General features: G+C 66.8%; 60 protein-coding genes and 2 riboswitches (2 of these 62 only partly in view). Of the genes, 28 read left to right on the top strand and 32 right to left on the bottom strand.

All coding sequences use genetic code 11. The annotated features are described in order from the left end of the window. Positions 1-918, bottom strand: partial view of a dipeptidase gene (locus ACFW6D_RS13885; protein ID WP_379328024.1) — the 5' portion only. Its footprint begins 57 nt before the window's first position; the window shows 918 of its 975 coding nt (coding positions 1-918); the start codon lies at positions 916-918; its stop codon lies off the left edge, out of view. A gap of 139 nt (positions 919-1057) precedes the next feature. On the opposite strand from ACFW6D_RS13885, the gene ACFW6D_RS13890 reads away from it, so the two are divergent. Both ACFW6D_RS13890 and ACFW6D_RS13895 read left to right on the top strand, forming a co-directional pair. Beyond that, positions 1058-1597 (top strand): hypothetical protein, encoded by a 540-nt coding sequence (locus ACFW6D_RS13890; RefSeq protein ID WP_379328026.1) that lies wholly within the window; start codon positions 1058-1060, stop codon positions 1595-1597. A 98-nt stretch (positions 1598-1695) separates the two neighbouring features. Next, entirely contained in the window at positions 1696-3756 is a 2061-nt protein-coding gene (locus tag ACFW6D_RS13895) for a prolyl oligopeptidase family protein (protein WP_379328028.1), read from the top strand. A gap of 57 nt (positions 3757-3813) precedes the next feature. Here ACFW6D_RS13895 and ACFW6D_RS13900 read toward each other — a convergent pair whose 3' ends face one another. From ACFW6D_RS13900 to ACFW6D_RS13940, 9 genes are all read right to left on the bottom strand, one after another. Further along, positions 3814-4683 (bottom strand): alpha/beta fold hydrolase, encoded by an 870-nt coding sequence (locus ACFW6D_RS13900; protein ID WP_379328030.1) that lies wholly within the window; start codon positions 4681-4683, stop codon positions 3814-3816. Next, entirely contained in the window at positions 4683-5315 is a 633-nt protein-coding gene (locus ACFW6D_RS13905; RefSeq protein ID WP_379328032.1) for a TetR/AcrR family transcriptional regulator, read from the bottom strand. The genes ACFW6D_RS13900 and ACFW6D_RS13905 overlap by 1 nt, the downstream gene beginning before the upstream one ends. A gap of 333 nt (positions 5316-5648) precedes the next feature. After that, a complete protein-coding gene (locus tag ACFW6D_RS13910; RefSeq protein WP_379328034.1) occupies positions 5649-6254 on the bottom strand; it encodes an alkylhydroperoxidase domain protein in 606 nt (201 codons plus the stop codon). Beyond that, positions 6251-6721 (bottom strand): hypothetical protein, encoded by a 471-nt coding sequence (locus ACFW6D_RS13915; RefSeq protein WP_379328036.1) that lies wholly within the window; start codon positions 6719-6721, stop codon positions 6251-6253. The genes ACFW6D_RS13910 and ACFW6D_RS13915 overlap by 4 nt, the downstream gene beginning before the upstream one ends. After that, positions 6718-7740, bottom strand: a complete 1023-nt coding sequence (locus ACFW6D_RS13920; protein WP_379328038.1) for an LLM class flavin-dependent oxidoreductase — start codon at positions 7738-7740, stop codon at positions 6718-6720. The genes ACFW6D_RS13915 and ACFW6D_RS13920 overlap by 4 nt, the downstream gene beginning before the upstream one ends. After that, entirely contained in the window at positions 7737-8483 is a 747-nt protein-coding gene (locus ACFW6D_RS13925; protein WP_379328040.1) for an ABC transporter ATP-binding protein, read from the bottom strand. Before ACFW6D_RS13925 ends, ACFW6D_RS13920 begins: the two co-directional genes overlap by 4 nt. After that, a complete protein-coding gene (locus ACFW6D_RS13930; protein ID WP_379328042.1) occupies positions 8473-9357 on the bottom strand; it encodes an ABC transporter ATP-binding protein in 885 nt (294 codons plus the stop codon). The genes ACFW6D_RS13925 and ACFW6D_RS13930 overlap by 11 nt, the downstream gene beginning before the upstream one ends. Further along, positions 9338-11173 carry an ABC transporter permease gene (locus ACFW6D_RS13935; protein WP_379328044.1) on the bottom strand — a complete coding sequence of 612 codons (1836 nt, stop codon included), beginning with the start codon at positions 11171-11173 and terminating at the stop codon, positions 9338-9340. Before ACFW6D_RS13935 ends, ACFW6D_RS13930 begins: the two co-directional genes overlap by 20 nt. After that, entirely contained in the window at positions 11173-12330 is a 1158-nt protein-coding gene (locus ACFW6D_RS13940; RefSeq protein WP_379328046.1) for an ABC transporter substrate-binding protein, read from the bottom strand. The genes ACFW6D_RS13935 and ACFW6D_RS13940 overlap by 1 nt, the downstream gene beginning before the upstream one ends. Before the next feature lie 19 nt (positions 12331-12349). Then, positions 12350-12464, bottom strand: a riboswitch (SAM riboswitch). Between the two features lie 218 nt (positions 12465-12682). Between ACFW6D_RS13940 and ACFW6D_RS13945 the strand changes: the two genes are divergently transcribed. After that, complete coding sequence (locus tag ACFW6D_RS13945; protein ID WP_379328048.1) at positions 12683-13309, top strand: FMN-dependent NADH-azoreductase; 627 nt, start codon at positions 12683-12685, stop codon at positions 13307-13309. Continuing rightward, positions 13287-14474 carry an MFS transporter gene (locus tag ACFW6D_RS13950; protein ID WP_379328050.1) on the top strand — a complete coding sequence of 396 codons (1188 nt, stop codon included), beginning with the start codon at positions 13287-13289 and terminating at the stop codon, positions 14472-14474. Before ACFW6D_RS13945 ends, ACFW6D_RS13950 begins: the two co-directional genes overlap by 23 nt. A gap of 70 nt (positions 14475-14544) precedes the next feature. Here ACFW6D_RS13950 and ACFW6D_RS13955 read toward each other — a convergent pair whose 3' ends face one another. From ACFW6D_RS13955 to ACFW6D_RS13975, 5 genes are all read right to left on the bottom strand, one after another. Beyond that, positions 14545-14964, bottom strand: a complete 420-nt coding sequence (locus ACFW6D_RS13955; RefSeq protein ID WP_379328052.1) for a PIN domain nuclease — start codon at positions 14962-14964, stop codon at positions 14545-14547. Continuing rightward, positions 14961-15191, bottom strand: coding sequence for a type II toxin-antitoxin system VapB family antitoxin (locus ACFW6D_RS13960; protein WP_379328054.1), 231 nt, complete (start codon positions 15189-15191; stop codon positions 14961-14963). The genes ACFW6D_RS13955 and ACFW6D_RS13960 overlap by 4 nt, the downstream gene beginning before the upstream one ends. A 132-nt stretch (positions 15192-15323) precedes the next feature. Beyond that, positions 15324-16166, bottom strand: a complete 843-nt coding sequence (locus tag ACFW6D_RS13965; protein WP_379328056.1) for a hypothetical protein — start codon at positions 16164-16166, stop codon at positions 15324-15326. Next, a complete protein-coding gene (locus ACFW6D_RS13970; protein ID WP_379328058.1) occupies positions 16160-16873 on the bottom strand; it encodes an HAD family hydrolase in 714 nt (237 codons plus the stop codon). The genes ACFW6D_RS13965 and ACFW6D_RS13970 overlap by 7 nt, the downstream gene beginning before the upstream one ends. A 62-nt stretch (positions 16874-16935) precedes the next feature. Further along, positions 16936-17715 (bottom strand): AfsA-related hotdog domain-containing protein, encoded by a 780-nt coding sequence (locus ACFW6D_RS13975; RefSeq protein WP_379328060.1) that lies wholly within the window; start codon positions 17713-17715, stop codon positions 16936-16938. Between the two features lie 13 nt (positions 17716-17728). After that, a riboswitch (SAM riboswitch) is annotated at positions 17729-17841 on the bottom strand. A gap of 144 nt (positions 17842-17985) precedes the next feature. On the opposite strand from ACFW6D_RS13975, the gene ACFW6D_RS13980 reads away from it, so the two are divergent. Continuing rightward, positions 17986-18438, top strand: coding sequence for an SRPBCC family protein (locus tag ACFW6D_RS13980; protein ID WP_379328062.1), 453 nt, complete (start codon positions 17986-17988; stop codon positions 18436-18438). A 50-nt stretch (positions 18439-18488) separates the two neighbouring features. Here ACFW6D_RS13980 and ACFW6D_RS13985 read toward each other — a convergent pair whose 3' ends face one another. Then, positions 18489-18938, bottom strand: a complete 450-nt coding sequence (locus ACFW6D_RS13985; RefSeq protein WP_379328065.1) for a MarR family winged helix-turn-helix transcriptional regulator — start codon at positions 18936-18938, stop codon at positions 18489-18491. 114 nt (positions 18939-19052) lie between these two features. On the opposite strand from ACFW6D_RS13985, the gene ACFW6D_RS13990 reads away from it, so the two are divergent. Continuing rightward, complete coding sequence (locus ACFW6D_RS13990; RefSeq protein WP_379328067.1) at positions 19053-19985, top strand: SMP-30/gluconolactonase/LRE family protein; 933 nt, start codon at positions 19053-19055, stop codon at positions 19983-19985. Here ACFW6D_RS13990 and ACFW6D_RS13995 read toward each other — a convergent pair. Further along, positions 19972-20754, bottom strand: coding sequence for an alpha/beta fold hydrolase (locus ACFW6D_RS13995; protein ID WP_379328069.1), 783 nt, complete (start codon positions 20752-20754; stop codon positions 19972-19974). The two genes, ACFW6D_RS13990 and ACFW6D_RS13995, sit on opposite strands and share 14 nt — an antisense overlap. 276 nt (positions 20755-21030) lie before the next feature. Here ACFW6D_RS13995 and ACFW6D_RS14000 point away from each other — a divergent pair, with 276 nt between their 5' ends. Continuing rightward, positions 21031-21783 (top strand): DUF6585 family protein, encoded by a 753-nt coding sequence (locus ACFW6D_RS14000; protein ID WP_379328200.1) that lies wholly within the window; start codon positions 21031-21033, stop codon positions 21781-21783. A 9-nt stretch (positions 21784-21792) separates the two neighbouring features. Here the strand turns inward: ACFW6D_RS14000 and ACFW6D_RS14005 are convergent, their stop codons facing one another. From ACFW6D_RS14005 to ACFW6D_RS14015, 3 genes are all read right to left on the bottom strand, one after another. Next, positions 21793-22137 (bottom strand): hypothetical protein, encoded by a 345-nt coding sequence (locus tag ACFW6D_RS14005; RefSeq protein ID WP_379328071.1) that lies wholly within the window; start codon positions 22135-22137, stop codon positions 21793-21795. Between the two features lie 88 nt (positions 22138-22225). Then, on the bottom strand, positions 22226-23851 hold the full coding sequence (gene groL / locus ACFW6D_RS14010) for a chaperonin GroEL (RefSeq protein ID WP_379328073.1): 1626 nt from the start codon (positions 23849-23851) through the stop codon (positions 22226-22228). A 207-nt stretch (positions 23852-24058) separates the two neighbouring features. Next, positions 24059-24790 (bottom strand): Clp protease N-terminal domain-containing protein, encoded by a 732-nt coding sequence (locus tag ACFW6D_RS14015; protein WP_379328075.1) that lies wholly within the window; start codon positions 24788-24790, stop codon positions 24059-24061. A 72-nt stretch (positions 24791-24862) separates the two neighbouring features. Between ACFW6D_RS14015 and ACFW6D_RS14020 the strand changes: the two genes are divergently transcribed. Next, on the top strand, positions 24863-26125 hold the full coding sequence (locus ACFW6D_RS14020; protein ID WP_379328077.1) for a hypothetical protein: 1263 nt from the start codon (positions 24863-24865) through the stop codon (positions 26123-26125). A 77-nt stretch (positions 26126-26202) separates the two neighbouring features. On the opposite strand, the gene ACFW6D_RS14025 is transcribed toward ACFW6D_RS14020, so the two are convergent. From ACFW6D_RS14025 to ACFW6D_RS14045, 5 genes are all read right to left on the bottom strand, one after another. Further along, a complete protein-coding gene (locus tag ACFW6D_RS14025; protein ID WP_379328079.1) occupies positions 26203-27285 on the bottom strand; it encodes an NAD(P)/FAD-dependent oxidoreductase in 1083 nt (360 codons plus the stop codon). A gap of 153 nt (positions 27286-27438) precedes the next feature. Then, positions 27439-28248, bottom strand: a complete 810-nt coding sequence (locus tag ACFW6D_RS14030; protein WP_379328081.1) for a sigma factor-like helix-turn-helix DNA-binding protein — start codon at positions 28246-28248, stop codon at positions 27439-27441. 201 nt (positions 28249-28449) lie between these two features. Further along, positions 28450-29331 (bottom strand): CDP-alcohol phosphatidyltransferase family protein, encoded by an 882-nt coding sequence (locus ACFW6D_RS14035; RefSeq protein WP_379232850.1) that lies wholly within the window; start codon positions 29329-29331, stop codon positions 28450-28452. Further along, positions 29328-30041: a phosphatidylserine decarboxylase gene (locus tag ACFW6D_RS14040; protein WP_379232848.1), complete on the bottom strand. Its 714-nt coding sequence runs from the start codon at positions 30039-30041 to the stop codon at positions 29328-29330. The genes ACFW6D_RS14035 and ACFW6D_RS14040 overlap by 4 nt, the downstream gene beginning before the upstream one ends. Positions 30042-30111: 70 nt before the next feature. Next, complete coding sequence (locus ACFW6D_RS14045) at positions 30112-30384, bottom strand: GlsB/YeaQ/YmgE family stress response membrane protein (RefSeq protein ID WP_379328083.1); 273 nt, start codon at positions 30382-30384, stop codon at positions 30112-30114. 263 nt (positions 30385-30647) lie between these two features. Here ACFW6D_RS14045 and ACFW6D_RS14050 point away from each other — a divergent pair, with 263 nt between their 5' ends. The 5 genes from ACFW6D_RS14050 to ACFW6D_RS14070 all read left to right on the top strand — a co-directional run bounded on the left by ACFW6D_RS14050 (position 30648) and on the right by ACFW6D_RS14070 (position 35643). Next, positions 30648-31676, top strand: coding sequence for a beta-ketoacyl-ACP synthase III (locus ACFW6D_RS14050; RefSeq protein ID WP_379328085.1), 1029 nt, complete (start codon positions 30648-30650; stop codon positions 31674-31676). A gap of 191 nt (positions 31677-31867) precedes the next feature. Next, positions 31868-32059, top strand: coding sequence for a hypothetical protein (locus ACFW6D_RS14055; protein ID WP_358108533.1), 192 nt, complete (start codon positions 31868-31870; stop codon positions 32057-32059). 33 nt (positions 32060-32092) lie between these two features. Beyond that, entirely contained in the window at positions 32093-33760 is a 1668-nt protein-coding gene (locus ACFW6D_RS14060) for an FAD-dependent oxidoreductase (protein WP_379328088.1), read from the top strand. An 85-nt stretch (positions 33761-33845) separates the two neighbouring features. After that, entirely contained in the window at positions 33846-35303 is a 1458-nt protein-coding gene (locus tag ACFW6D_RS14065) for an ATP-binding protein (protein ID WP_379328202.1), read from the top strand. Next, positions 35296-35643, top strand: a complete 348-nt coding sequence (locus ACFW6D_RS14070; RefSeq protein ID WP_379328090.1) for a UBP-type zinc finger domain-containing protein — start codon at positions 35296-35298, stop codon at positions 35641-35643. The genes ACFW6D_RS14065 and ACFW6D_RS14070 overlap by 8 nt, the downstream gene beginning before the upstream one ends. Here the strand turns inward: ACFW6D_RS14070 and ACFW6D_RS14075 are convergent, their stop codons facing one another. Next, positions 35644-36114, bottom strand: a complete 471-nt coding sequence (locus ACFW6D_RS14075) for a hypothetical protein (RefSeq protein WP_379328092.1) — start codon at positions 36112-36114, stop codon at positions 35644-35646. A gap of 77 nt (positions 36115-36191) precedes the next feature. Here ACFW6D_RS14075 and ACFW6D_RS14080 point away from each other — a divergent pair, with 77 nt between their 5' ends. From ACFW6D_RS14080 to mnhG, 8 genes are all read left to right on the top strand, one after another. Further along, positions 36192-38402: an AAA family ATPase gene (locus ACFW6D_RS14080; RefSeq protein WP_379328094.1), complete on the top strand. Its 2211-nt coding sequence runs from the start codon at positions 36192-36194 to the stop codon at positions 38400-38402. Positions 38403-38481: 79 nt separating this feature from the next. Further along, positions 38482-39756, top strand: a complete 1275-nt coding sequence (locus ACFW6D_RS14085) for a hypothetical protein (protein WP_379328096.1) — start codon at positions 38482-38484, stop codon at positions 39754-39756. A gap of 114 nt (positions 39757-39870) precedes the next feature. Beyond that, positions 39871-42657 (top strand): Na+/H+ antiporter subunit A, encoded by a 2787-nt coding sequence (locus ACFW6D_RS14090; RefSeq protein WP_379328098.1) that lies wholly within the window; start codon positions 39871-39873, stop codon positions 42655-42657. Next, positions 42654-43037 carry a Na(+)/H(+) antiporter subunit C gene (locus ACFW6D_RS14095; protein WP_379232829.1) on the top strand — a complete coding sequence of 128 codons (384 nt, stop codon included), beginning with the start codon at positions 42654-42656 and terminating at the stop codon, positions 43035-43037. Before ACFW6D_RS14090 ends, ACFW6D_RS14095 begins: the two co-directional genes overlap by 4 nt. Further along, positions 43034-44629, top strand: coding sequence for a Na+/H+ antiporter subunit D (locus ACFW6D_RS14100; RefSeq protein WP_379328100.1), 1596 nt, complete (start codon positions 43034-43036; stop codon positions 44627-44629). Before ACFW6D_RS14095 ends, ACFW6D_RS14100 begins: the two co-directional genes overlap by 4 nt. Continuing rightward, complete coding sequence (locus ACFW6D_RS14105) at positions 44626-45171, top strand: Na+/H+ antiporter subunit E (RefSeq protein WP_379328102.1); 546 nt, start codon at positions 44626-44628, stop codon at positions 45169-45171. Before ACFW6D_RS14100 ends, ACFW6D_RS14105 begins: the two co-directional genes overlap by 4 nt. Beyond that, the gene (locus ACFW6D_RS14110; RefSeq protein ID WP_379232826.1) at positions 45168-45428 is read left to right on the top strand and encodes a monovalent cation/H+ antiporter complex subunit F; all 261 of its coding nucleotides are present in this window, start codon (positions 45168-45170) and stop codon (positions 45426-45428) included. The genes ACFW6D_RS14105 and ACFW6D_RS14110 overlap by 4 nt, the downstream gene beginning before the upstream one ends. Next, positions 45425-45727 carry a monovalent cation/H(+) antiporter subunit G gene (mnhG, locus tag ACFW6D_RS14115; RefSeq protein WP_379328104.1) on the top strand — a complete coding sequence of 101 codons (303 nt, stop codon included), beginning with the start codon at positions 45425-45427 and terminating at the stop codon, positions 45725-45727. Before ACFW6D_RS14110 ends, mnhG begins: the two co-directional genes overlap by 4 nt. A 44-nt stretch (positions 45728-45771) precedes the next feature. Here the strand turns inward: mnhG and ACFW6D_RS14120 are convergent, their stop codons facing one another. Next, entirely contained in the window at positions 45772-46299 is a 528-nt protein-coding gene (locus ACFW6D_RS14120) for a TetR/AcrR family transcriptional regulator (protein ID WP_379328204.1), read from the bottom strand. 204 nt (positions 46300-46503) lie between these two features. Here ACFW6D_RS14120 and ACFW6D_RS14125 point away from each other — a divergent pair, with 204 nt between their 5' ends. The 3 genes from ACFW6D_RS14125 to ACFW6D_RS14135 all read left to right on the top strand — a co-directional run bounded on the left by ACFW6D_RS14125 (position 46504) and on the right by ACFW6D_RS14135 (position 48102). Then, positions 46504-46953, top strand: coding sequence for an SRPBCC domain-containing protein (locus ACFW6D_RS14125; RefSeq protein WP_379328106.1), 450 nt, complete (start codon positions 46504-46506; stop codon positions 46951-46953). 94 nt (positions 46954-47047) lie between these two features. Continuing rightward, a complete protein-coding gene (locus ACFW6D_RS14130; protein WP_379328108.1) occupies positions 47048-47635 on the top strand; it encodes a hypothetical protein in 588 nt (195 codons plus the stop codon). Then, a complete protein-coding gene (locus tag ACFW6D_RS14135) occupies positions 47632-48102 on the top strand; it encodes a hypothetical protein (RefSeq protein ID WP_379328110.1) in 471 nt (156 codons plus the stop codon). Before ACFW6D_RS14130 ends, ACFW6D_RS14135 begins: the two co-directional genes overlap by 4 nt. Positions 48103-48134: 32 nt before the next feature. Here the strand turns inward: ACFW6D_RS14135 and ACFW6D_RS14140 are convergent, their stop codons facing one another. The 5 genes from ACFW6D_RS14140 to ACFW6D_RS14160 form a co-directional block, all read right to left on the bottom strand. Further along, complete coding sequence (locus tag ACFW6D_RS14140) at positions 48135-49481, bottom strand: DUF5933 domain-containing protein (RefSeq protein WP_379328112.1); 1347 nt, start codon at positions 49479-49481, stop codon at positions 48135-48137. Between the two features lie 50 nt (positions 49482-49531). Continuing rightward, positions 49532-50674: a glutamate--cysteine ligase gene (locus ACFW6D_RS14145; protein WP_379328114.1), complete on the bottom strand. Its 1143-nt coding sequence runs from the start codon at positions 50672-50674 to the stop codon at positions 49532-49534. Between the two features lie 13 nt (positions 50675-50687). Beyond that, positions 50688-51386 (bottom strand): superoxide dismutase family protein, encoded by a 699-nt coding sequence (locus ACFW6D_RS14150; protein ID WP_379328116.1) that lies wholly within the window; start codon positions 51384-51386, stop codon positions 50688-50690. Positions 51387-51475: 89 nt separating this feature from the next. Beyond that, positions 51476-52036, bottom strand: coding sequence for a LytR C-terminal domain-containing protein (locus tag ACFW6D_RS14155; protein ID WP_379328118.1), 561 nt, complete (start codon positions 52034-52036; stop codon positions 51476-51478). A gap of 42 nt (positions 52037-52078) precedes the next feature. Further along, the gene (locus tag ACFW6D_RS14160) at positions 52079-52393 is read right to left on the bottom strand and encodes a DUF3263 domain-containing protein (protein ID WP_379328120.1); all 315 of its coding nucleotides are present in this window, start codon (positions 52391-52393) and stop codon (positions 52079-52081) included. 171 nt (positions 52394-52564) lie between these two features. Here ACFW6D_RS14160 and ACFW6D_RS14165 point away from each other — a divergent pair, with 171 nt between their 5' ends. From ACFW6D_RS14165 to ACFW6D_RS14180, 4 genes are all read left to right on the top strand, one after another. Continuing rightward, positions 52565-53155, top strand: a complete 591-nt coding sequence (locus ACFW6D_RS14165) for a peptide deformylase (RefSeq protein WP_379328122.1) — start codon at positions 52565-52567, stop codon at positions 53153-53155. Between the two features lie 111 nt (positions 53156-53266). Next, a complete protein-coding gene (locus ACFW6D_RS14170; protein ID WP_379328124.1) occupies positions 53267-54217 on the top strand; it encodes a GNAT family N-acetyltransferase in 951 nt (316 codons plus the stop codon). Between the two features lie 17 nt (positions 54218-54234). Then, positions 54235-55044, top strand: coding sequence for an exodeoxyribonuclease III (locus tag ACFW6D_RS14175; RefSeq protein ID WP_379328126.1), 810 nt, complete (start codon positions 54235-54237; stop codon positions 55042-55044). A 73-nt stretch (positions 55045-55117) separates the two neighbouring features. Next, on the top strand, positions 55118-55241 hold the start of the coding sequence (locus ACFW6D_RS14180) for a homogentisate 1,2-dioxygenase (protein WP_379328128.1). Its footprint extends 1076 nt past the window's final position; the window shows 124 of its 1200 coding nt (coding positions 1-124); its start codon is at positions 55118-55120; the stop codon falls past the right edge of the window.

The raw sequence follows: 55241 nt of genomic DNA on the forward strand, positions 1-55241 counted from the left end.
GCGTTCGGCAACGGTGAAGCCGCGGTCGGTGAGGAGGTCGTCCAGGCCGGGGACGTCGGATTCGCCGAGCAGGTCCTCCGGTGGGGTCCATTGGAGTGGGCCCCATTTGGTGTAGGCGTCGGAGAACGCGGCGGGGTTCTCGTTGATCTCCTCGTTGAACTGGGGGCCGTCGAACGAGTAGTCCGAGCCGATGCCGATGTGGTCGATTCCCACCAGGTCCACGCCGTAGCGAATCTGATCGGCCATCGCCGTCACCCGCTCGGCGCGCGCATCGGGATCGTTGCAGCCGAGGAAGATCCCGACGCCGTTGATGCCGATCACCCCGCCGGTCGCGGCGCACGCGCGGGCCTGTTCATCGTCGATATTGCGTGGATGTTCGTGCAGCGCGGCGAAATTCGAGTGGCTGTAGATCATCGGCACCGAGGTGTGGGTGGACAGGTCGAGGCCGGTGCGACGGGAGCAGTGCGACCCGTCGGCGAACATGCCCACCTCATTGAGCTTGCGTACCAGGTCTTTTCCGTAGGCGGTGAGTCCGGTGTCCACGGTGTCGAGGCAGCCGCAGCCCGCGGCGTTGGCGTAGTTGTAGGTCGGCAGCAACGAGCGCACGCCGAGCCCGTAGAACAGTTCGACATTGTCGAGGTCGCCCTCGAGCGGGGCGGAGTCCTCCAGGTCGAAGGCCAGCGCGATCACCTCGGGTGCGCCGATATCGGCGAATCGCTCGACCAGCCGGAACCGGGAGTCGGCCAGCGCCTCGCCGCGGAAAAGGTCGAGCAGTGCGAGGGAATCCGCCTTGCTCTCCCCCGAGTACCCGACGTTCACCGACAGGTACGACCCCAGCGGATACCGGGCCAGGTCCGCGATCCGCGCGGTCGGCCGCAACGGCAGACAACAGTGCTGCTCCCACAGGAACACATCCACCTCCGGTTGATTCGTGACCTGCGATCCTACGTTCGCCTGCGCATTCGACACCGGACCGGCGTTAACGCGATGTCCGATTCGTCCGATAACGAAGTACTCCGTCCCCCGACCCGAGGGCCCAGTTCTAAGGCGGTGCGACATGCGTCGCTTCCTCGTCCTCCTCGCCTCCGTCGCGGCCTGCCTCGGCCTGTCGACACTGCCCGTCGCCGCCACCCCGTCCTACTGCGGACTCACTTGGGGTTCACAGGAGAAGTCCTCGGCCGCTAACGGCTCGGGCACGGTCGGCAATGTCCGCGCGGGCCGCCACGACTGCTTCGACCGTCTGGTCGTCGACATCGCCGGACCTGCCACCGGGTATTGGGTCGCCTACACCGACCAGGTGACCCAGGACGGTTCCGGCTACCCCGTCCCGCTGCGCGGCGGGGCGTTCCTGCGCGTGACGGTCAACGCCCCGGCCTACGACCACGCGGGCAACAGCACCTACGCCCCTGGTCAACGCACCGAACTCGTCGATGTGGCCGGATACCAGACCTTCCGCCAAGCCTCCTGGGCCGGTTCGTTCGAAGGGCAATCCGGTCTCGGCCTCGGTGTTCGGGCCCGGCTGCCGTTCCGTGCGTTCACCGTCGACGGACCGGGTGCAGGCTCGCGAGTGGTCATCGACGTCGCCCACTACTGGTGACGCGCTGACCTCTCGACCTCTGCTCGTCAGCGGCTGAAAGCTGGGCCGATCCGGCGACGGGTGCGGATGCCGTCGACCACATCGGCAACAATATGAGGATGAGCGGCGTTGAGCAGAACGTGACCGATCCCTATCTCTGGCTCGAGGACGTAACCGACGAGGGCGCGCTGGACTGGGCCCGCGCCCGCAACGAGGTGGTCGGGCGGCGGTTCGCGGCAACCGACCGATTCGCCGATCTCGAGCGTCGCGTGCTCGCGATGCTCGACGACGACACCAAGATCGCCTTCCCAGGCAGGCGCGGGCAGTGGCTGTACAACTTCTGGCGCGACGCGCAGCATCAGCGTGGGTTGTGGCGACGGACCACGTTCGAGTCCTACGCCACCGGTGATCCCGAGTGGGATGTGCTGATCGACGTGGACGCGCTGGCCGAGGCCGACGGCGAGAACTGGGTGTGGGCGGGCGCCGCGGTGCTGCGGCCCTCGCAGGAACGCGCCATCATCCACCTGTCGCGCGGCGGGGCCGATGCCACTGTCGAGCGCGAATTCGACATGACCACCAGACAATTCATCGCCCCCGAAGACGGCGGGTTCTTTCTGCTGGAAGCGAAGTCGCGGATCGGCTGGATCGACGCCGACACCGTTTACGTCGGCACCGATTTCGGACCCGGCTCGCTCACCGATTCCGGATACCCACGCATCGCCAAGCGCTGGCGGCGCGGCACCGAATTGTCGGCTGCCGAAACGATGTACGAGGGCAAGTCGAGCGATGTCTCGATCGGCGTCGGGTACGACCGCCACCCCGGCTACGAGCGACACGTCCTGACCCGTTCGACCGATTTCTTCAACAGCGAGGTGTCGCTGCTGCAGGACGGGGAGTGGCGCCTGCTCGAAACCCCGACCGATGCCGACGTCGACTGGTACCGCGACTGGCTGCTGGTGCGCTTGAAAACCGAGTGGACACCGAGCGACACCACCTTCCCGCCCGGCAGCCTGCTCGTCACCGATCTGAACGACTTCCTCTCCGGTGCAAGAGAATTCGAGCCACTGTTCACCCCCGACGCGCATACCTCGCTGGACGGTTGGGGATGGACCGAGAACCATCTGATCCTGTCCACCCTGCAGGATGTGCAGACCGGTTTCCGGGTGCTCACCCCCGGCGCGGACGGCTGGACGACCAGCGAACTCACCGACGTCCCGGCGATGTCGTCCACCTCGGTGACCAACCTCGACCCGCTCGAGGGCGGCGACGAATTCATGCTCACCACAACCGGTTTCACCACCCCGACCACCCTGCTCAGCAGCGCGATCGGCGAACCGGCGGTGCCGCTGCGGCAGGCGCCGAGCTACTTCGACGCCACCGGCATCGAGACCGAGCAGTTCTTCGCCACCTCCGATGACGGAACCGCGGTGCCCTACTTCGTGATCCGGCATCGCGACCGTCGCGGCACACCGGGCCCGACGATCATGAACGGCTACGGCGGCTTCGAAATCTCCAAGACCCCTGGCTATCTGGGCGGCACGGGGATGGCGTGGCTAGAGCGCGGCGGCACCTATGTGGTGGCCAATATTCGTGGCGGCGGCGAGTACGGTCCCGAATGGCACACTGCCGCACTGAAAGAGCACCGCCACCGCGCCTTCGAGGACTTCGCCGCCATCGCGCGCGACCTCGTGACCCGCGGCATCACCACCCCCGACCGCCTCGGCGCGATCGGCGGCAGCAATGGCGGTCTGCTGATGGGCGTGATGCTCACCCGCTACCCGGAACTGTTCGGCGCCATCGTCTGCCAGGTGCCGTTGCTGGATATGAAGCGCTATCACCTGCTGCTCGCGGGTGCGTCGTGGGTGGCCGAATACGGTGACCCGGACAAGCCAGAGGAGTGGGCCTACCTCAGCGAGTACTCGCCGTATCAGAACACCGATACCGGCAAGCAGTACCCGCCGATCCTGCTCGCCACCTCCACCCGCGACGACCGGGTGCATCCCGGACACGCGCGAAAGATGGCCGCGCTCCTGGAATCCCAGGACCGCACCGTTTGGTACTACGAGAACATCGAGGGCGGCCACGGCGGTGCCGCCGACAACAAGCAGTCGGCGTACCTGTCGGCGCTGGTCTACGAGTTCTTCATCCAGATGCTGATCGAAGGGCGCCGCTCGGCATAGTGGGACGCGCCGGCGTTCCTCAGCCGAGCACGGCCGCAGCGTTGGCGGAGGTACCGCTCAACGGTCGCGCAACCACTTCTCCACCGCGTCGACCGTGGAGTCCGGATTGGTGATCCAGCCGTTGTGCCCGAGGGCCTCCGGCTGGAACCACCGGGTCACCTGGGCCTGCGGCAGTTTGCTGAGCAGGTGATCGGCAGAGGTCTGTGGTGCCAGGTCATCGCCTGCGACAGTGATCGACAGCACCGGGAACTTCAACCGCGACATCCGCTCGTCGTAGTCGATATCGGCGCCGACGGGCACGAAGCGCCCGGTGCGCGCCAGCCTGGCCCAGTCCGACATGAGCACTTTGGACTGTCTGCCGTACGCCCGCTTGCCGAGCAGGTCCCCCGGCCAGAACCCGGCCAGGTTCGAGGCGACCGCCACCGCCGCGGTGCCGACCAGCATTCCCGGACCGAACACCCCGCGATACCCACGGAAATACGGTGTGCCGGAAGCGATCAGGATCAAACCGCCGAGCCTGCCGCGCACCCGGGCCGCGTACATCGCCGAGAGCTGACCGCCCATGCTGTGGCCGAGTAGGTAGGGGGTGCTGGCGGGAAAGCGGTTGCGGACCGCAGCCAGCATCGCGGGGAAGTCGACTGAGACCAATTCGTGGTAGCCGTAGGTACTTTCGGTGCCGGTGCGGTGGGTGCTGTCGCCCTGGCCGCGCAGCTCCCCGATGGCGACGTCGAATCCGCCTGCGGCCAACCGGTGTCCGAAGTACTCGTAGAACTCTCCTGGCACGGCGAGGCCGGGCACGATGACCACCACGGGGCGCGGTGCGTCCGGCGTCACCGGATGACGGTGGGCGCCGGTGGCCGGAATGAGCCGAACCGGCAGGGTGCTGCCGTCGGGTACCTGGATCTCGACGATCTCGACCCGCGCCATCAAGCCCCTACCGCACCGAGGATTACCCGGGTGAGCACCTTGATCACCTCGTCCAGCGGCGGGCGCGGATCGCTGCCACTCCAGCCGTCGACGACATAGTTCACCGCGCCGATGATCGCCAGTACGCGCAATTCGTAGTCGCCGGTGGGGATCTCACCGTGCATGGCGGCGTCCTCGGCGGCGCTGGCCAGCAGCGAACCCCACACCCGACGCAGCTCGAGCCGGAATTTCTCCACCTTCGGCCCGGCCCCGACCACCTCGACCAGCGCGACGCGCGCCTTGCGTGGATCGGTGCCGATCGACTCGACGTAAGCCCGCACAGCCGCGTCGATCTGCTCGGGCACCGTCGCCTCGGACTTGTCCTCGAGCGCGGTGGCCACCGCCTCGCGCGAATGTCGGTCGATCTGCTCGTACAGCTCGAGCAACAGAGATTCGCGGCCGGTGAACTCCTCGTAGAACTGCCGAGACGATAGTCCCGCGTCCTTACAGATGGCACCGACCGAACTGTTGGCGTACCCGTCGCGCGCGAAGACCGTCAGGCCTGACTCCAGAAAACGCGCACGCCGCTGGCGTTGCCGGTCCTCTACGGGTTGCCCGGCATACATTCGTCCCGTATTCGCATCCTGTGACATTGTCGCTGACAATACCGAAGGGCCTGATCCCCTCGTCATGGATCAGGCCCTTCGGCTGCCCATTCGGCCAACCGCGCGTTAGCCGAAAGATGGCTATAGACGGCTCAGTTGCCCGAGCCCTGCACCGAACCGGTGCTCAGCGAGCTGGTGAGCAGCCCGAGGAGCAGGGTCAAGATGTTGCCGTCGCTGCTGTCGTCAGTGATGTTGTAAAGCATGTGTCACTCCAAGTTGATGCTTTGTGACTTCGTTGTCACTGGCCATTTGCCATCTCGGACGATACCGAGGAACAATGTGAACTGAGGCCATTTCAAAGGAATTTTCTAGAATTTTTTGTCACTGAGCACAAGACCTAGGAACTCGGGGCTCCCCCAGGCTGAGCATCAGCCGATTCGCCCACGAGAACGAGGCAGTCGACAGCACCAGATCGTGAATATCGGCATCGTCGAAACCGAGTGCGCGCAATCGATCCAGTTCCGCGTGCGCGGGCCGTGGCGGTTGCGCGGCCAGCGCGGCGGTGAAATCGATGATGGCGTCCCAGCGTTCGTCGATCCGTACCGTCGTGCCCTCGTCCAGCAACCGCTGCACGTCGTCGACGCGCTGGGACAACTGCGAGGTGAAACGTGAGTGTACCGATGCGCAGTACTCGCATCCGTTGAATCGGGAAGTGACCGTCGCGGCGAGTTCACGTTCGGCTCTGGTCAGCCCTTCCCGGCTGTAGAAGATGTCCTTGTCGTTGGCGCTGCGCTGGGCGAGGACCTCGGCATTGCGGGCGAGCAGCCGGAAGTAGGGGCTCTCGCCACGCTGGCCCGCCAGCAGCGGGCGCTGGTGCTCGTCGGCGTCGGCCAGCACGATGGGCTCGACCCAGGGCACCCAGTCGAGCTGGTCCTGGGTGAAACCCGTCGGCCTGGCGCCGGCTTCGACGTCACGAACTTCGGTCATCGCTGCGCTCCGATCAGGGTGAGGCCGGCCAGCAGACGGACCTGGTAGTTCACGAAGCCGACCAGCTGGGAGACGGTGACGATGTCGGTCTCCGACAATCCCGCCGCGAGCAGGGCGTCGATGTGGGCGCGGGTGCTCGTCGCCGGTGCGTTGGTGAGCCGGACGGCATGACGCAGGGCGGCTGCAAGCTTCGCATCACCGGACGAATCAGGTTCTTTCCCAGCATCTTCCGACAGTCCTGTGTAATAGGCCGCGAGGTCGGTCGCGTTGCCGAGTGCGGCGATGTGGGCGGCGATGGCAGCCAGCCGTGCCCGGCCGAAAGCCCGTCCGGCGACTCCGTCGAACAGGGCGTCGTGCACGCCCTGGGTGTGCTCGACCACGGTGGGCCTGCTCCGCCGCACGGTGGCGACCCTGGCCGCCGCCTCGGCGCCGAGCACCGCGTCGATGACATCGGTTCCGGCAGTCATGCCGAACCCCTTTCGTTGAGAAGCCGATCCAGTTGTGGCACAACCTTGTTGGCGAGCAGTTCGATCGAGCGCAGTGCCGTCGGCTGGTCGGGATCGATCGGATGGATCTGGACGATGAGGTCGGTAGCGGCGGTGACCGCGCTGTCGGCGGCCAGCTGCGCGGCGACTTCGTCGGGAGTGCCGATGTAGGAGTCGCGCAGGACTTCGTCGACGGTGGCGGCCAGGTCCGGAATGCCCTCGGTGCGTAGGTGTTCCAGAAATCGCAGTGCCCCGCGGTGGGCCCATCGCTGGGCTTCGTCGTGATCGTCGGCGACGAAAACACTGCGGGAGGCGCCTATTCGGGGTGTCGAGCCTGCGGGCAGTGCTTCGAGGTAGGCGCTGATCAGGTCAGCTTGGACCTGGTCGAGGGGCACGTGCGGATCACGCGGTTGGGTGCGTGACAACAGCAGACCCACGCCCGCCGCACCGGCACGCGCGGCACCCGATACCGAGAAGCTGGCCTGCCAGGTGCGTTCGCGCAGGGTCGGCACCGGCGGATGCAGTGGTCTGCCGCGGATGAGTTCAGCGCCGTCCAGTGCAGCCGTGATCGCGGCCAGCTTCGCCGCGTAGACGCGCTGTTTGTCCTCGGGTGCGATGCCGAACAGTTCGAACGAACTCTTGGAACCACCACTGCCGAAACCCAATTCGAGCCGTCCGCCGGACAGGGTGTCCAGCACTGCGGCATCCTCGGCGACCCGGATCGGATCCTCCAGCCCGAGCGTGACGATCGCGGTGCCGAGCCTGATGCGGTCGAAACGCGCCGCGGCGTGCGCGAGGAACACCAGCGGCGAGGGCAGTCCGCCTTCGGCCGGGTCCAGATGATGCTGGGCAACCCACGCGGTAGCGAAACCCAGCCGTTCGGCGAGCCCGATCTGTTCGAGCGCGTCGGCGTAAACCTGGCCCGCGCTCTGGTCGTCGTCGTACCGGACAAGCCGGGTGAACAGCCCGAGCCGCTTCCGGTGCGCTCTTTCGTGGCTCATGCGGGCACTCTTCCCAGGTAGGCATCGCGGATCGCCGGATTGTCGAGCAGCTCGGTAGCGGTGCCGCGCAAGACGATTCGCCCGCCCTGCAAGACATTTCCGCTGTGCGCGATCGACAGCGCCAGCTCGGCTTGCTGCTCGACGATGAGGATCGCCAGCCCCAACTCCGTGTTGAGCCGCGCGATTTCGTCGAGAACGCGGTCGACGAACAAGGGCGACAAGCCCATGGTCGGTTCATCCATGCAGATCAGTCGCGGTTTGCTCATCAGCGCCCGAGCGAAGGCGAGCATCTGTTGTTCGCCGCCGGACAGGGTGCCCGCCTGCTGGGAGCGGCGCTCGCGCAGGCGCGGAAAGTGCTCGTACAGTTCGTTCGCGCGGGCGACGAGGACCGAGCGGCGCTCCTTGCGGATGTAGCCGCCGACGTAGAGGTTCTCCTCCACCGTCATCGCCGGAAAGACCCGTCGCGCTTCGGGAACCGAGGCCAGGCCCGCTTCGATCCGTTTCGCGGGCGAGCTGGTGCTGACGTCGACGCCATCGATGCGCACCGCCCCCGAGGTGGGGCGCAGCAGGCCGAGTGCGGTCTTCATCGTCGTCGATTTTCCGGAGGCGTTACCGCCGAGCAGTGAGACGATTTCGCCCGGGCGGACCGTCAACGACACCTTGTCGAGCGCTGTCGACGGGCCGTAGTGCACGGTGACCTCGTCGAATTCCAGGATGGGCGTCGACTTTTCGCTATTCGACACCGGCGGTCACCTTCTCACTTGTCGGTGGGCGCAGTCGGCGGCGTCCGAGATAGGCCTCGATGACGCGCTCGTCGCGCTGGATCTGTTCGGGTGTTCCCTCGGCGATGATGCGGCCCTCGTCGAGCACGATCACCCGGTCCGAGAGCGAATTCACCAGTTCCAGTTTGTGTTCCACGAGCACGATGGTCTGGCCCGCGGCTTTCAGGTCGGCCAGTTGCTGTCCGACTTCGGCGGTCTCGGTCTGGTTCATGCCCGCGGCGGGTTCGTCGAGCAGCAGCACCGTGGGTTGCAGTGCCAGCGCCCTGGCGATCTCGGTGCGGCGGCGGTTGGCGTAGGACAGGGTGTAGGCGTTGTTGTCCGCGCGCGGGACGAGGCGTTCGGAGAAGCGGGCCAGCTGAGTGTCGACGAGGGCGTCGACGCGGTGGCGTTCCGCCGGTGCCGGCACCAGCGCCAGCACCGTTTCCGCCAGCAGAGGTAGCCAGCGCAACAACGGAATTCGTGCGAGCGACTGCCATGGTCGACCGGCGGTGATGGTGGTGTGCAGGCCGATCTCGACGTTCTCGCGCACCGTGAGATTGCCGAAGACGCGCCCGTTCTGGAACGTGCGCGCGATGCCCGCACGTGCGGCCGCCTCCTGCGAACCGGGTCGCAGCCGCTTGCCCGCGACCTCCACCCGGCCCGCATCGGGACGCAGCACGCCCGAGATGAGATTCACAGTGGTCGTCTTCCCGGAACCGTTCGGCCCGATGATGGAGACGAATTCACCTGGAGCAACTGCCAATTCGAGATTCTCTACCGCCTGCACGCCGCCAAAAGACTTGCGCAGTCCATGCACCGCCAGCACCGGCTCGACCTCATCGAAGGACGGGGACACGTTCACTCCTCACCAGCACACCCTGCGGACGGAAACGGATGATCAGCAGCAACACCACGCCGTAGAGCAGGATGCGCGCCTCCGGCGCCAGCCGCAGCGCCTCGGGAACGCCGATCAGCACCGCCGCGCCGAGCACCGCGCCATAGGGCGAACCGGTGCCGCCGAGCACGAGAACGGTGACGATCAGCAGGGACATGGACAGGTTGAACACGGTCGGGTCGATGTAGCTGTACTGGTGCGCCAGCAGGGCGCCCGCGATCCCGGAGAACAGGGCGCTGATCGCGAAGGCCAGTGCCTTGTAGTCGCGCACCGGGATACCGGAGGACCGCGCGGCGACCTCGTCGGCACCGACCGCACGCAGCGCGGTGCCGAGCCGCGACCGTTGCACGCCGACCACCACCGCGAGGGTGATCGCCAGGAACACCAGGTCAAGCAGGAACACCTCGGTGTTCTCGGTGAACTCGTGACCGAGGATGCTGGGCACGGGGATACCGAAGATGCCGTAGCTGCCGCGCGTCACCGACTCCCAGTTGCGGATCACCGCCACGATCACGATGCCGATGCCCAGCGTGGCGATCGCGACATAGTGCCCGTTCAGATTCCACAGCGGCGCGGCAAGGACCGACGAGATCACCGCGGCCAGCACCCCACCCGCGAGGGCAGCGGCCAGGAACGGCCAGTCGTGATTCACCGTGAGGATCGCGGAGGTGTATGCGCCGATCGCGATGGGCCCGGCCTGGCCGATCACCAACTGCCCGGCCGAACCGGCGACCAGCGTCATCGAGACCGCGATGATCGCGTAGGCCAGGATCTGGGTGCCGACGACGATGGCGTAGTTGTTGGCGACCAGCGGCACGATCAGTGCCGCCACGGCGAACACCGCGACCGCGTGCCACCATCTGATCCGGAGTTGTCGCCCGGCGCCGAGGAAGGTGCCGGTGAGCGGTTCGGAACTGATCGCGGGCACCTTGGCCAGCAGGCCACCGGGCCGCAACACCAGAAACGCCACCAGCACCCCGAAGGTGATCAGGTCGCGGTAGCCGTCGCCGAAGGTGTAGATGCCGAAGGCTTCCACGATGCCGAGGGCGAACCCGCCGATCACCGCGCCCGGAATCGACCCGAGCCCACCGATGGTGGCCGCCACGAACCCGGTGAGCCCGGCGAGCGTGCCGCTGGTCGGCGAGATGTTCGAGTTGTACAGGCCGACAAAGATTCCCGCCAGACCGCCGAGCCCCGACGCGATGGCGAAGGCGAGCACCTGGATGCGGCTCACGCCGATCCCCATCTGGGCGGCGGCATCCGGATCCTGAGCGGTGGCGCGAATCGCCAGGCCGTAGCGGCTGAACCGCAGGAACCCGGCCAGGCCGAGCATCACCACCAGGGTGATCGCGAACATCACCAGATCGGAGGTGCCGAAGCGGACGCCGCCGAGCTGGAAGTTGTTGGTGGGCAATACCTGTGGGAACGGCCGCGTTTCCGGTCCGAACACGATCTGGGTCAGGTTCTCGATGATCAACCCGGCCGCCACCGTCGCCAGCAGCGCCGCGATGGCAGGCGCTTTGCGCAGCGGATGCACGGCCAGCAGGTCGATGCCGACACCGACCGCCGCGGTGATCGCAACCACCAGCACGAGGGTCAGCCACAACGGGAAACCCTGTTCGGCGATCAGCCACCAACCCAGGATCGAGCCGAGGGCGAACACCGCGCCGTGCGCGAAATTGATGACATTGGTGACGCCGAAGATGAGGGTGATGCCCACGGCGAGCAGCGCGTACGCGTTGCCGTGGACCACCCCCGCGATGAGCGTGTCGAACATCAGCGGTTGCCGGTCGGCACGAACTTGCCTTCCTTCAGCACCAGTTCACGCGGGGTGACACCCTTCGGGCGCCGCGTTTCCTGGTCGAAGGCGAAGGTGCCCAAACCGATTCCGGTGAACTGGGTTTCGGTTTTCAGGCCGTCGAGGATGCCCTCGCGGGTGGCGCCGCCCTTCTTCGCCGCCTGCACGACGACATTGAGCGCGTCGTAGGCGTAGACGTTGAAGTCGCCGGGATCGGTGTTGAACTTCGTGCGGAACTTGGTGACGAAGTCCTGGACCTTCGGGTCCGGGTCGGCCGGGCTGAAGATGCCGTTGACGATGTCGCCCTCGGCCGCCGCGCCTGCCAGCGAGATGAACTGCGGGGTGTTCTGGCCGCCGAAGAACTGCCCGGCGAAGCCCACGTCACGCAACTGCTTGATCACCAGCGCACCGTCGGGACCGTAGCCGAGGTGCACGAAGGCTTCGGGGTTCGCTTCGCGGCCCTTGATCAGGATCGGCTTCACATCGGTGGAGTCGGGCAGGATCGGCGAGGAGTAGACGATCTCGACTCCCTTCTCCTCGGCGAACTTCTCGAAGAACTGGAAAGCCTGTTTGCCCCAGTCGGTTTCGAGGTAGACCACCGAGACCTTTTTGGCCTTCTTCGACACCCACTGGGCATTGCGTTCCTGGAAGACGTCGAGGGTGATCGACGGGCTCCACGAGTAGTTGCCCGCCTTGGTGAAGTCGACGGCGGAATTGGTGAAGCCGTACTGAACGAGCTTGCCGCGGTTGTAGATCGGCGATGCGGCGATCGAGGCGGGCGAGGAGAAGTCGCCGAGTTCGGCGATCACGGACTTGTCGTCGACGAATTTGGTGGCGATCGGGACGGTCTGCTTGGGATCGGATTGCGAATCCTCCCACTTCAATTCGACCTTGCGGCCGTTGATTCCGCCCGCCGCGTTGATCTCGTCCAGTGCCAGGTCGAATCCCTGCTGCCACAGACGCCCGTACTCCGCAGAAGGCCCGGTGCGCGGACCGGAGATGCCGAAATAGACCGGGCCGGAATCGGATCCGCCGCTGTCGCTGCAGCCGACCACCGTCGCGGCGATGCTCACCGCGGCAAGTGCGCCCGCCACGATTTCGACACGACGACGCGAGCCGAGAGAGAACTTGCTCATTGCTGGTATTCCTTCGTGAAGACAGCGCTTGCGATACCCGAGCGATATCGCCTGGTCGTCACCCGGGGCACCCCACCGCAAGCGAGGGTTGCCGATCAGCGAGCCGGGGCTCGAACGTGCTGATACTCGTGACCGTGGGCCGAAATCTAGCAGCGGATTCAGGCGCGCCTGTTCCGCCTTCGGGGTACTCGATGTGGTTGCGGGGCACTCGGATACGGAGCCACCTGCGGCAATTCGGCGCCTGGTGTTTTGCGATCAGCTCGAGACAAAAGACGGCGGCGCGCATGCGGTAATCCGCGCAGCATGCGACAAATCATTGTCGCCGTTCGCCGCGCTCGGTACTCCTGTTCCCATGACCACACTGCTGCACATCAATGCCTCCGCACGCGGCGAACTCAGCCAATCTCGCGCCATCGCAACAACTTTCATCGAGGCCCTCGCGGCGAAGGATTCCACCCTGCAGGTCGACACACTCGACCTGTTCGACGCCGGGCTGCCCGACTTCGGCACCGACGCGGCCGCCGCCAAACTGGCCGTGTTCACCGGATCCGAACAGACCCCCGAGCAGGTCGCCGCCTGGGAGCAGGCCCGCACCGTCTTCGACCGGTTCGCCGCCGCCCACCTCTACGTCGTCAACATCCCGATCTGGAATCACGGCGTGCCCTACATCCTCAAGCAGTACGTCGACATCATCACCCAGCCCGGCTGGGCGTTCGGCTTCGATCCCGAGGTCGGCTACAGCGGGCTCCTCGACGGCAAGCGCGCGGTCACGGTGTTCACCAGTGGCGTGCACCAGCCGGGTGTGCCGATCCAGTTCGGCAGCGACTTCGCCACCCCGTTCGTGCACGACTGGCTGCGATTCATCGGTGTGAAGGACGTCGCCGAGATCCGCTTCGCGCCGACCGTGCTCACCGAGGACCCGCAGGTCGGGTTCGCTGCCGCGCAGGAGCGGGCACGTGAGCTCGCCGGCGACTACTGAAGCGACATGGGCGCCGACGGGGCGGACAGTCGCGACGATCTGTGCCGTCGGGATTCTCGTCGTCGGGCAGCTCTACGTGGTGCTGCCGGTGCTCGGCGACCTGGCCGCGGCGTGGGACACCACCCACGCCGCGGTGACCTGGACAACCACTGCCTTCGGGCTCGCCTACGGCGCCGGCTTCCTCGTCACCGGCCCGCTGTCGGACCGTTGGGGACGCCGCCCGGTGATCGTCGGGGGTCTGGCGGCGACGGCCTTGTCCACCCTTGCGGTGATCGCGGCACCGAGTCTCGGCACCGGGATCGCCGCGCGGGTGGTGCAGGGGTTGACGGCCTCGTTCTTCGCACCGGCCGCGTTCGCCTACCTCGCCGAACGCATCGCACCGCAGCGCCGGGTCTTCGCCCTGACCTGCCTGACCAGCTCGTTCCTCGGCGCGGGCGTGCTCGCGCAGGTGTTCGCGCAACTCGTCGACGCCGCGTTCGGCTGGCGAGCGGTGTTCGTGGTCGGCGCGGCGGCCTTCGCGATCTCGGCACTGGCACTACGGGCGGTACTCGAACCAGGCCAACGCGCCGACTCGACAGCATCGGCGGCCTCGGCCTTCACCGCATTCGCCTCCTTGCTGCGCGCACCACGCCTGGCCCTGCTCTACCTCAGCTGCCTTGCCGTCCTCGGCTCCTTCGTCGGGATCTACACCGGCGTACAACTCGCGCCGCACGAAGGTGTCGGCACCAGTAGCACTGCCCTGCTCGTATTACGCGCCAGCGCCATCCCCGCGATGATCGCGATCCCGCTACTGGCGACCAGACTGGGTGCGATCAACCCCGAACGCCGCCTCATCACCTCTCTGACAACAGCCGGAACCACAGCCGCCATCGCCGCCCTACCCTTCGGCGGAATCTGGGTGGGCACTTGCCTTTTCGTCTTCGTAGCCGCAATAGCAATCGCCGCCCCCGCAGCCGTCCAAGCCATCGCCGCCCGAGCAGGCGAAGCCAGAGGCGCCGCCACCGCCCTCTACACCTTCGCCCTGTTCCTCGGCGCCAGCGCAGGCCCCCAACTGGCCAACCTGGTAGCCGAAAACGGATTCACCGCCGTGGCCCTCGCCATCGCAACACTCGGATTCATCGGAGCCGCACTGGCTTTCGCTTCCACAAGGATCCGCACACCCTGACCCACCTATCGGGCCGGGCCGTCACCTTGGTGGCGCCCAGCCCGAGAGTTCTGCGCCGCCATCGAAGAGTTCAGGTTCTCGGCAGATCAGTGACCATTCGGACCGGCTGCAGCGTCACTCGGCCAACGGTCAGGTAGTCCGTATCGTCGGCGAGGACGGTCAAGCCCGCGCGCTCGGCGGTTGCGGCGATCAGCAGGTCGACCGGACCGGCCGACCGATGTTGTCCGGTGGCGGTGAGCAGTTCTTGCACCTCCGCTGCGCGTTCGTAGGCACGATCATTCATCGGCACCCACCCGAACACACTGCGGAGAAGCCGCTTCTTCTCGATTCGGTCAGCTGCCGACCTGGCCGAATAGAGGAATTCGAGTTCGACGATCGGACAGGTCGCGATCACCCCTGCCGTGAGCTCGTCCGCCCAGGCCCGGCGAAGCTTGTCCTGCATGATGCGAAACAGCCCCGACGTGTCGATGAGATACAGGGCAGGAGTCACCGGCGGTAGGCGGACTTGTTGCCGAGAAACTCGTCGAAGTCACCCGCGTCCGCCATCTCACCCAATCTCGACAGTGCGTGGAGTCGCTCCAGCCGCGCGCCCACCTCGCGCAGGGCGGCATTGACAGTGTCCTTCTTGGTCTTCGTTCCAAGAACCTCCGCGGCGGTCGCCAGCGCGTCCACATCAATCTCGATCGGCGTTTTCACCATCTTCATGTCGACCTCCATCTGTTCATGATACCCGCGATATCCCATATGGACATCTCGGATATCGCGGCCTACCAGGCGGTCGGCTGACGTCTCGGATCAGCACGAACGCCCGCAGGCCGGTTGGCATGCGGGCGTCGTGGCGGGTCTGGCTCAGGGGTGGGTGCGGAATTCTTCGAAGGTGGGGGTGGGGAGTTTCAGTTGGGCGTGGATGTCGCCGCCGAGGCCGAAGTGGGCGATGGCGCCGCCGTAGTTCTGCTGGTAGCTGTGCCAGAGGACTACGACGCTGATGACGCGGTTGGCGCCGGGGGTTTCGGGATCGGGGAAGGGGTTGGGGAGGGTGGCGCGGTAGGTGGCGGTGCCTTCGGGGGTGGTGGTGAAGACATTGGGGATGCCGAGGGGGCCTGGGCGGGTGGGGTTTTCGGGGTTGAGGTCGTGGGAGCGTAAGGACATCACTGTGTAGAGGGAGTCGGGGATCAGGCCGGTGAGTTCGAAGGTGAAGTGGGCGTTGCGTTCGTCGTCGGTGATCGAGACTTCCACTGTGCCGCGGGCTTTCAGCCAGTCGCCGAGGGTGACGGGGGCGGTGAGTTTGCGGCCGTCTTCGGGGCGCAGGTCGGGGATGGGGACTTCGTGGAAGGGGTAGCTGGGGCGGGTGATCGTGGCGGCCGCCGGTAGCTGGTCGGGGGCGAAGACGATGGGATAGTTGTTGGCAGGCAACGGCAAAGGCAATGTGTGCAGAACCAGATCCGCATCGCGCGCCGAGAGTTCTTCCGGCAGTTCGCGAATCACCTTGTAGGGCAGGTTTTCGCCGAAGGCGGGTAGTGGGGTGTCGGCCGCGACCACGGCTCGGCCCCAGCGCCGGACCACCGAGCCGTCAGGACCGGCCTCGTTCAGGAAACCTACGACGATGAAATCACCTGCCGCATCCACGATTTCGCTGGGCGGGTAGAGCGGCCCCTGGGTGGTGGGGGTCAGGTCGTACAGACGCTTCACCATACGGAAGCCACCTTTCGCTCGTCGGAGAATTCGTTGCCGTTCGCGTCGCCGAGGCGGTCGCTCAGGTGCCGCCAGGTGCCGCTGCGCGCGGCCGCCACCAGTTTCGGGTCGGCGCCTCGGTAGGCCGGGTGGGCCACCAGCCAGAGGAACGGCAGGTCGGTGCCGTGATCGCCGTAACCCCAGGTGTCGTCGGCGCTGATGCCGTGCTCGCGCAGGTACTCCACCACCGCCTCTCCCTTGGCCGCGCCGATCATCGGCTCGAGCACCTCCCCGGTGAGCACGCCATCAGCGTCGACCAGCGGTTCGGTGGCGATGATGTGGTCGGCGCCGACCGCGGCTGCCACGGGCGCGATCGCCGGTGCGAACGAACCCGACAGCAGCACCGTGCGGGCCCCGGACTCCCGGTGCGCGCGCAAGGCCCGCACCGCCTCGGCATAGAACGCCGCACCCTCGGCCGCGAACTCGTCGAACCAGCGCTGACCGGCCGCCACCAGCGCGGCGTACTCGACCCCGCGATAGGTCCGGTAGTACTCCCGGTTGATCTCCTCACGCGGCGCACCGGCTTCGGCTCGCGCCTTGAGATCGTCTGCGACACGGGCATATTCGCTCCCGTCGTCACCGTTCTCGGCGAGCCAGAACCGCAGGAACGTGAACATCGACTTCACCGTGATCAAGGTTTCGTCCACGTCGAAAAACGCCACACTCACGTTGTTTCCATTCGGCGTGCTCGGGCGCCCCCGCTCCGCCTCTGTCTCGGGACGGTGATCGCTCACGCCGGCACCCCCAGATACGCGGTGACCGCCTTGGCCGCCTTCGCCCGTTCGATCTGGGCGATTCGGTCGTTGGGCAGTGCGGTGAACTCGATCCGCGAGCCGGCCACGGACTTGCCGAACTGGCGTACGTCGGTTTCGATGACGAACTGCAGTTTGCCCGGATCATCGATCGAGACCGGCGTGAGCTGGGCGTGCAGCGTGGCGGGCAGCGGGAACAGGAACGAGGTGAACCGCAGGTCGACGTTGTTCCACACGATGTAGAAATGCTCCTGCGGCCTGCGCACCCCGTACTCGAGTTCGAACGCGGCAAGGAACAGCTGTCGCACCGCCTCGATCACCACGATGCCCTGCACGTGCTCACCGGTCTGGTGGTCGAGCAGCAGTTCGTTGTCGCTGTCCAGACGCAGATCCGCTTCGAAGGCGTTCTCCTCGATGCGCCGCAGCCCCGCCAGCAGCACATTGGAGTGCTGGTATTTGTGCACATGGTGCCTGCGCGCGGGCTCGGCGATTTCGCCGACCACCCGGACTCGCGCCTGCGGTGCGTGCACGGCTGCCACGTGCTCCAGGTAGTCGAGATCGTGGCGGGTGACGCCCTGGCCCAGGTGAACGGCCAATTCCTGATCGACGAACCGACCGCTGCGCAGCAGCGCCACCAGCCCCGACACGGTGTGCACCCGCTCGTCCGCCGTGATCCCGAGGAAACGGTCGGCCACCACGACGAACGTGGTCGCCACCGTTTCCGGGGCGCGAGTGGCGTCGAGTTGGACTACAGACATGGATAAACCTCCAGAAAGACGCTTACGGCAGGTGAGCCCCACCATCCGGTCGTCACCCGGAGCACCCCGCCGCCACTGGAGGGTTGCCGCCCAGCAAGCCGGGGCTCGATGCTGGAACTCGTGACCGTGCTCCGAAAGGTAAACGGCCGCAATATTTTTGAAAACCGTTCCGACCAGCATGCGAAAAATCCGCCCACGGGCGGAGGTAGGGCACAACGCCGGTGCCTATGCTGAGCGTGACAGTCCGTCACGTATATCCCGGAGGCAACGTTGCCGAACACTCTCGAAGCCAGCATCGACATCGCCGCATCGCCGGAGAAGGTCTGGTCGGTACTGTCCGACCTGAGCCGCATGTCCGAGTTCAGCCCGACGACGGTGAAGATGGTCGCGGTCGGTGGCGTGCGCGAGGGCGCGTTCACCGTCAACCTCAACAAGGTCGGCTGGAAGATCTACCCGACCACCTCGCGGATCGCGCGCTTCGAGCCGAACAAGGCGTTCGCTTTCCGGATGAACGAGAACCGCACGACCTGGACCTACGAACTCTCCCCCACTGCCACCGGCACCCACCTCGTCGAGACCCGCACGGTCGACGCCAAGGGTCTGCCCGGCTGGCTGCAGAAGACGATCAAGGTCGCCATGGGCGGCGAGGAGAAGTTCGAAGCCGATCTGGTTTCGGGCATGGAGCAGACACTGAGCAAGGTGAAGGTCGCCGCCGAGCGCTGACCTGGATATTTCTGAAAGCCCGTCGGAGATCATCCGGCGGGCTTTTTTCGTCACGCCAGGTTGTCGCGGATCTCGTCGAGCGCCTGCGTGCTGCGGGTGAGCAGCTCCCGCACCGCCGCCAGCTCGGCCGCGGTGAACTGCTCGGCCAGGGTGCGCTCCACCGCGACCGCGCGCGTATCGGCGTCGTTCATCACCGCGCGCCCCTCCTCGGTGAGGCGGGTTTCCAGCACGTTCTTGTGCCACTCGTGGGGGGTGCGGTCGACCAAGCCGCGGTCCTGCAGGTTGGTGAGGACGGTGTTCATCGTCGGCGGGGTGACGCCCGCCAGCCTGGCCAAGGCCGCCGCCGAGATGCCGGGGTTCTCCGCGAGGTACATCAGCGCGCTGTACTGCGGGACGGTCAGGCCTGCCGGTTTCAGCGCGGCCGTCTTCGTCGCGATCAGGGCTTGCTCGGCCCGCTTGATGTACGAGCCGAGCCTCTCGGCGGCGGGCATGGACGTCATGCGTGCATGGTATCCGCCCATCACTCCATAACCCCATTGACGATCATAACGACTCTAATCTAGGTTAGTGCCGATCGATTGATGTTCTTCGTTACATAACCGAGAGGCTTCACCATGTTGCGAACCGTCGCCGTTGCCGCCGCCTGCCTGGCCATCGCCGCATGCGGGACCTCGTCCGCCGCACCCAGGCTGAGCACTGCCTACGAGCTACCCGGCAACGCCGTCTATCCCGAGGGAATCGGCCTGGATCCGCGCAACGGGGACACTTACGTCGGGTCGTTCGCCGATGGTTCGGTGTATCGCGCGAGCGCCGACGCCGCACGCGCCGAGGTCTTCCTGCCCGCGGGTGCCGATGGCAGGAAGACGGCGAACGGGATTAAGGTCGATTCGAGTGGTCGGCTGTGGGTGATCGATTCCGGTGTGGGAGTGAGTGTTTACGACACCGATTCGCGTGCGCTGCTCGCTCGGTTCGAAGTGCCGGGTGCTGCACCACGTTTCGTCAACGATCTGGACTTCGGCGGCGACGGGACCGCGTACTTGACCGACAGTGTTCGCAATGTCGTCTACAAAGCCGTAATCGGCAGCAGCGAATTGACCGTCGCCTACGACCTGACCTCGACGGCCCGCGATCCACAGGCGTTCGCGCTCAATGGCATTGCGGCCGATCGGGACGGTCGATATCTGATCGTCGTCGCGATGTCAGCAGCCGAGCTGTATCGCATCGACCTCACCGGTGGCGCGGAGCCCATCCGCAAAATGGCACTGAGCGGCGGTGATGCGAAGAACGGCGACGGGTTGGAGTTGCGCGACAACACGCTGTGGATAGTCCACAACAAGGACAACACCATCAGCCGCTGGACACTCACCGACAACGGCGCAACCGCAACCCGCGCAGGCGAATTCCACGATCCCGCACTGAATATTCCTACGACGATGGTGCATTCCGGCGATCGAGCACTTGTCGTGTCGTCGCAATTCGACAAGGGCGGGCCGCTGGGTCAGGGCACGCCGGGAACCTTCGTGGTCTCGGCGGTCAGCGGGTTCTAGCGATGAATTCACTGAGGACGGAGACGAATTCGTCTGGTTGCTCCACCTGCGGTGAATGGCCCGCGTGTTCGACGAGATGGGTTTGCGCGCCGGCGGCGGCGAAGCGGGCGAGGGTTTCGGTGCTGTCGTAGAGGTGGTCGTGGCGGCCGTGGACGGCGAGGACGGGTTGGAAGAGGGCTTGGGCGCGGGTGTCGAGGGGTGCCGCGGCGAAGTCGTCGGCCCGGGCGCCGACCGCGTAGGCGAGGCCGGCGGGCAGGGTGGCACGGAAGTCTCGGACCAGGGCGTCTGCCAGGCCAGGTGCCGAGTCATAGCGGAAGCGGGGTGCGAATCCGGGGCGGCTGCTGAGGCGGATCAGCGGGCCGGGCGTCCAGCGTTGGGCCAGGCGAACCGCCCACGGGCGGACAACCCACCTCGCAGCCGCCGGGATGCTCGCGGCCTGATAGTCCGGGGCCTGGCCGACGACCACGACGCGGGCCACCCGGCTCGAAGTGGCGGCGGCGAGTTCCAGGGCGATCTCGGCGCCGAAGGAGTGCCCGACCACCGTCACATCGGTGAGGTCCAGGTCGTCGATGAGTGCGGTGAGCGGGGCGGTGCGGGCCGCGGCGCTGAAGTCGCCGTCGGCGCCCAACTCCTGCATGTCGACCCGGATCACCCGGAATTCGGGTGTCATTCGCTCGGCGACCCCCGCGAACCAGTCGACCGAACCCGGGATGCCGTGGATGCACACGATCGCGGGTGCGGTGGGCTCGCCTTCGTCCAGAAACAACACGTCAACCACACTAGAGCAGGGTCGCCGAACCGACCGCGCGCGATTTTCGCAGGTAGACATGACTATCACGGCCGACGGCACGCGTGGAAGCGGGTTCCGCATCGCCCACACGGCCACTCGAGACCATTACCCCCGGTCGCGGCCAGGATTTCCGAACCGTACCGGTGGCAATATCGCGCCGGTTCGCATACGCTTCGCCGCGGATGAATACGCCTCATGGAGGGACGAGTGATCACTCCGAACAGGCCGGAGGACGTAGCCGAAAGTCGGCACACAGTGCCGTTGACGCAGTTGATACACCTGATGGCGGAGTATCAGCACCTCGGCGCGCACCGTGACACCTTTCTCGCTACCCCCGCCGACGACGCTTTCGTACGCGGCTGCGGCATCGTCGCGGGCTGCATCGCGACCATCGGCGTCATCGTGGCCGCCGTCGGCGCGTGGCAGGGCGGTATCACGCTGCTGGTGATCGCCGCCGCGCCCGTGCTGCTCGCGCTGCGCCGCGGGGTGATCAACCGGCAGAACCGCGCCGCCCGCATCGACCTGTTCGACCACGGCGTCACCGTGTATCGCTCGGGGCAGCGGGTGTCCGGATTCCGTTGGGACAGCACCGAAGTGCGTCAGCACGAGATCCCGTTCCACGACACCACCCCCGTCACCTACCTGCTGGAACTGTCCGGCCCCAACGGTGTACAGGCGACCATCGACGACGAGGGTTTCGCCCGCGCCCGCGAATGGGCCCGCGCCATCCAATCCGCCGTCACCGCAACCCAACTCCCCGTCGCGGTAGCCGCCATCGACAACGGCGAAACAGTCGCATTCGGCGACCTGGCCCTTTCCTTGGACGCCCTCACCTACCGCGCCCAAGACCTCCCCTGGGAAGACATCCAACTCATCGACGCACGCAGCGGCCACATCCGCATCAAACTCGCAGGCGTCTGGATGTCCCTCGGCCCCGTCAGCACCATCCCCAACTTCTACATCTTCAACGAACTGGCCGAACGCCTCCGCCTCACTCCGGTGGGGTGAGACACCCGCCTACTCGTCCGATGGCGGCGCGACCTGCTTCTTCGCCAAGTCGCGGATGGCAGAACAACCTATCCACAACATCACCGCACCGATGATCACCCGCACCGAGTCCAGCGTGTTGTTGATCATTCGCACGTCCGCGTAGTTCGCGTAGCCGTACTTCGACATCCCGCACGCGTTATCCCCCGGGGCCATGTCGTAGCTGGTGAAATTCAGGACCAGCGGACTCCAGTCATGACAGGTGACCGTGCGGTCAGCCAGATCGAGCAGACCCGACAGAATCACCCAGCCGCAAATTGTCCCCATCAGTACACAGAACAACCAGTACTTGCGGACCGCCTGAACGATCGCCATGTTCATTCCCCTGTTTTCATGCCGAAGGCCGGCCCACCGTGTGGTGGACCGGCCTTCGCGACTTGCGTTGGGCTAGCTGATCAGCGGATCAGAAGTCCATGCCGCCCATGCCGCCGGTGGGGTCGCCCGCGGGGGCGGACTTCTCCGGCTTGTCGGCGACGACTGCCTCGGTGGTGAGGAAGAGCGCGGCGATGGAGGCCGCGTTCTGCAGGGCCGAACGGGTGACCTTGACCGGGTCGGCAACGCCGGCGGCCAGCAGGTTCTCGTAGACACCGGTGTCGGCGTTCAGGCCTTCGCCCTCGGGGAGGTTGGAGACCTTCTCGGCCACGACGCCGGGCTCGAGGCCCGCGTTGAAGGCGATCTGCTTGAGCGGAGCCGACAGCGCGACGCGCACGATGTTGACACCGGTCGCCTCGTCAGCGGTCAGGCCGCTGAAGCCGTCGAGCGCGGGGGCGGCCTGCAGCAGCGCGACGCCACCACCGGCAACGATGCCCTCTTCGACGGCGGCCTTGGCGTTACGCACGGCATCTTCGATGCGGTGCTTGCGCTCCTTGAGCTCGACCTCGGTAGCGGCACCGGCCTTGATCACCGCGACGCCGCCGGCCAGCTTGGCCAGACGTTCCTGCAGCTTCTCACGGTCGTAATCCGAATCCGAGGACTCGATCTCGGCGCGGATCTGCTGCACGCGGCCCTTGATGGCCTCCGCGTCGCCGGCACCCTCGACGATGGTGGTCTCGTCCTTGGTGATGACGACCTTGCGCGCGGTGCCGAGCAGCTCGAGACCAGCGGTCTCCAGCGAAAGACCGACCTCTTCGCTGATGACCTCGCCACCGGTGAGGATGGCGATGTCGGCCAGCTGGGCCTTGCGACGGTCACCGAAGCCCGGCGCCTTGACGGCAACGGACTTGAAGGTGCCACGGATCTTGTTCACGACCAGGGTCGACAGGGCTTCACCCTCGACGTCCTCGGCGATGATCAGCAGCGGCTTGCCGGCCTGGATGACCTTCTCCAGCAGCGGCAGCAGGTCCTTCACGGTCGAGATCTTCGACGCGACCAGCAGGATGTACGGATCCTCGAGGACCGCTTCCTGACGCTCGGGATCGGTCACGAAGTAACCGGAGATGTAGCCCTTGTCGAAGCGCATGCCCTCGGTGAGCTCCAGCTGGAGCCCGAAGGTGTTGCTCTCCTCGACGGTGATGACACCTTCCTTGCCGACCTTGTCCATCGCCTCGGCGATGAGCTGGCCGATGGCCGGGTCGCCCGCGGAGATACCAGCGGTAGCAGCGATCTGCTCCTTGGTGTCGATCTCCTTGGCGGTGTCGAGCAGCTTGGCGGTGACGGCCTCGACGGCCTTCTCGATGCCACGCTTCAGGCCGAGGGGGTTCGCGCCGGCCGCGACGTTGCGCAGACCTTCACGCACGAGCGCCTGGGCCAGCACGGTGGCGGTGGTCGTACCGTCGCCAGCGACGTCGTCGGTCTTCTTGGCGACTTCCTTGACCAGCTCTGCGCCGATCTTCTCGTACGGGTCCTCGAGGTCGATCTCCTTGGCGATGGAAACACCATCGTTGGTGATCGTGGGGGCGCCCCACTTCTTCTCGAGCACGACGTTGCGACCCTTCGGGCCCAGCGTCACCTTGACAGCGTCGGCGAGGGCGTTGAGACCCCGCTCGAGACCGCGACGGGCCTCTTCGTCGTACGCAATTGTCTTGGCCATTGCGTTGAGATCCTCCACATGTCTATGGCTGACACACGAGACGACCACAGGTTGGATCGCCCCAAAGTACGCTGGCCAGGAGGTGCCCGCGACGGACGACCGAGGGTGTCGATGGAACCCGATCTCACCGTCCCGACCTGGCACTCAACAGTGACGAGTGCCAGGTCATTTTTAGCACTCAGGTGATGAGAGTGCAAGGTTGACGCCTCAGTCCTGCGCCTCCACCGAAGCGAGGAACTGATTCAGCAGCTCGACGAGTTCGGCCTCGACGACGGCCTTGTCAAGGCCCAGACCGCTGAGTACCCCCGTGCCGTTCTCCTGCTCGAGCAGCGCGAGCAGGATGTGTTCGGTGCCGATGTAGTTGTGGCCGAGGCGAAGCGCCTCGCGAAAGGTGAGCTCGAGGACCTTCTTCGTGTCGCCGTCGAACGGGATGAGGGCGGGCACGTCACCGTCGGCGGCGGGCAGCGCGGCGGTGGCGGCATCGCGCACCGCGTCGAGTGCGACACCCCTGGCGACGATCTCCTTGGCGGCCAGACCGTCCGACTGACCGATCAGACCGAGAATCAGATGCCCGAGCGCGATCTGACCGTTGCCCGACGAGCGTGCCGCCTCCTGGGAGCCGACGACCACCTGCCGGGCCCGTTCGGTGAACTTGGCGAAGCCGGCCTGCGGGTCCATCGCGGCGGTGTCGCTTGGCCCCTTGGGCACAAATCGCTTCTGTACGGCCTGCTTGCTGACGCCCATGCTGGCGCCGATATCGGTCCAGGAGGCGCCGGAGCGGCGGGCCTGGTCGACGAAGTGGCCGATGAGGTGGTCTGCGGTCTCGCCGAGGTGATTGGCGGCGACCACGGCATCGGAGAGCTGGTCGAGGACGTTGTCGGGGCGGGCCTTTTTGATGCCGTCGATGAGGTCGTCGAGGCGGAAGTTCGGAGTGCTCATGCGTCAACTGTAGGTTGACGATGCGGCGGCGTCAACGGTTGGTTGACGGTTTATTCCTGGCAGAGTGTCGCCATGGGGAGAATTCGGCGCTGGGCGCCGCGAGTGGTGGGGATCGTCGTGACGTTGGCGTGTTTGATCGGCGCCGCACGACTGCTGTGGCCGCAGCCGGGGCTCGATGAACAGCCGGGATCCACGGAACGGCAGTTGGCCTTCGTGCGGGATTCGCTCGATGAGGGCTCGGATACCGCTGCGCAGGAACTGTTTCCGGAGGGCTACGTCTTTTCGAACGTGCTCTACGGGCTCGCCTGGGTGCAGGCCGCACATACCGATTCGGACTTGCGGGAGAACGCGCTGCGCGAATCCCGTTGGGCGTTGGCGCGAATCGAGTCCGACGAGGGGCGGGCGGTGTTCAGCCCCCGATTACAGCCTGCGTACGGGGTGTTCTGGGCGGGGTGGACCAACTGGTTGCGTGGGGCGATCTTGTCGCTGGACAGCACCGATACCGCAGAGGTGCAACGCTTTTCCACACACACTGCCGAAATCGCCCAGGCGTTCGCCGCGGCTGAAACACCGTTTCTCCAGGCATACCCCGGCCAGGCATGGCCGGTGGATTCCACGGTCGCCATGGCATCGCTTCGATTGCACGACAAGCTGTTCGGTGCGAAGTACGCGACGGTGATCGACCGATGGCTCGAACAGGCCAAGACCGGACTCGACCCGGCCACCGGACTACTACCTCATCAGGTTTCACCAGTGGACGGTTCAATGCTGACCGGTGCACGGGCAACCTCGCAGACCGCGATCCATCGATTCCTACCCGAGATCGATCCGACCTTCGCCAAGAGCCAATACGCCCTCTATCGCGAGCAATTCGTCGCCTATCCAGGCGGTTTCGGACCCGCTCTTCGCGAGTACCCGAAGGGAGTCGACGGGAGTGGCGATGTCGACTCCGGACCGCTGATCGCCGGAATCAGCCTGTCCGCCACGGTGGTAGCCCAAGGTGCCGCCCGGGTGAACGGTGACCGTGATCTGGCGGCCGCGATCGGTTCCGAAGGCGAATTGCTCGGAGTGCCGCTCAGCCTGCCCGGCTCCAAGCGGTACGCCTTCGGACTGATGCCGATCGGGGACGCGTTCGTGGTGTGGTCGTCGACGGCGCGCGTACTGACCGAGCCGCCGACGCTGTTCGAGCGGGATGTGCACTGGTGGTGGCGGCTTCCGTGGCTGGGCATGCTCGCCCTGATCGCGATCGCACCGTGGACATGGACGCTGATTCGCTGCGGGCGACACCGCGCAACCGGGCCCGATCGGGTCGGGCCCGCGCCGACCCCGGCGTAATCACACACTTCGCAGTCTTCCAGTCAGAATATTGACTGAACGGCCACGAAGTGCGTGATTACGCCAGTTGGATCGAACTATCGCAGGCCGACCGTGAACGCTGTGCCGCGCACGATCAGTTCCTTGATCACCGCACCCAGCCGCCCGGTCACGACCGTCTTCGTGGGGGTGTCGTCGGCTTTGACGACCTGGAACACCGCGTCACGGCGGCCGAGGCTGATGCACTGCGCGACGTAGCGGCCGTTCATCGGCTCGGGTTCGCGGCCCTTCGCTCGTGCCGTGATCGCGCCGACGACGTATTGCCCGGCGGGAATGGCTGTCGCACAGGCCATCCGCAGCGGGCGCCCGTCCACGCCGGCCATCAGTGCGGCGTCGCCGATGGCGTAGATGTCGGGGTGCGAGACCGAGCGCAGCGTCTCGTCGGTGCGGATGCGTCCGTCGGCGGCGACCTCGAGACCGGCACGGGCAGCCAGGTCGGAGACGGTGAAACCGGTGGTCCAGACAGTGGTGGCGGCGGGGACCAGGGTGCCGTCGGCGAGCCGAACCGCATCGGCGAGCACCTCGACAACCTTGACACCGGTTCGGATTTCGACGCCGAGCCGGGTGAGCGCAGCACGGATCAACTGGTGCGCGCGCGGTGAGAGCCAGGCACCGGGGTCCTCGGAGCCGAGCAGGCTGATCTGCGAATCCGGTTGCGACTCAGCCAGTTCGGTGGCCAGTTCGATGCCGGTGGGGCCCGATCCGACGATCACGATCTGACCCGACAGCTCGGTCACGTCTTCGGCGGTCGCGACGAACTTCGCGTGCTCGGCGGCGCCGGGCACCGCATTGCGGTCGGCCTGGCTGCCGAGGGCGTAAACCAGGGTGTCGTAGTGCAGCGTCCACTCGCCGTCGATGGCGACGATCTTGCGCTCCGGGTCCAGGTCGGTGGCCCGCGCCTGAATGAAGTCGATACCCTTGCGCTCCAACGACTTCTGCAGGTCGAGGCGCTTGACCGGCTGGCCCGCGGCGGCCTGGTGCAGACGCACCCGCTGCACGAATTCGGCGCGGCCGTCCACGACGGTGATCTGGGTGTCGCGAGTCTTCTTCGCGAGGGCGCGGGCCGCGGTGAGTCCCGCGTACCCGGCGCCGAGGACGACGATCCGATGCTGACCGGTCATGGTGTGGCTCCTTCTCTCGAAATGCCTACACACACCAGACCGAGCAGCCCTCGAGTTCCTGACAGGTCTGCGCAGTGACCTGCATCACACCGCTTCGCGCCCGCGTAGCGCCCACCCCGACCGGTACTCGACCGTGCGAACCGTCGCGATTCATCACACGGTGACGGCCGCCAGCTTGACCGGATTCACGACGGTGCGGACAGCCTCGATCACACCCGCTTCGTTGAAGTCGAAGACGAGCACACCGGCGGGCACCTCGTCCTGGACCAAGATCAACGCGACATCGCCGTTGATCTCGGCGAATTCGAACCGCGACGTGGGACTCAGGAAGCGCCGCAGGTTGGACAGGTAGCGCGCGACCACATCGCCACCGACCACCGGAATCTTGGCCGCGACAACCTTGCCACCACCATCGGCGACCGACACCACATCGTCGGCGAGCAGTTCGCGCAGACCGTCCACATCGCCGGTCGAGGCCGCCTGCAGGAACTTCTCGATCATCGTGCGCGCGTGCTCGGCCGACACCACGAAACGCTGCTTGCCGGTCCGCACCCGCTGACCGGCTCGATGGAAGATCTGCTGAGTATTGGCCACCGTGAGATCCAGCATTTCCGCGATCTCGGCGTGGGAGTACCCGAACGCCTCGCGCAGCACGAACACCGCGCGCTCGATCGGGCTCAGCCGTTCCATCGCGGTGAGCACGGCCAGCGACACCGACTCGCGTTCCTCGACGGTCCCCAGCGGACCGAGCGCGCCACCACCGGTCGGCACCGGTTCCGGTAGCCATTGCCCGACATAGGTCTCACGCCTGGCCCGAGCCGAAACGAGCTGAGTGCGACACAGATTCACGGTGACGGTGGTCAGCCACGCTTCAGGATTGGCGATCTCCCCACGATCGGCCAGCGCCCATCGCAGATAGACCTCCTGCACGGCATCCTCGGCCTCACTCGCCGCCCCGAACATGCGATAGGCGAGTGAGAACAGCCGAGGCCGATGCTCGAGGAACTCTGTGATATCGGCGGCTGGCGCCGCGGGGTTTTCGGCCCCGTGTGCCTCGAATCCGAGGGGCGATACTGCGCCTTCGGCGTTCCGTCTCGCCCCTCGGATCCGAGGCGGCCGAAAACCCTCGTGGTCAGGTGAGGGCGTTGATCGCTCCATCGCTGATCAGTCGTCGTTGCGCGGACGACGCAGACGCAACCGCGCGGACCCACGAATCGCCGGTCGACGGATCGCGGGCATCTTCCGCTGCGCACGCCGCTGTGCCCGTCGCTCAGCCGGCTTGTGCTGCCAGGTTTCCGGCCGCGCGGCCACCCAGCGAGCCGACCGCCACGCGAACGGAATGTGCGCCAGGTACAGCGCGACCAGGATCAACAGCAGCACGATCGGATACGTCACGAGCAGCGCGGCGGCGAGCGCGGTCAGCACCAGCAGACCGGCTGCCGCTTGGGGCGCCACCGATACCGACTTCATCGCCAGCGTCGGAATCGTGCTCACACACAGCAGTGCCGCGAAGATGGTCCAGGCGGCTACGAAGGCGAAACCGTCCCACCAGCCGTCGCCGAACTGCACCTTCAACGCGATCGGCACCAACGCGATCAACGCACCTGCGGGCGCGGGCACCCCGACGAAGTATTCGCGTGCCCAGTTCGGCCGGGAATCGTCGTCGAGCAGAGTGTTGAAGCGGGCCAGGCGCAGCACCAGACTCACCGCGAACAGCAGCGCCACGATCCAGCCCGCGCTGTAACCGTCGAGCAGGGTCACGTAGATGACCAGCGCGGGCGCGACGCCGAAGGAGATGGCGTCGGACAGCGAATCGAGTTCGGCGCCCATCTTCGACGTCGCGTCGAGCATGCGCGCCAGGCGCCCGTCGAGGGTGTCGAGTACGGCGGCCGCGCCGACCATCGCCAGCGAGATGCCGAGTTCGCCGTCGAGGCCGAACTTCACCGCCGACAGACCGGCGCACAGCGCGAGGATCGTGACGACGCTCGGCAGCAATCGCACCGAGCGGGGGCGCTTACGCGGAGCCGAGCGCGCCTGTTCGATCATCCCAGCACAGCCAGGACGGTTTCGGCCCCGATCGTGCGCTGCCCGGGGGCGACCAGCAGTTCGGTGCCGACCGGGAAGTACGTGTCCACGCGTGACCCGAAGCGGATCAGGCCGTAGGTGTCACCGATGGTGAGCACATCGCCGACGCGGGCATCGCAAACGATGCGCCGGGCCAGCAGTCCGGCGATCTGCACCACCACGACCTGCTTGCCGGTGGCGGTGTCGATCACCATGCTGTTGCGCTCGTTGGCGTCGGAGGCCTCCGGCAGATCGGCCGAGAGGAACTTGCCCGGCTGATGCAGCACCTCGCGCACGGTGCCCGACACCGGAACGCGCTGCACGTGCACATCGAGCACCGAAAGGAAGATACTCACGCGAGGCAGCGGCTGATCGCCGAGTCCGAGTTCGACGGGCGGTACCGCGGTGTCGACCAGCGCCACCTCACCGTCGGCGGGCGCCACTACGATGCCGGGGCGGTTCGGTGGGACGCGGTGTGGGTGCCGGAAGAAGGCGGCGCACGCGGCGGCGGCGGTCAGACCGGCGCGACGGATCCACTTGTTGCGGCCGCCGACGACAGCCACCGCCAACGGCACCGCGACGAACGGCAATCCGGCGGGATGGAGTGGGGGTACAGCGGCCCGCACCAAGTCGACGACATGTCCGACGCCGGTGGTATCGGGCGTGCCGGGCGGGGTGGGGCGGCGTGCCACGGGCTCCCTCTTTCGTGTGATGACTACAAGCGATCACACCTTACGGGAAGCCCGCGGCAAGCACCTGTGGTCAGTGGACCGATTTACGCCCGGTGACCAGCTTCACCAGGTACAACAGCACGCAGGCGCCCGCCAGACAGGTGATGAAGCTGAAAATCCAGCCCGCACCCTCCACATCGACGCCGAACAGGCTCAGCAGGAAACCGCCCAGCAGACCGCCGACGATTCCGACGACGATGTTGAGCAGGATCCCCTGCTGTGCGTCGGTCTTCATGAACTTGCTCGCGATCCAACCGGCCAGACCGCCGATGATGATCCAACTGATGATGCCGAGTCCGAGCATGGTGTCCTCGATCCCTCGAAGGGTCGGCGAGCAATCGCCTTGTCTCCAAGATATACCCCCATCCGCTTGTGACAATCGACACTCATCGTTCGCCAATCCGCGTTAACATGAGGACGCCTCACGTCTATAACATGAGGAAGCCTCACTTCTGTGCGTTCACATGCTGTCCACACACGAGTCACGGGCGATGAGGGACAGATTTCGATGGCTCAGGTACACCCAGCGGTGCTGCCGCAGGTTGACAGGTACATAGGAGACGCACAATGGCTGCTCGAATCGCCCAGACGACGGGTGCTGAGCACACCGCGATCCTCGGATTGGGCGTCTATCGCCCCGCCCGGGTGGTCACCAATGACGAGGTCGCAGGGCCGATCGACTCCAGCGACGAGTGGATCTTCACCCGATCCGGTATCAAGTCGAGGCGCTTCGCCTCGGCCGAGGAAACCATCCAGTCCATGAGCGTCGCCGCCGCGCGCGACGCGATCGCCGCCGCGGGCGTGGAGGTGGATCAGATCGACTGCGTCATCGTGGCGACGTCGACGCACCTGCTGCTCACCCCCGCCATCGGCCCGCGCATCGCCACCGAACTCGGCATGACCGGCTCTGCCGCCTTCGATGTCTCGGCGGGCTGCGCCGGGTTCTGTCACGCAGTGGGGATGGCATCGGACCTGGTCCGCGCGGGTACCTCGAACCACGTGCTGGTGATCGGCGTCGAAAAGCTCACCGATGCCATCGATTTCACCGATCGTTCGACGGCGTTCCTGTTCGCCGACGGCGCGGGTGCGGTGGTCGTCGGCCCGTCGGCCGAGCAGGGCATCGGCCCGACCGTGTGGGGCTCGGACGGCACCCAGCACCACGCCATCCGCCAGTCCAAGGACTGGTCGGAGTTCTTCGCCGAGATCGAGGAGAAGGGCACCGACGCGGTGCGCCCCTACCTCACGATGGAGGGCACCGCGGTGTTCCGCTGGGCGGCGCACTCACTGGAGAAGGTCTGTCGCGAGGCGATCGACCGCGCGGGCCTGACCACCGAGGACCTCGACGCGATGATCCCGCACCAGGCCAACGGCCGGATCATCGAGATCATGGCCAGGGTGCTCGAGCTACCGGAGAGCTGCGCGCTGGCCAACGATATCGAGGAGTCCGGCAACACCTCGGCAGCTTCGATCCCGCTCGCCATGGAGGCGCTGCTGCGCAAGGGCGAATCGAAGCCGGGCGACACCGCGCTGCTGATCGCCTTCGGTGCCGGGCTGTCCTACGCGGCACAGATTGTCGCCCTTCCTGCCTGGAAATAGCTGGATCAGCAAATCTTGCAAAACCGGGGTGGCCTGCGACGAAGCAGGCCACCGAGCGGTTGGCTCGCCGTGTCCACCTTGTCCCAGTTGCACCAACTCGGACATACTGGCAAACTTTTCGCTACCGACGTTCAGCTGATCGACGAAGCTCAGCCTCCAGCGTTCCCGTCGTCAACCCGAGGTGATCGGCCGTGAAACTGCGCTCACTCCTGCCACGCAGGCACATCAACGAGGTCCCGCTCCTGCCGAGCATCGGACCGGACGACGCCTTCGCGCTCCCCAGCGCGTTCGTGCCACGCGGCACCCGCCTCAAACGCGAGGAACGCCTCGAACGACTGCTCACCCCCAGCGAACTAGACCTGGTGCTTCACCACCAGCTCTGACGGCTACCTCACAGCAGGGGGATACTCGTTCAGGTGAGCACTCCCTCGGTAACCAAACCGGCCATCTTGAGCGTTGACGACGATCCAGGGGTTTCCCGGGCTGTCGTGCGCGATCTGCGTCGCAGGTACGGCGCCGACTACCGGATTCTGCGGGCCGACTCGGGGCAGCAGGCACTGGAGGCGCTGCGGGAGTTGAAGCTGCGCGGGCAGCCGGTGGCCGTATTGATCGCCGATTACCGGATGCCGGGCATGGACGGGATCGAATTTCTCGAGCAGGCGATGGATCTGCACCCGTATGCGCGGCGGGTGCTGCTCACCGCGTACGCCGATACCGATGCCGCGATCAACGCGATCAATGTGATCGATCTCGACCACTATCTGCTCAAGCCGTGGGATCCGCCGGAGGAGAAGCTGTACCCGGTGATCGACGGGTTGCTCGACGTGTGGCGCAGTGCCGAGCAGCGGCCGGTGTACGAGACCAAGGTGGTCGGCGATCGCTGGTCGCCGCGGTCTTCGCAGGTGCGAGAGTTCTTGGCGCGCAATCAATTGCCGTATCGGTGGTACCCGGTCGACGAGCCGGAGGGCACCCGGTTGCTCGAGGCGGCGGGCGCCGATCCGCTGACCTGTCCGGTGGTGATCACCGCCGAGGGCACCGCGCTGATCCAGCCGACCGACAGCGAACTGGCCGAAAACGTCGGTCTCACTGTCGAACCCAGTGGGGACTTCTACGATCTGATCGTGGTCGGTGGCGGCCCCGCCGGCCTCGGCGCGGCGGTCTACGGCGCGTCGGAAGGGCTGCGCACGGTGCTGGTGGAGCGCACGGCCACCGGTGGGCAGGCGGGGCAGAGCTCGCGGATCGAGAACTATCTCGGCTTCCCGGACGGGGTGTCGGGGTCGCAGCTGGCCGATCGTGCGCGCAGGCAGGCGGCGAAGTTCGGCGCGGAGATCATCACCACGCGCGATGTGGTCGCTCTCGAGGTCAACGGGTCGGCGCGCACGGTGCGGTTCGCCGATGGCGGAAAGCTGTGCGCGCATACGGTTTTGATCGCGACCGGTGTGGACTATCGACGTCATCCGGCGCCGGGTGTGGACGAGTTCACCGGGCGCGGAGTGTATTACGGCTCGGCGATGACCGAGGCGGCCGAGTGCGCCGAGCAGGAGGTCTACATCGTCGGCGGGGCCAATTCGGCCGGGCAGGCCGCGGTGTTCTTGTCGCGCAATGCCCGTCGCGTGCACCTGGTGGTGCGGGGCGACTCGCTGGAACGGTCGATGTCGCACTATCTGGTGCAGCAGATCGCGGAGATCCCGAACATCGTCGTGCACACCGAGACCGAGGTGGTCGGCGTCGACGGCGATACGCACCTGGAACGAATCATCCTGCGCGACAACAGCATCGGCACCGAGGACAAGGTCGACGCGCAACGCCTGTTCCTCTTCATCGGCGCCGCACCGCAGACCGGCTGGCTCGACGGCGTCGTCACCCGCGATGCCGCCGGATACGTGCTGGCCGGCCCGGACCTGATGGTCGACGGCGCCCGCCCACCCGGCTGGGAACTGCCACGCCCACCGCAACACCTCGAGACCAGCGTCCCCGGCGTATTCGTCGCCGGCGATGTACACGCCGAATCGGCCAAGCGGGTCGCCTCGGCGGTCGGCGAGGGCGCGATGGCGGTCATGCTCGTCCACCGGTACCTGGCATGAGAGGTCGGCGGCCGGAGGCGGTAGCGGAGCGTGACCACGCAGGCCGCCCGATCATGCCCATTGAGACAGCGTGAGTGAGGACTCGATGATCTGCGATCCGGAAGAACTGCGCACCCTGTTCCTGTTCGAGAAACTCGACGACTCCCAGCTCGCCGAACTGTGCGCCGTCGGGCGCATCGAGTACGTCGACCCGGGCCCGGTGTTCCGCGAGGGCGAACCCGCGACCTGCTTCTACGTGATGATCGACGGCGAGGTGCGGCTGACGAAACTGTCCGGCGGCGTGGAGATCGAGACCAACCGCACCGACCATCGCGGGGTCTACGCGGGCGCCTGGGCCGCCTACCTTGGCGACAAGGCGGACCCGAACTACAACGGCTCGATGTACGTGCTGCGCCGGTCGCGCTTCCTGGTGATGGACGCGGCCGATTTCGCCAGGATCATGCACGAGTGGTTCCCGATGGCCGTGCACCTGCTCGAGGGCGCGTTCTTCGGCGGGCGCAGGTCGAGTCAGCGGATCGCCGAACGGGAACGGCTGCTCGCCCTCGGTTCGCTCTCGGCCGGGCTCACCCACGAGCTCAACAATCCCGCCGCCGCCGCGGTGCGCGCCACCTCCGGCCTGCGCGAACGCGTGGCGGGGATGCGGCACAAGCTCAAGATGATGGCCGAGGGCAAGTTCCCGCCCGAGGCCCTGGTGAAGCTGGTCGAAATGCAGGAGCAGGCGGCCGATCGGGTCGCCAAAGCACCCGACCTCAGCCCGCTGGAAGCGTCCGATCGCGAAGACGCGCTGGCGGATTGGTTCGACGAACGCGGCATCGCCGACGGCTGGAACCTGGCGCCGACCTTCGTGCAAGCAGGTCTGGATACCGACTGGCTCGAGGGCGTCGCGGCGACGCTGGAAAACTGTGAGACCCCGGTGTTCGAGGGCGCGGTGCGCTGGCTGAACTACACCATCGAGACCGAGTTGCTGATGAACGAGATCTTCGACTCGACCACCCGCATCTCCACCCTCGTCGGTGCGGCCAAGCAGTATTCGCAGATGGATCGGGCGCCGTATCAGGTCGTCGACCTGCACGAACTGCTCGATTCCACCCTGGTGATGCTCAACCGCAAACTCGGTGACGGCGTGCGCGTGGTGAAGGACTACGACCGCAGCCTGCCGCCGATCCCGTGCTTCGCCGCCGAACTCAATCAGGTGTGGACCAACCTGATCGACAACGCGGTCTACGCCATGGGCGGCGAAGGCACCCTGACGATCCGCACCTTCAAGGAAAACGACTGCGCCGCCGTCGAAATCGGCGACACCGGACCCGGCATTCCGGCCGAGGCGCGTGGTCGCATCTTCGAACCGTTCTTCACCACCAAACCGGTCGGCGACGGCACGGGTCTCGGCCTCGATATCTCCTTCCGGATCGTGGCGAACAAGCACAACGGTGACATCCGGGTCGAATCCGAACCCGGCAACACGCGGTTCATCGTGCGCCTGCCGTTGCATCCGGCGGCGGAGGATGTGAGCACACCAACTACAGGAGGTCAGGATGGCTGAGGCCGGAATCGATCCGAGCGTGCCGCCCAGCGGCGCCGGTTGCGTCGAGTGCGACGAGACCGGAGGCTGGTGGGTGCACCTGCGCCGCTGCGCCGAATGCGGGCACGTCGGCTGCTGCGACAGCTCCCCCAGCAAGCACGCGACGAAGCATTTCGAGGCCACCGCGCACCCGTTCATGCAGAGCTACGAACCGGGCGAGGACTGGTTCTACAACTTCGCCAGCGGCGAGATGTACAGCGACGGGCCCGAACTCGCCCCGCCGACCAGCCACCCCAGCGACCAGTCCGTTCCCGGACCGGCCGCCCGTGTGCCCGCCGACTGGCAGTCGTTGATCAGCTGACTACGGCTTCATCCCACCGGCGTCGGCGACCGGCTTGTCGGCGTTGCTCGGCACGAGGCAGACCAGCTTCGCGGTGCTGAGCGCCACGTTGGGACTACCCTCGAACGCCCCGCCAGGGTTCTCGGCGAGGATCAGATCGATCGCCTTCTTCTCGCCGTCGGCGTCGAGGGTCTTGAACTGCGCGCAGGTGATGTCGGCGGTCACCGCGGCCGGCGCGGCACTCGATGTAGTGGGCTTGGCGGGCGCGCTGGAGCTGGGTGCACTTGTGCTGGAGCCAGGCGTTCCCTTGCGCAGCCCGCTCGCGTCAGCGGATTCGTCGGACCCGCAGCCGACCAAGGTCAGGGTCAGTGCCCCGGCGGCCAGCACGGCGAGGGAGATTCGGTTCATCTGCTGCTTTCCCCGGTAGATCGCGGCGCCGGCACGTCCGGCGCGTCCGGTGCAGCGTACCGACTTGGGGCGAGAGTTCGTCATGTCAGCCAGAATGGCCGCCTGACCTTGCGGTCGCCCTATCGATTCCTGATCGCGCCGGGAAGCGGCAGAATGGGGCGGTGGCTGAACTTTCGCTCACCGCCCGGCTCAACCCCTCCGCCGCCGACGCCCGTCGCGGGGTGGTGCGTCTGCATCCCGAGACGCTCACCGCCCTCGGCCTGCGCGAATGGGACGGCATCGCCCTGATCGGCGCGCGCAGGACCGCGGCGGTGGTGGCGAAGGCACCCGCCGGCAGTCCGCCGGGGGTGGCCCTGCTCGATGACGTGACGCTGTCGAATGTGGGGTTGCGGGAGAACGCGGCGGTGACCGTGGCCCCGGTGACGGTGTTCGGCGCCAAGCAGATCTCGCTGAGCGGCTCGGCGCACGCGATGGCCAGCATTCCGGCGGCCACCCTGCGCCAGGCACTGCTCGGCAAGGTGGTGACCGTGGGTGACACGGTGTCGCTGCTGCCCCGCGACCTCGGACCCGACATCAGTTCCTCGGCCGCCACCCAGGCTCTCTCGCGCGCCTTCGGCATCGCCTGGACCACCGAATTGCTCACCGTGACGGCGATCGAGCCCATGCCTGGACCGGTGAGCGTGCAACCGAACTCGGCTGTCGGCTGGGGCGCGGGTGCGGCGGCGACCCTGCACGCGGTGGCACGTGACGCGCCGTCGCCGAACAAGCAGGGACTTCCGGAACCTGTTGCCGTGAAGGTGAGTTCGGGGAATGTGCCGATTCAAATCGAGGACCTGGCCGGTGTGCAGAGCCAAGCAGGAAAGCTGGCCGAGTGGTTGAGCCTTGCCCTCGACGAGCCGGAGTTGCTCAAAACCCTTGGCGCACCGGCACATCTGGGCGTGCTCATCACCGGTCCGGCCGGAGTGGGCAAGGCCACCTTCGCGAAAGCTGTTGCCGCACCGCGCCGCATCGTCGAACTCGACGGTCCGAGCGTCGGCGCGACCGAGAGCGGCACCCGGTTGCGTGAGGTCGCCGAAGCCGTCGCCGATATCGCCACCGGACAGGGCGGCGTGCTGCTGATCACCGATATCGACGCGCTGCTGCCCGCCGAGGCCGAGCCCGTCGCCACCCTCATCCTCGACCAGCTGCGCGCCGCCGTTCGCGAACCGTGCGTCGCCCTGCTGGCCACCACCGCCCATCCGACACAGGTGGATTCGCGCTTGCGGGCACCGGACCTGTGCGACCGCGAACTGGCCCTGCCCCTGCCGACAGCGGCGATTCGGCGCGCCCTGCTGGAACAGTTGCTGCGAAAAGTACCCGCCGGAAAACTCGACCTCGACGTGATCGCCTCGCGCACACCGGGTTTCGTCGTCGCCGACCTGACCGCCCTGTGCCGAGAAGCCGCCGTGCACGCTGCGGGCCGAGCCAGTCGCGAGCACACCGAACCCGAACTCGCCCAGAACGACCTGATCGGCGCACTCGACGTGATCCGGCCCCTTTCCCGTTCGGGCACAGAGGAATTGGCGATCGGATCGCTGAATCTCGACGACGTCGGCGACATGGTCGAAACCAAACAGGCACTTACCGAAACAGTCCTGTGGCCGCTGCGCCACCCCGACTCGTTCGCCCGCCTCGGCGTCGAACCGCCCCGCGGCGTCCTGCTCTACGGCCCACCCGGCTGCGGCAAGACCTTCCTCGTGCGAGCACTGGCGGGCACCGGCCAGCTCAGCGTGCACGCGGTAAAAGGCGCTGAGCTGATGGACAAGTGGGTCGGTTCGTCGGAACGCGCGGTGCGTGAATTGTTCCAGCGGGCGCGCGATTCGGCACCGTCGCTGATCTTCCTCGACGAGGTCGACGCGCTCGCCCCCCGGCGTGGCCAGAGCAGCGACTCCGGTGTCTCCGACCGGGTGGTCGCCGCGCTGCTCACTGAACTCGACGGTGTCGAACCGCTGCGCGATGTGGTGGTGGTCGGCGCGACCAACCGCCCCGAATTGATCGACCCCGCACTGTTGCGGCCGGGCCGGCTCGACCGCCTCGTCTTCGTCCCACCGCCGGACGGCCCCGCCCGCCTCGAGATCCTGCGCACGGCAGGCCGTTCGGTTCCGCTCGCCGACGACGTGGACCTGGCCGCCCTCGCCGAAGACCTCGACGGCTACTCCGCCGCCGACTGCGCCGCCCTGCTCCGCGAGGCCGCGCTGTCGGCACTGCGCCGCGATATGGCCGCCGCCGACGTCACCGCCGAGGACGTGGCCGCCGCCCGTGCCACCGTGCGCCCTTCCCTCGATCCGGCCCAGGTCGAATCGCTGCGCCGCTACGCCGACAGCAGGTCCTGATCCCGGCCGGAACGCGCCGCCTTGCGATCAGGTCACGACATCCCAGGTGGGAGGGGTAGCCACCGGTATCGTCGGCACGGTGCCCAAGATCGGTGATGGTCTGGACGCGGTTACGGCGTTCGCCGGGGCCGCGGCTGCGGGGATGTCACTGTTCCTGCCGTTCACCTTCGGTGACGACTCGTCGATCGACTCGCCGTACCGCGTCACCAGCCTGATCAACAGCGTCCCCCGCGCGGCGGCGCTCGGACTCATCGTCGCCGTCGTCGTGGCCGTACTGGCCAGGCCGATCACCCGGCCCGGACTCGTCTGGCTCGCCGCGACGGCCGGGGCGCTCGCCTTGGCGATCAACTACGCCGTCGGCGAGGCGATGATCTCCGCCGACGTACTCACCACCCAGAACTACATCGACTCGCTGTTCGGCGGGGTGCTGTTCGGCGCGCTGTGCATCTGCGCGTGGCGGATGCGCTGGTCCGCAGTCGGTTTCGGGCTCGGGATCGTGGTGGTGTTCGTCTACGGCGAAGTGGTCGCGGTGTTCACCTCGAACGCCTCGGCGACGGCGGACAAGGCCGTGCACACCCCGTTCTGGCTGGTCGGCGCCGCGGTGGTGCTGCTCGCGGTGAACACCGTGCGCCACCGGCACGGCATCATGCTGCCCGCGGTGCCGCGGATGGCGGCGGATCTGCCGATCACCCCGATCATCGCCACCACCGTGCTGTCGTTGTCGCTGCTGATCGCCACCGAATGGCTCGGCCGCGAGTTCGACGGGCGCAAAGGGAATTTCTGGCAGATCGCCATCGCCGTGATCGTCACGCTTGTCGCGGCGTTCGTAGCCGCCCTCCTGCTGCCAGGGCGTGACGGCACCGGTGTGCTGCTCGCCGTGAGCGTGGCCGCGGCGGCCGATTCGCTCGGTGACTCGACGAATCTCGGCTGGCATCTGCTGCTCGTGCTCGTCATCGGCGTACTTGCCATCCTGGCCGGTCTGCGCTGGGCGACGCCGTGGGGCGTGCTGCTCGGCGCGGGCGCGGTCTGCGCGTTCGCCGCGTTGGCCGAGTACCTTCCGCTGCCGTTCGAGTGGCCCGCCGGGGTGATGCTGTTGACCTGGGTGACCGGCTTCGCAGTCGGTTCGACCCGGGTCACCTACCTGCCGAGCGCCATGCTCGGCCTCGGTGCGCTGTTCCTGCCCTCGATCCTGTGGTCGATTCCCACCGGGAAGCGACACTGGCCGACCGGCAGCGACGCCGTCGCCGAACGGGTACCCGGCCAGGTCGCACTGGCCATCACCCTCGGAGCGGCAGCCGGACTCGCCGTGCTCTACCAACTCCGCCCCGCCCCCGCCCGAGTGCCGCAGCAATAGCCACGACCCCCGCGACATGGCCGACCCAACAACCTCGGTGCCGCCGAACATCCCACTCGCGCCCGTAGGATCGGGGCGCGCTACTCGACCGCTACCTACCCGACGGAGGGGGAGTTGTTAGCCGTACTGCTCGTTCACGCACTGGCCGCCCTCCTGGCCCCGCTGTGTGTACGGGTGCTCGGCCGCAACGCTTTCTACCTGCTGGCACTGGTCCCGCTTGGGAGTCTCGGCTGGGTGTTCGCGCACTGGGGCGACACCGTCAGCACGCATGTGCAATGGGCACCGCAGATCTCGATGGACATCGATCTGCGTTTCGATTCCCTCTCCGCGGTGATGTGCACCTTGGTGCTCGGCGTCGGCGCGTTGATCCTGGCTTACTGCGGCCGCTACTTCGAGCGTGACGAGGCCCGGCTCGGAGTGTTCGCGGCCGAGCTGACCGGGTTCGCCGGTGCCATGTTCGGGCTGGTCATCAGCGACAACATGTTGCTGCTGTTCGTGTTCTGGGAAATCACGACGGTGCTGTCGTTCCTGCTCGTCGGCCACTACGCCGAACGGTCGGTGAGTCGACGCGCCGCGATCCAGGCGCTGTTGGTGACGGGTGCGGGCGGGCTGGCGATGCTGGTCGGGATCGTGATCCTCGGGCTGCGCTACGACAGTTTCCTGCTCTCGGACCTCCTGTCGAGCCCGGTTCCGGCCGGGAGCGCGGTGTCGGTCGGGGTCGGCTTGGTGCTGCTCGGGGCGATCAGCAAATCCGCGATCGTGCCGCTGCACTTCTGGTTGCCCGGCGCGATGGCGGCGCCGACGCCGGTGAGTGCCTACCTGCACGCCGCCGCGATGGTGAAAGCAGGCATCTACCTGGTGGCCCGGCTCTCGCCCGCGCTCGCACAGACACCGCCGTGGCATCTCATGCTGCTGCCGCTTGGCATCATCACGATGCTGCTCGCGGGGTGGCGGGCGATCCAGGTGCACGATCTGAAGCTGGTGCTGGCATTCGGCACCGTCAGCCAGCTGGGTCTGATGATCATGATGATGGGCATCGGCACGCCCGACGCGGCGCTGGCCGGGCTCGCGCTGCTGGTGGCGCACGGGCTGTTCAAGGCGTGTCTGTTCATGGTGGTCGGCATCATCGATCACGGCGCGGGCACCAGGGATCTACGCAGGCTGTCCGGGCTGGGTCGCCGTGCGCCCGCGCTGTGCGCGATCGCGGTGCTGGCGGCGCTCAGCATGGCCGGGTTGCCGCCGCTGCTCGGGTTCGTCGCCAAGGAATCGGCGCTCGGCGCGCTGTGGTCGGCCGAGATCCTGAGTCCGCCGGTGCGGATCGCCCTGCTCGCGGGGGTCGCGGTCGGTTCGGCGTTCACCGTGGCCTACAGCATCCGATTCGTCTGGGGCGCTTTCGGAGTCACCGCCAACCCCGAGCGCGAGGTCACCTGGCACGCTCCGGGCCCGCTGCTGCTCGGACCGCCCGCGATACTCGCGGTGGCGGGGCTGGCAGGCGGTCTCGCCGCGCCCGCCGTCGATCGCTGGTTGAGCCCCTACGCGTCCTCGCTGCCGGGTGTCCTCGATACCCATCTCGCGCTCTGGCACGGCTTCACCGGACCGCTCGGGCTGACGGTGCTGATCGTCGCGGCCGGTATCGCGCTGTTCCTGATCCGCGGCCGGATCGGCGAACCGGCGCATCCGCGTCTCGGCAATGCCGATCGCGGTTACGACGCGGCCCTGCGCGCGATGGACCGATTGTCGTTGCGTATCACCGGAACTGTGCAGTCCGGTTCGCTGCCCGTCAGCCAGGCCACCATCCTCGGCACGCTCATCGTGTTGCCGACAATTCTGCTCGCCGTCGGCACGCGGACGGGAGTGCAACTGCGACTGTGGGATTCACCGTTGCAGGCCGCGATCGGCGCGATCATGATCGCGATGGCGCTGGCCGCCACGGTCTTGCGCAACAGGCTGGCCAGCGTGCTCGTCGTCGGAGTCACGGGTTACGGCTGCGGCGTGATCTTCGCGCTGCACGGCGCACCCGATCTGGCGTTGACCCAATTCCTGGTCGAGACACTGACTTTGGTCGTCTTCGTGCTGGTGCTGCGTGCCTTCCCCGCCGAAATCGCCGAAAGCCAGGGCACCGCATTCAAATTCCGCCGGGCACTGCTGGCCATCGGCGTCGGCATCACCGTTCCCGTGCTCGCCGCGTTCGCCATCGCCGCCAGGCACGGCAACCCGATCTGGCAGACCATCCCCGATGCGGCCTATCGGATCGGCGCGGGCAAGAACGCGGTCAATGTCCTGCTCGTCGACATCCGCGCCTGGGACACCCTCGGCGAGATCTCGGTGCTCGTCGTCGCCGCGACCGGGGTGGCGTCGCTGGTCTTCCGCAACCGCCGCTTCGGTAGCGCACCCCGCGCCGTCGATTCACCGAACTACGACCCCGACAAGGTGAGCTGGCTGCCCGCCGCCCGCCTACTCGATCGCCGCGACCGCTCGATGGTCCTGCAGATCACCACCCGCCTGGTCTTTCCCACCATCATGGTGCTGTCGGTGTACTTCTTCTTCTCCGGCCATAACGCGCCCGGCGGCGGCTTCGCGGGCGGCCTCGTCGCCGGGCTCGCGCTGACCCTGCGCTATCTCGCGGGCGGTCAGTACGAACTGGGCGAAGCACTCCCGGTCGACGCCGGACACCTGCTCGGCGCGGGCCTCACCCTCGCCGCGGGCACCGCGACCGCCTCACTGCTACTCGGCGCACCCCCGCTGTCCTCGGCGATCATCGAGGTGACATTGCCGCTGCTCGGCCACATCAAACTGGTCACCGCCATGTTCTTCGACCTCGGCGTCTACCTGGTGATCGTGGGGTTGGTGCTGGACGTGCTGCGCAGCCTCGGTGCCCGCCTGGACAAGGAACTCCTATGAGTGCCAATCTCGCCCTCCTGATCACCATCGGCGTGCTCACCGCGTGCGGTGTCTATCTGCTGCTCGAGCGGGTGGTGTCGAAGATGTTGCTCGGAATGATCCTGCTCGGCAACGCGGTGAACCTGCTGATCCTCACGATGGGCGGCCCGGATGGGAAACCACCGATCCTCAGCGGCTCCGACACCTCCCCCGACGGCATGGCCGACCCGCTCGCCCAGGCCATGGTGCTCACCGCGATCGTGATCACCATGGGTCTGGCGGCTTTCGTGCTCGCGCTGGCCTATCGCGCCTACATGCTGACCACCACCGAAGACGTGACCAACGACCCCGAGGACGCCCAGGTCGCCGCCCGGCGCGAACGGGAGGATCCCGAACAGTGACCCTGTCCCACGACCTGTTGCCCGCCATCGCCGCACTGCCCGTGCTGGTTCCGCTGCTCGCCGCCGCGGCCACGCTGGTGTTCGGCCGCCGCCCACGACTGCAGGCGATGATCACGCTGACCGCGCTGGCGGTGGTGCTGGTGATCAGCGGATTGCTGCTGTATCTCGCCGACCGCGACGGCACCACCGCCGTGCAGGTGGGCGGCTGGGACACCCCGATCGGCATCACGCTGGTGGTCGACCGGCTCAGTGCCGCCATGCTGCTGGTCTCGGCGTTCGTGCTGCTCGTGGTGTCGATCTACGGTGCGGGACAGAACATTTCCGACGGCGACGAACAGCAGCCGACCTCGATCTACCGCCCCACCTACCTGATCCTGACCGCCGGTGTCTCGACCGCGTTCCTGGCCGGTGACCTGTTCAACCTGTTCGTCGCCTTCGAAGTTCTGCTCGTCGCCTCGTTCGTGCTGCTCACCGTCGGCGCCACCGAGGAACGGATCCGCACCGGTATCGCGTATGTGATGGTGTCGATGGTGTCGTCGCTGATCTTCCTGATCGGCATCGGCCTCACCTACGCGGCAACCGGCACCCTGAATCTCGCCCAACTGGCCGTGCGCCTGGAGGCGACACCCAGCGGCGTGCGCACCGCCTGCTACGCGGTGCTGCTGGTGGCGTTCGGCATCAAGGCGGCGGTGTTCCCGCTGTCGAGCTGGCTGCCCGACTCCTACCCCACCGCGCCCGCGCCGGTCACCGCCGTGTTCGCGGGCCTGCTCACCAAAGTCGGTGTGTACGCGATCATCCGCACCCACACGCTCTGGTTCCCCGACGGCGCCTTCGACAACATCCTGCTGGTGTGCGGGCTGGCGACCATGATCGTCGGCATCCTCGGCGCCATCGCGCAGACCGATATCCGGCGACTGCTGTCGTTCACGCTGGTCAGCCACATCGGCTACATGGTGTTCGGCATCGGCCTGGCCACCACCGCCGGGCTGACCGGCGCGGTGTTCTACGTGGCCCACCACATTCTGGTGCAGACCGGGCTGTTCCTCGCCGTCGGCTTGATCGAACGACAGGCCGGGTCGGTGTCGTTGCGCCGGATCGGCGGACTGGCGACCGCGAGTCCGCTACTCGGCGTGCTGTTCCTGATCCCCGCCTTGAATCTCGGTGGCATTCCACCGTTTTCGGGATTCATCGGCAAGGTAGCGCTACTGGAAGCCGGTGCCGCCGACGGCAGCGTGCTGGCCTGGGTGCTGGTCGGAGGGTCGGTGGTCACCAGCCTGCTCACCCTGTACGCGGTGGCGCGGGTATGGAGCAAAGCGTTCTGGCGACCGCGTGAGGAAGCGCCGGAAGGTCATCTCACCGCGGCGAATCTGCCGACACTGGTGGAGGATTCGACCGACGTGAACTACGAGGACCGCACCGACCCCGGCCGGATGCCCGTGCTGATGGTGCTGGCCACGATCGGCCTGGTCACCGCCGGGCTGGCGCTCACCGTGTTCGCCGGGCCGATCCTCGGTATCGCCGAACGCGCCGCCGCCGACCTCGACGACCCGTCGGTCTACATCGACTCGGTACTAGGACCGGGGCTGCGATGAGCCGAATAGTCAATCGCGACAATGTCCTTCGTTTCGCCGTCCTGCTCTGGCTCACCGCCGTCTGGGTCGCGCTCTGGGGCGAGGTGAGCCTCGCCAATGTGCTCGGCGGCATCGTGGTCGCGCTGATCGTGGTCTTCGCGCTGCCATTGCCGCTGGTGCCGGTGGCCGGGCGTTTCCATCCGCTGTCATTTCTCGAATTGCTCGCTGTCAGCAGCTATTACGCGCTCGAGTCCAGTCTGCAGGTCGCCTGGTTCGCCCTCCGGCCCAGTGGTCCGCCGGTCTCGGGCGTGCTGCGCGTACATCTGGGCATTCAGTCCGATCTGGTACTGGTGATGTGTACCGACATCCTCAACTTGATCCCCGGCACCATGGTCCTCGAACTCGACCGCCCGCGCTGCGTTGTCTACGTCCACGTGCTCGATGTGGGCAGCGACGAGGCTGTCGCGAAGTTCTACCGCACCACCCGACGCCTGGAGCACCTGATGATCAACGCCTTCGAACGACCCAGCGAACGGCGCAGGCCCACGGAGGTGCAACCGTGACCGTCGTCGCCGTCATCGCCGCTGTCCTGCTCACCGCCGCCGCGGTGATCACCAGCTACCGCGTCCTCGCCGGCCCGAGCACCCTCGACCGGGTCGTCGGGATCGACTCGCTGATGGCCATTTCCGCCTCCGGGCTCGCGGTGTGGGCCGCCTACAGCGGCGACACCACGGTGATCCCGGCGATCGTGGCGCTCGCGCTGGTCGGTTTCCTCGGCTCGGCCGCGGTCACCCGGTTCCGGGTCAGGGACGACCGATGACCGCCTGGGAGTGGGTGTCGGCGGTGCTGATCCTGACCGGCTGCGCGCTCGCGTTCACGGCCTCGATCGGCATCGTCCGCTTCCCCGACACCCTCACCCGCATGCACGCGGCCACCAAACCCCAGGTGGTGGGCCTCATGCTGGTCCTCGTCGGCACCGGCATCGACATCCGCCACGACGTCAACGTCTGGATGCTCGTCCTCACCGGCCTGTTCACCATCATCACCGCCCCCGTGGTCGCCCACCTCATCGGCCGCACGGCTTACCGCGAACAACGCCACCGCGACGGGTTGTTCTGACGCCGACCGCTATCCGGATTGAAACTCGCCAGCCCGCAGTTCCGCTAACCACCGCACGCACGTGTACTGACACCGTCGAGCAGAACGGCCGTGATGGTCGCACTGGCCTGCTCGCCACCAAGGCTGATCGCCAAGGTGATTCCCGCTTGCAGAAGGCCCCCGGAAATCGTCAACATCATGTCCGCGGACATGTCGTTTCGGAGCACGCCACTGTCGATGCCTCGCTGAAGCAACGCGCGGATCGGCTCGGTGATTCTTCGCTCGACCTCGGCCGAACTCAGGCACTCGTCACGTTGCCCCCGCAATAGCGCGGCGTACTGGCCACTTCCGATGAACGCTCGGGTGATTCGCGCGATCGCTTCCGCGACCGGGAGGTTGTTCAGGCCCGCTTCTTCGACTCGCGCCCCCAAGTCTTCTAGCGCGGCATCAGCCATCGCGACAAACAAGGCGTCCCGCGTCGGGAAGTACCGATAGATCGTCGCGCGGCCGACGTCCGCAGCCTTCGCGATCTCGGTCATGCTCACAGCGTCGCCACGCTCGGCCAACACCGCGGCCGCACGCTCCATGATCATCGTCGCCACATGGTCACGTAGTGCGGGCCGTCTAGACATAGATGCGAGTCTATCGAGAACCATGATGAGCTGATAGCATCCCATTTCGAGACAGGTTTGTCTCATATAGAGACAATCAAGTCTCACGAACATGGCACCGAGCGCCCGCGCCAGGCAACTGCCTCGGTGGCGATACCAGCGACTCCCGTTCCGAGAGGCGATTCAGTGACGACAGAACTTCGGCCCGACCCCTCGCAAATTGAGCTGGGGAGGTTCTATCCACGGGCGCCCGAAATCGTTTGGCGGGCCCTGACCGAACCTGCTCTACTCGAGCGGTGGCTGATGGCATCGACCGGTTTCACTGCGGAGGTCGGCACTCACTTCCTCCTGTCAGTATCCTCCGATGCGACAGCCGAGATCGCCTGCGAGGTGCTTGCCACCTCCCCGCGCAAGGCGATGACCTGGAGCTGGATGGACCTGCGCTTCGCGCTCCCACCACGCTGGATTGTGGCCTGGGAAGTACACGCCCAGGGACGGGGCACCCGGCTTGTGCTCACTCACAGCGGATTCGATATCAACAACAAACGGCACAAAATGGCACGCAACGCACTGGAGCGCGGATGGCGGCAAGTTCTATCGACGAAGCTCGTCGCCGTACTCGATGACCTGTCGTGACTCGCCGCGGCGGTAACAACGGCAACTGCCACGCACCGTCACCGAAGCAGCCACGATTGGCTATCGTGTCGTGTTTACATGATATCATGTGCACATGACATGGGTTCGCTCGATACTGGCGCCCGTTCTACGCAACGAGACACAAGCGCGCTTGCTGGCAGCCCTTCTCCTGCGCCCTGATCGCGAGGCGAGTATTGCCGAACTCGCCAGGGAGATCGGAGCCGACGCAGGCAATCTGCACAAGGAGGCAGTGCGGATGCTCGAGGCCGGCGTTCTGACCGATCGCAGAGTCGGTCGAGCAAGGCTGCTTCGGCGCGGCGACAGCCCACTGGTGAAACCTCTGACCGATCTACTAGAGCTCGGATACGGTCCGAAACCAGCAATCGAGCACGCATTGGGCCAGGCGCTCGGCATCGAGGCAGCATATATCGGGGGGTCTTGGGCCGCCCGTTATCTCGGCGTCAACGGACCGTTCCCACGCGACATCGATGTGATCATCATCGGCACACCCAACCGCGACGACGTGAGTGAGGCCGTCCTCGCGGCACTCCGCCCGCTCGGACGCGACAGCCAAGTGATCTTCCGGAGCCGGACAGCGTGGGAGGACGCTGACGACGCATTCACTCGCACAGCCAAAGCTAGTCCCCTGGTAGAACTCGATCTACGAGACGAGGCGTCATGAGCTGGCCGACAGGAATCGAAACAATCAGGCAACTGATCTCTACGGGGAACCTCCAGAAGGTGTCGCCATCGTTGGACGCGGCGACAGCTCTGCTCGACGTTGCCATCAAACACCTCGACAGTGCGGCCGTAGTGGCCGAATCAGATCCAGATGGTGCCTACACCCTCGTATACGACGCTGCACGGAAGAGTCTCGTGGCGATACTCCAAGCACAAGGCCTCAGAGCCACGAGCAAGGGCGGGCACTACGCGATCCAGGAAGCAATCGCGGCTCAGTTCACCAAACCGCCCCCGCGTGAGGCATTCCGCTCGTTCGCCAGGATCCGGCGAACCCGCAATCAGGTTGAGTACGACGATATTTCGCTGATTACTACGGCGGATGTCGTGTCTGACGCCGAGTCGGTTCGGGCTATCCACGCGATGGCGAGCCTGCTAGTCCCTGAGATGCCCGTATTCACTGACGGATAACGTCGCGAACAACGCCGCCGCGACGGGTTGTTCTACGTCGCGGGGATGCGTTCGATGGCAGGTTCGGGAGCGGCGGCGAACCAGGTGTGGTGGAAGGCGATGGCTACTGCGGCGAGTAGGCCGATGACGATCGCGCCCGCGGCGACCGGGTATTCGGCCATCGGGACGGCCAGGTAGCGGTAGGAGAGCAGGAGGCCGGCGAAGACCGCGGTGCCGAAGCCGACCAGGCGGAGGCGGAAGGCGCCCCAGCCGCGTTCGGGAGCGCGCAGCGCCGAGTCGACAGTCAGGCACAGGACGGCGCCCGCGATCAGGTCGACGCCGTAGTGGTAGCCGAAGCCGAGCGTCGCGGTAACGGTGGCGGCGAGCCAGAACGCGCCACCCCAGCGCATCCAGATCGGCGCGCGTGAGCCGTCGATATCGCGGCGGGTGTGGATGAACAACGCCAGCGCCCACGCGGTATGCATCGAGGGCATGCAGTTGCGCGGGGTGAATTCGTCGAAGCCCAGTGCGGACGGGTTGGAGTCGATCGGCGGCAGCGCGGCGGGCCAGAAGTTGCCTACCTGGAAACCGTGCCCGTCGGCCCCGAACGCGAACATCGGCCCCACCACCGGGAACAACACATAGAACAGTGGCCCCACCAGCCCGAGCACCAGGAAGGTGCGCACCAGGTAGTGACTCGGCCACTGCCCGGTCGGCACCACCTTGCGCAACTGCCACACCGCCACCGCGATCGCCGCCACCGGCAGTTCGATGTAGACCCAGTGCAACACCGCGTACACCTCGGGCCCGAGCACATCCAGGACCCGTCCGACGACCCACGACGGATCACCGAGGGCGTGATCGGCGAGCAGCACGTATTCGTCGAGCACCGTGGGACGCACCGCAGACGTCAGGTGCAACCACACATCGCCGACCTTGGTGGCCAGCACCAGCAGCGCACCGAGCGCGACGGCCTTCAGCGCGTCAATGCGCTCGCGGCCCTGCCAGCGCACCAGGGCGATCAGGCCGAGTGCGGCCAGCACGATCGTCGGCCCGTTGCCGAACGACAACGGCTTGCCGTCGATGAGCCGCAGCGCCACCCACACCGCGTCGATACCGATCGCGGCGGCCAGTGCGATCATCCGCCTGCGCGTGGAGATCCCGATCAGCGCGAGCAGCAATCCCGCCCACGGCACCGACATCGACTTGGGCGTACCGACGAAGTCGCGAGCCAGGCTGGCCAGCGGGCCGTCGAAGCCCATGATCGACGCCATGACCTGCAGCCCGATGAGCAATGCGAGCACCGCTGCCACCGCTACAACGGCGAGAATCCGTGGTTCGCGCAAGCGGGAACCGAGCGTGGCACCCCCCGCCACAGTGCGTGGTTGTTCGACAAGCATCCAACCATCGTAAACGGCGGGTTAACGCCACCCCGCTGCGCAGCTGAACGCTACTGATCGAGCTCGCGGACCAGCGCGTCGACGACCGCGACCATATCGCCCTGAGTAGCCGCCGCGACCCGGCGTTGCCGCTGGTAGGAGGCGCCGTGGCGGGGAATGTCAGCCACCGCGGCCAGCTCGTCGGCACAGCCGAGACGCTTCGCGGTGGGCTCGAGCCTGGTGAGCAGGTCCATCAGATCGTCGGTGACCAAACGCTCGTTGCTGGCATCGTCGACGATGATGATCGCGTCGAGCCCGTAGCGCGCGGCCCGCCATTTGTTCTCCTGCACGTGCCACGGCGGCAGCGTCGGCAGGGTCTCGCCGTTTTCCAGACGCTGGTCCAGGTCGACGATCAGGCAGTGGATCAGCGCGGCCACCGACGCCAGTTCGGCGCGGCTGGACAGCCCGTCGCACACGCGCACCTCGATGGTGCCCCACTTGGGCGCGGGCCGGATGTCCCAGTGCATACCGCCGAGTTGTTCGAACACACCGGTTTTCATCTGGTCGTGCACGAAACCCTCGAACTGGCGCCAGTTCTCGAACTGGAACGGCAGCCCGGCGGTCGGCAACTGCTGGAACATCAGCGCGCGATTGCTGGCGTAGCCGGTGTCGTCACCGGACCACATCGGCGAGGACGCCGAGAGCGCGAGCAGATGCGGATACGACAGCAGCAGCGAGTTCAGGATCGGAAAGACCTTGTCCCGGTGCGAAACTCCCACATGCACATGCACACCCCAGATGAGCATCTGACGGCCCCACCACTGGGTGCGTTCGATGAGTTCGTCGTAATGCGGTGAGCGCGTGAGCTGTTGGGCCGACCACGCCGCGAACGGGTGAGTGCCCGCGCAGAACATGTCGACACCGAGCGGATCCGCCGCACGCCGCACCGCGTCCATCGTGCCGCGCAGATCTTCCACCGCGGCACCGACCGTGTCGTGCACCCCGGTCACCAATTCGACGGTGTTGCGCAGCAATTCCTTGGTCACCTGCTGCGTGCCGTCGTGCGCGCGCAGGTCACCGACGGCGTCGAACACCGCCGAGGCGGTGTTGGACAGATCGCGCGTCACCTTGTCGACGAGCGCGATCTCCCATTCGATGCCGATGGTCGGCCGGGGCGAACCGCGAAACGGAACCGGCTCGAATGCCCCGGCCATTGGGTGTGTCTCGCTAACCGACGACGCCGCACGCCACCCGGGCGCCCGCATCACCGGTGGTCAGGGTGGTCTCGTCCGGGCCGGTGCCACCCTCACGGGTGTAGCGCGGCGGGATGTTGCCGAAGTTGTCGGCGCCGGCGTGGATGATCAGCGCCTTGCCCTTGACGTTGTCGAGGGTGACCGCGTCGGTCTGGGTGACCAGCTTCGCGGAACCGTCGGCGCCGACCTGCAGCGAGGTGAGGTCACCGCTGGCCGGGTGCGCGGTGGCGGCGCCGACCTGCAGATGTCCACCGGCCGAGGCGAAGTCGCCCTCGCAGGTGCCGTTCTGGTGGAAGTGCAGGCCGTGGAAGCCCGGGGTGAGACCGTGCGCCTCGACGGTGACGACCAGGTGGCCGCCCTCCTGGGCGATGGTCGCGGTGCCCACATCGGCGCCCGCGCCGTTCTTGAGCGTGGTCTTCAGACCGCCCGCTGCCGGGGCGCCGTGATCGTCACCGTGGCCGGGAGCCACAGTGGTGGCGGGTGCGCCGTGCGAACCACCGTGACCGCCGCTTTCGCCGCCGGGAGCCGTCGAGCTGGTCCACACCGGCGGCGTGGTGCCCTTGACGTCACTCGACTCCTGGCTGTTGGTGCAGGCTGCGAGCCCGAGCGCGGCGACCGCGAGCACCGGGGTCACAATGCGCCAGGACGGGCGACGAGTTGTCGACGTGGCCATCAGGAGACTCCTTATCGGACTGGGGCTATACCGCTCAAGATGATGCCACAGCGGCGAGGCGACCTACGGCACCGCGTGCCGCGCCTGGTTCAGCGACCGGTCAGGACGACGACGACGCCGGGCGAGGTATCGCCCGACTTGGGCGCTACCGTCCCACCGACCTGCTCGGCGATCTCGGTGGCCGCGGCCTTGTCGCCCGCGCCGCCGCCGTAGTACACGGTGGTGGTGGTCAGGTTCGCGCCGCTGTAGTTGCCGGTGCTCACATTGGTCCAGCCCGCCGCACCCAGTTCGCTGGCGGTGCGCGCGGCCAGTCCGGCGACGAGGCTGTTGTTCAGCACCTTCACCGGCACAGCCTGATCCGCGGCACCCGCCGCGGGGGCGGTGGTCGTGGGAGCGGCCGTGGTCGTCGGCGCGACGGAAGTCGTGGTCGGGACAGCGGCCGCGCTGGTGGTAGTCGGCGGCTTCGTGGTGGCCGGAGCCTGCGCGACCGCGCTGGAGGTGGTGGTCTCGGTCGGCTCCTCCGACGCCTGGGCATCGGAATTCGACAGCGACATCGCACCCAGACCGGCGAAGACAATGGCCAGCGCGATCAACACCATCGCCAGCGCGCGCAACGGCGGGCCGCCGGGGGTGGGGTTCGGGTTGCTCACCCGCCCAACCCTAGTCGCAACGTGGGGTGTGTGACCGTCATGTCAGACCTGGAAACCGAGTTTGCGCGCGGCACGCGACTTCTGCCTGCTGGCCCGGAGTCTGCGCAACCGCTTGACCAGCATCGGGTCGGCGGCCAGCGCGGCGTCGGAATCGACGATCGCGTTGAGGACCTGGTAGTACCTGGTGGCCGACATGGCAAAGAGTTCGCGGATCGCGTCTTCCTTGGCGCCCGCGTACTTCCACCATTTGCGTTCGAAGTCCAGGATGTCGAGCTCGCGCCGACTCAGACCGGTGCTCTCGTCCGGTTCGCCCGCAGTGGGGCCTTCGGAGATGTGCCGAGCTGCTGCGCCGTCCATCTTGCTCCCTCGCCGAGTATCACGAGATGGGTGAATACCGTCGCCATTCAACCACGGGTTCCCCCGATCCTTCGAGCCATGTCACGGCGTGTTGACTAACGGCCAGTAGAGGTGTCGCGGCCCACAGGGGTCGCCGCTCGCCCGCCGGTGCGTGCGGCGATAATGGCGACCATGGCAATTCTCCCGATCGTGATCGTCGGTGACCCCGTTCTCCACAACCCCACCGCGAAGGTGACGGAGACCCCCGCGGAGCTGGCCGAGCTGATCGCGGACATGTTCGACACACTGGAAGAGTCGAAGGGTGTCGGCCTTGCCGCCAACCAGGTAAGCGTCGGCAAGCGGCTGTTCATCTACGACTGCCCCGATTTCGACGCCGAGGGCAACCAGGTCCGCCGCAAGGGCGTGGTGGTGAACCCGGTACTCGAGACCTCGGCCATCCCCGAGACCATGCCCGATCCCGATGACGACGAGGAAGGCTGCCTGTCGGTGCCCGGCGAGCAGTTCCCGACCGGTCGCGCGGACTGGGCCAGGGTCACCGGCACCGACGAGAACGGCGAGCCGGTCGACATCGAGGGCACCGGCTTCTTCGCGCGCATGCTGCAGCACGAGGTGGGCCACCTCGACGGCTTCCTCTACGTCGACGTGCTGATCGGCCGCAATGCGCGTGCCGCCAAGAAGGCCATCAAGCGAAATGGCTGGGGCACACCGGGTTTGAGCTGGATCCCCGGCACGGTTCCCGACCCCTTCGGTCATGACGACTGAGTCATGGCGGCTGGCGCCGCGGTTCTCGGCCCGGAAGCCTCGATCTTCCCTCCCTCCGGGCACTCCTTCGTCGCACCCTCCACTCAGTCCAGATCAAGGCGGCCGAGAACCATGATCCCACTCGGGCGCCGCGTGGTGATGCGGTACCAGCTGCCCGCGGGTTATCCACAGCCGCTCAGTGACGTGATCGGCGAACTTGTGTCGCTGACGCCACCGTCGGTGCGGACCGCCGAGGGTGAGCTGGTGTCGGTGTCCCCTGATCGCGTCGTCGCACTGAAAGCGTTGGGGCCCAGACCTATTCGAACCAAGGAGATCCGCTCCTTGGAAACCGCGGCGGCGCTGGCCTGGCCCGGCAGCACCCACCTGTGGATCGACGGCTGGCTCGTACGAGCGGGCAACGGCTACACCGGCCGGGCGAATTCGGCTGTGCCGCTGGGCGAATCAGGTGTGCCCGCGGTGTTGTCGATCGACACCATGCGCAAGATCGCGGACTGGTACACGAGTCAGGGGCTGCCGCTGCTGCTGCAACTGCCCGACCGGCTCGCCCCTGTTCCGCCGACCTGGAACACCTGGAGCGAGACCGTCGTCCTCGGTCTCGACATCGCGAATTTCGTTCTGCCGCAGGGCCCGTCGATGGTGCGAATCTCCGATGTGCCCGAGGACGGTTGGCTCCGCACGCACCGCTACCGCGGCGAGATCCCCCTCGACCCGTCCGTGCGCGAACCGGACCGCGCGGTGCTCACCTCGGTCATCGACGGTGTTCTCGGCTTCGCGTCCCTCGGTCTGCCCGAACCACTGTCCATCGGCCGCGGCGCGGTGACCACAGCGCCCGACGGCCGTAGCTGGGTCGGTCTCACCTGCGTGGCCGTGGCAACCGCGCACCGCCGCAACGGACTCGGCGCGCTGCTGTGCGCCGAACTGATCCGCTGGGGTGCCGAGCACGGCGCGACCCACGCCTACGTCCAGGTGGAGGTGGGCAATTCCGCCGCCCTCGCCCTGTACCGCGAGCTGGGCTTCATCGAACACCACGCCTACCGCTACGCAGCACCCCAGAATCACTAGAAGGGACAACCGCACCCGTGCGTCTCGCCACTTGGAACGTCAACTCGATCCGCTCCCGCGTCGATCGGGCGATCGCCTTACTGGACCGCCACGACATCGACGTGCTGGCGTTGCAGGAGACCAAGTGCCGTGACGATCAGTTCCCCTTCGAGCAGTTCGAGGCCGCGGGGTACGAGGTGGCGCATGTGGGGCTCAACCAGTGGAACGGGGTCGCGATCGTGTCGCGGGTCGGGCTCACCGATGCCGAGCTCGCGTTCCCTGATCAGCCCGGTTTCGACAAGGACGCCGGTGATTCGCTGATCGAATCGCCGGTGGTCGAGGCGCGCGCACTCGGTGCGACCTGCGGCGGGGTGCGGGTGTGGAGCCTCTATGTCCCCAACGGCCGCGCGCTCGACGACCCGCACTACACCTACAAACTGAACTGGCTCTCGACCCTGCACGCGAAGGCGGCGGGCTGGCTGGCCGAGGATCCGGCGGCGAAGATCGCGCTGGTCGGTGACTGGAACATCGCCCCCACCGACGACGACGTCTGGGCGCCGGAACTGTTCATCGGCAAGACCCACACCTCCGCACCCGAGCGCGAGGCCTTCCAGTCGATGCTCGACCTCGGTTTCCGCGATGTGATGCGCCCGTTCGCCCCCGGCCCCGGCGTCTACACCTACTGGGATTACACCCAGCTGCGTTTCCCCCGCAAGGAGGGCATGCGCATCGACTTCATCCTCGCCTCCCCCGCGCTGGCCGACGAGATCAAGGACGCCTCGGTGGACCGCGAGGAACGCAAGGGTAAGGGCGCCAGCGATCATGCTCCGGTGATCGCCGAATTCTGACGGAATTTCCGCGCATTCTCGGTTACGTTGGAGGGAGAAGTTTCAGCCTGCAACGCAGCGGGAGGTGCGCTCGATGTTCTACCGCCGAGTTGGTGCGGTGCCGCCCAAGAGGCACACGCAGCATCGCGATGAGCGCGGCAACCTCTATTACGAAGAACTGATGGGCGAAGAGGGGTTCTCCGGAGACTCCTCGCTGC

This window comes from Nocardia sp. NPDC058705, from assembly GCF_042749305.1.
Taxonomy (GTDB): domain Bacteria; phylum Actinomycetota; class Actinomycetes; order Mycobacteriales; family Mycobacteriaceae; genus Nocardia.

What these genes read in the sequence shown, in the direction of transcription:
- ACFW6D_RS13890 (WP_379328026.1), top strand. Translation starts at nt 1,058, where the DNA reads ATGCGTCGCTTCCTCGTCCTCCTCGCCTCCGTCGCGGCCTGCCTCGGC.
- ACFW6D_RS13895 (WP_379328028.1), top strand. Translation starts at nt 1,696, where the DNA reads ATGAGCGGCGTTGAGCAGAACGTGACCGATCCCTATCTCTGGCTCGAG.
- ACFW6D_RS13900 (WP_379328030.1), bottom strand. Translation starts at nt 4,683, where the DNA reads ATGGCGCGGGTCGAGATCGTCGAGATCCAGGTACCCGACGGCAGCACC.
- ACFW6D_RS13905 (WP_379328032.1), bottom strand. Translation starts at nt 5,315, where the DNA reads ATGTCACAGGATGCGAATACGGGACGAATGTATGCCGGGCAACCCGTA.
- ACFW6D_RS13910 (WP_379328034.1), bottom strand. Translation starts at nt 6,254, where the DNA reads ATGACCGAAGTTCGTGACGTCGAAGCCGGCGCCAGGCCGACGGGTTTC.
- ACFW6D_RS13915 (WP_379328036.1), bottom strand. Translation starts at nt 6,721, where the DNA reads ATGACTGCCGGAACCGATGTCATCGACGCGGTGCTCGGCGCCGAGGCG.
- ACFW6D_RS13920 (WP_379328038.1), bottom strand. Translation starts at nt 7,740, where the DNA reads ATGAGCCACGAAAGAGCGCACCGGAAGCGGCTCGGGCTGTTCACCCGG.
- ACFW6D_RS13935 (WP_379328044.1), bottom strand. Translation starts at nt 11,173, where the DNA reads ATGTTCGACACGCTCATCGCGGGGGTGGTCCACGGCAACGCGTACGCG.
- ACFW6D_RS13940 (WP_379328046.1), bottom strand. Translation starts at nt 12,330, where the DNA reads ATGAGCAAGTTCTCTCTCGGCTCGCGTCGTCGTGTCGAAATCGTGGCG.
- ACFW6D_RS13945 (WP_379328048.1), top strand. Translation starts at nt 12,683, where the DNA reads ATGACCACACTGCTGCACATCAATGCCTCCGCACGCGGCGAACTCAGC.
- ACFW6D_RS13960 (WP_379328054.1), bottom strand. Translation starts at nt 15,191, where the DNA reads ATGGAGGTCGACATGAAGATGGTGAAAACGCCGATCGAGATTGATGTG.
- ACFW6D_RS13965 (WP_379328056.1), bottom strand. Translation starts at nt 16,166, where the DNA reads ATGGTGAAGCGTCTGTACGACCTGACCCCCACCACCCAGGGGCCGCTC.
- ACFW6D_RS13975 (WP_379328060.1), bottom strand. Translation starts at nt 17,715, where the DNA reads ATGTCTGTAGTCCAACTCGACGCCACTCGCGCCCCGGAAACGGTGGCG.
- ACFW6D_RS13985 (WP_379328065.1), bottom strand. Translation starts at nt 18,938, where the DNA reads ATGACGTCCATGCCCGCCGCCGAGAGGCTCGGCTCGTACATCAAGCGG.
- ACFW6D_RS13990 (WP_379328067.1), top strand. Translation starts at nt 19,053, where the DNA reads ATGTTGCGAACCGTCGCCGTTGCCGCCGCCTGCCTGGCCATCGCCGCA.
- ACFW6D_RS14005 (WP_379328071.1), bottom strand. Translation starts at nt 22,137, where the DNA reads ATGGCGATCGTTCAGGCGGTCCGCAAGTACTGGTTGTTCTGTGTACTG.
- groL (WP_379328073.1), bottom strand. Translation starts at nt 23,851, where the DNA reads ATGGCCAAGACAATTGCGTACGACGAAGAGGCCCGTCGCGGTCTCGAG.
- ACFW6D_RS14015 (WP_379328075.1), bottom strand. Translation starts at nt 24,790, where the DNA reads ATGAGCACTCCGAACTTCCGCCTCGACGACCTCATCGACGGCATCAAA.
- ACFW6D_RS14020 (WP_379328077.1), top strand. Translation starts at nt 24,863, where the DNA reads ATGGGGAGAATTCGGCGCTGGGCGCCGCGAGTGGTGGGGATCGTCGTG.
- ACFW6D_RS14025 (WP_379328079.1), bottom strand. Translation starts at nt 27,285, where the DNA reads ATGACCGGTCAGCATCGGATCGTCGTCCTCGGCGCCGGGTACGCGGGA.
- ACFW6D_RS14030 (WP_379328081.1), bottom strand. Translation starts at nt 28,248, where the DNA reads ATGTTCGGGGCGGCGAGTGAGGCCGAGGATGCCGTGCAGGAGGTCTAT.
- ACFW6D_RS14035 (WP_379232850.1), bottom strand. Translation starts at nt 29,331, where the DNA reads ATGATCGAACAGGCGCGCTCGGCTCCGCGTAAGCGCCCCCGCTCGGTG.
- ACFW6D_RS14045 (WP_379328083.1), bottom strand. Translation starts at nt 30,384, where the DNA reads ATGCTCGGACTCGGCATCATCAGTTGGATCATCATCGGCGGTCTGGCC.
- ACFW6D_RS14050 (WP_379328085.1), top strand. Translation starts at nt 30,648, where the DNA reads ATGGCTGCTCGAATCGCCCAGACGACGGGTGCTGAGCACACCGCGATC.
- ACFW6D_RS14065 (WP_379328202.1), top strand. Translation starts at nt 33,846, where the DNA reads ATGATCTGCGATCCGGAAGAACTGCGCACCCTGTTCCTGTTCGAGAAA.
- ACFW6D_RS14070 (WP_379328090.1), top strand. Translation starts at nt 35,296, where the DNA reads ATGGCTGAGGCCGGAATCGATCCGAGCGTGCCGCCCAGCGGCGCCGGT.
- ACFW6D_RS14075 (WP_379328092.1), bottom strand. Translation starts at nt 36,114, where the DNA reads ATGACGAACTCTCGCCCCAAGTCGGTACGCTGCACCGGACGCGCCGGA.
- ACFW6D_RS14095 (WP_379232829.1), top strand. Translation starts at nt 42,654, where the DNA reads ATGAGTGCCAATCTCGCCCTCCTGATCACCATCGGCGTGCTCACCGCG.
- ACFW6D_RS14105 (WP_379328102.1), top strand. Translation starts at nt 44,626, where the DNA reads ATGAGCCGAATAGTCAATCGCGACAATGTCCTTCGTTTCGCCGTCCTG.
- mnhG (WP_379328104.1), top strand. Translation starts at nt 45,425, where the DNA reads ATGACCGCCTGGGAGTGGGTGTCGGCGGTGCTGATCCTGACCGGCTGC.
- ACFW6D_RS14120 (WP_379328204.1), bottom strand. Translation starts at nt 46,299, where the DNA reads ATGATCATGGAGCGTGCGGCCGCGGTGTTGGCCGAGCGTGGCGACGCT.
- ACFW6D_RS14130 (WP_379328108.1), top strand. Translation starts at nt 47,048, where the DNA reads ATGACATGGGTTCGCTCGATACTGGCGCCCGTTCTACGCAACGAGACA.
- ACFW6D_RS14135 (WP_379328110.1), top strand. Translation starts at nt 47,632, where the DNA reads ATGAGCTGGCCGACAGGAATCGAAACAATCAGGCAACTGATCTCTACG.
- ACFW6D_RS14140 (WP_379328112.1), bottom strand. Translation starts at nt 49,481, where the DNA reads ATGCTTGTCGAACAACCACGCACTGTGGCGGGGGGTGCCACGCTCGGT.
- ACFW6D_RS14145 (WP_379328114.1), bottom strand. Translation starts at nt 50,674, where the DNA reads ATGGCCGGGGCATTCGAGCCGGTTCCGTTTCGCGGTTCGCCCCGGCCG.
- ACFW6D_RS14150 (WP_379328116.1), bottom strand. Translation starts at nt 51,386, where the DNA reads ATGGCCACGTCGACAACTCGTCGCCCGTCCTGGCGCATTGTGACCCCG.
- ACFW6D_RS14160 (WP_379328120.1), bottom strand. Translation starts at nt 52,393, where the DNA reads ATGGACGGCGCAGCAGCTCGGCACATCTCCGAAGGCCCCACTGCGGGC.
- ACFW6D_RS14165 (WP_379328122.1), top strand. Translation starts at nt 52,565, where the DNA reads ATGGCAATTCTCCCGATCGTGATCGTCGGTGACCCCGTTCTCCACAAC.
- ACFW6D_RS14170 (WP_379328124.1), top strand. Translation starts at nt 53,267, where the DNA reads ATGATCCCACTCGGGCGCCGCGTGGTGATGCGGTACCAGCTGCCCGCG.